At 68.6% G+C, this 57671-nt stretch carries 37 protein-coding genes and 9 pseudogenes (2 of these 46 only partly in view); 28 read left to right on the top strand and 18 right to left on the bottom strand.

The features are described from left to right. A protein-coding gene (locus tag ABZT06_RS03310) for an RICIN domain-containing protein (RefSeq protein ID WP_355734002.1) crosses the window boundary here: on the top strand, nt 1–1683 show its 3' portion. The gene continues 1008 nt to the left of window position 1, outside the view; only the last 1683 of its 2691 coding nucleotides appear in the window; its start codon lies beyond the left edge, outside the window; its stop codon occupies nt 1681–1683. Nucleotides 1684–3175: 1492 nt separating this feature from the next. On the opposite strand, the gene ABZT06_RS03305 is transcribed toward ABZT06_RS03310, so the two are convergent. Continuing rightward, a complete protein-coding gene (locus tag ABZT06_RS03305; protein WP_355733999.1) occupies nt 3176–5968 on the bottom strand; it encodes a DNRLRE domain-containing protein in 2793 nt (930 codons plus the stop codon). A gap of 447 nt (nt 5969–6415) precedes the next feature. Here ABZT06_RS03305 and ABZT06_RS03300 point away from each other — a divergent pair, with 447 nt between their 5' ends. The 6 genes from ABZT06_RS03300 (at nt 6416) to ABZT06_RS03275 (ending at nt 15368) form a co-directional block, all read left to right on the top strand. After that, a complete protein-coding gene (locus ABZT06_RS03300; protein WP_355734105.1) occupies nt 6416–7414 on the top strand; it encodes a LacI family DNA-binding transcriptional regulator in 999 nt (332 codons plus the stop codon). Nucleotides 7415–7521: 107 nt separating this feature from the next. Further along, nucleotides 7522–10488 carry a glycoside hydrolase family 2 TIM barrel-domain containing protein gene (locus ABZT06_RS03295; protein WP_355733996.1) on the top strand — a complete coding sequence of 989 codons (2967 nt, stop codon included), beginning with the start codon at nt 7522–7524 and terminating at the stop codon, nt 10486–10488. Between the two features lie 66 nt (nt 10489–10554). Beyond that, the gene (locus ABZT06_RS03290) at nt 10555–11865 is read left to right on the top strand and encodes a sugar ABC transporter substrate-binding protein (protein ID WP_355733994.1); all 1311 of its coding nucleotides are present in this window, start codon (nt 10555–10557) and stop codon (nt 11863–11865) included. Nucleotides 11866–11965: 100 nt separating this feature from the next. Further along, a complete protein-coding gene (locus ABZT06_RS03285; protein WP_355733992.1) occupies nt 11966–12946 on the top strand; it encodes a sugar ABC transporter permease in 981 nt (326 codons plus the stop codon). After that, on the top strand, nt 12943–13821 hold the full coding sequence (locus ABZT06_RS03280; protein WP_355733989.1) for a carbohydrate ABC transporter permease: 879 nt from the start codon (nt 12943–12945) through the stop codon (nt 13819–13821). The genes ABZT06_RS03285 and ABZT06_RS03280 overlap by 4 nt, the downstream gene beginning before the upstream one ends. A 47-nt stretch (nt 13822–13868) precedes the next feature. After that, the gene (locus ABZT06_RS03275; RefSeq protein WP_355733986.1) at nt 13869–15368 is read left to right on the top strand and encodes an alpha-N-arabinofuranosidase; all 1500 of its coding nucleotides are present in this window, start codon (nt 13869–13871) and stop codon (nt 15366–15368) included. 351 nt (nt 15369–15719) lie between these two features. Here the strand turns inward: ABZT06_RS03275 and ABZT06_RS03270 are convergent, their stop codons facing one another. Continuing rightward, a complete protein-coding gene (locus ABZT06_RS03270; protein WP_355733984.1) occupies nt 15720–16628 on the bottom strand; it encodes a LysR family transcriptional regulator in 909 nt (302 codons plus the stop codon). Nucleotides 16629–16760: 132 nt separating this feature from the next. Here ABZT06_RS03270 and ABZT06_RS03265 point away from each other — a divergent pair, with 132 nt between their 5' ends. From ABZT06_RS03265 to ABZT06_RS03240, 6 genes and pseudogenes are all read left to right on the top strand, one after another. Next, nucleotides 16761–17879 (top strand): PrpF domain-containing protein, encoded by a 1119-nt coding sequence (locus tag ABZT06_RS03265; RefSeq protein ID WP_355733981.1) that lies wholly within the window; start codon nt 16761–16763, stop codon nt 17877–17879. Next, nucleotides 17876–19318 (top strand): C4-dicarboxylate transporter DctA, encoded by a 1443-nt coding sequence (dctA, locus tag ABZT06_RS03260; protein WP_355733978.1) that lies wholly within the window; start codon nt 17876–17878, stop codon nt 19316–19318. Before ABZT06_RS03265 ends, dctA begins: the two co-directional genes overlap by 4 nt. 609 nt (nt 19319–19927) lie before the next feature. Then, a pseudogene (locus ABZT06_RS03255) lies at nt 19928–20070 on the top strand (ABC transporter ATP-binding protein); the annotation flags it as partial. 308 nt (nt 20071–20378) lie between these two features. Then, nucleotides 20379–21725 carry an NAD(P)-binding domain-containing protein gene (locus ABZT06_RS03250; RefSeq protein ID WP_355733976.1) on the top strand — a complete coding sequence of 449 codons (1347 nt, stop codon included), beginning with the start codon at nt 20379–20381 and terminating at the stop codon, nt 21723–21725. Continuing rightward, the gene (locus tag ABZT06_RS03245; protein ID WP_355733974.1) at nt 21722–22600 is read left to right on the top strand and encodes an SDR family oxidoreductase; all 879 of its coding nucleotides are present in this window, start codon (nt 21722–21724) and stop codon (nt 22598–22600) included. The genes ABZT06_RS03250 and ABZT06_RS03245 overlap by 4 nt, the downstream gene beginning before the upstream one ends. Then, complete coding sequence (locus ABZT06_RS03240; RefSeq protein WP_355733971.1) at nt 22597–24009, top strand: aldehyde dehydrogenase family protein; 1413 nt, start codon at nt 22597–22599, stop codon at nt 24007–24009. The genes ABZT06_RS03245 and ABZT06_RS03240 overlap by 4 nt, the downstream gene beginning before the upstream one ends. An 8-nt stretch (nt 24010–24017) precedes the next feature. On the opposite strand, the gene ABZT06_RS03235 is transcribed toward ABZT06_RS03240, so the two are convergent. Continuing rightward, the gene (locus ABZT06_RS03235) at nt 24018–25091 is read right to left on the bottom strand and encodes an AraC family transcriptional regulator ligand-binding domain-containing protein (protein ID WP_355733968.1); all 1074 of its coding nucleotides are present in this window, start codon (nt 25089–25091) and stop codon (nt 24018–24020) included. Nucleotides 25092–25298: 207 nt separating this feature from the next. Here ABZT06_RS03235 and ABZT06_RS03230 point away from each other — a divergent pair, with 207 nt between their 5' ends. Next, entirely contained in the window at nt 25299–26549 is a 1251-nt protein-coding gene (locus ABZT06_RS03230; protein WP_355733966.1) for an MFS transporter, read from the top strand. A gap of 295 nt (nt 26550–26844) precedes the next feature. Beyond that, a pseudogene (locus ABZT06_RS03225) lies at nt 26845–27052 on the top strand (IS5/IS1182 family transposase); the annotation flags it as partial. A 21-nt stretch (nt 27053–27073) separates the two neighbouring features. Here the strand turns inward: ABZT06_RS03225 and ABZT06_RS03220 are convergent. Beyond that, nucleotides 27074–27703, bottom strand: a complete 630-nt coding sequence (locus ABZT06_RS03220; protein ID WP_355733963.1) for a TetR/AcrR family transcriptional regulator — start codon at nt 27701–27703, stop codon at nt 27074–27076. 73 nt (nt 27704–27776) lie between these two features. Between ABZT06_RS03220 and ABZT06_RS03215 the strand changes: the two genes are divergently transcribed. Continuing rightward, nucleotides 27777–28757: an amidohydrolase family protein gene (locus ABZT06_RS03215; protein ID WP_355733961.1), complete on the top strand. Its 981-nt coding sequence runs from the start codon at nt 27777–27779 to the stop codon at nt 28755–28757. On the opposite strand, the pseudogene ABZT06_RS03210 reads toward ABZT06_RS03215, so the two are convergent. Then, a pseudogene (locus ABZT06_RS03210) lies at nt 28758–28958 on the bottom strand (IS5/IS1182 family transposase); the annotation flags it as partial. A 317-nt stretch (nt 28959–29275) separates the two neighbouring features. Here ABZT06_RS03210 and ABZT06_RS03205 point away from each other — a divergent pair. Beyond that, complete coding sequence (locus ABZT06_RS03205; protein ID WP_355733957.1) at nt 29276–29659, top strand: hypothetical protein; 384 nt, start codon at nt 29276–29278, stop codon at nt 29657–29659. 94 nt (nt 29660–29753) lie between these two features. Here ABZT06_RS03205 and ABZT06_RS03200 read toward each other — a convergent pair whose 3' ends face one another. The 5 genes and pseudogenes from ABZT06_RS03200 to ABZT06_RS03180 form a co-directional block, all read right to left on the bottom strand. Continuing rightward, nucleotides 29754–31706: an alpha-L-fucosidase gene (locus ABZT06_RS03200; RefSeq protein ID WP_355733954.1), complete on the bottom strand. Its 1953-nt coding sequence runs from the start codon at nt 31704–31706 to the stop codon at nt 29754–29756. 61 nt (nt 31707–31767) lie between these two features. Beyond that, nucleotides 31768–32166: pseudogene (locus tag ABZT06_RS03195) on the bottom strand (AbfB domain-containing protein); the annotation flags it as partial. After that, nucleotides 32166–32791: pseudogene (locus tag ABZT06_RS03190) on the bottom strand (beta-L-arabinofuranosidase domain-containing protein); the annotation flags it as partial. The pseudogenes ABZT06_RS03195 and ABZT06_RS03190, both read right to left, overlap by 1 nt. A 131-nt stretch (nt 32792–32922) precedes the next feature. Next, nucleotides 32923–34977, bottom strand: coding sequence for a family 43 glycosylhydrolase (locus ABZT06_RS03185; protein WP_355733952.1), 2055 nt, complete (start codon nt 34975–34977; stop codon nt 32923–32925). Nucleotides 34978–35311: 334 nt separating this feature from the next. Next, complete coding sequence (locus ABZT06_RS03180; RefSeq protein ID WP_355733950.1) at nt 35312–36109, bottom strand: FCD domain-containing protein; 798 nt, start codon at nt 36107–36109, stop codon at nt 35312–35314. A gap of 538 nt (nt 36110–36647) precedes the next feature. On the opposite strand from ABZT06_RS03180, the pseudogene ABZT06_RS03175 reads away from it, so the two are divergent. The 5 genes and pseudogenes from ABZT06_RS03175 to ABZT06_RS03155 form a co-directional block, all read left to right on the top strand. Beyond that, a pseudogene (locus ABZT06_RS03175) lies at nt 36648–37103 on the top strand (aldo/keto reductase); the annotation flags it as partial. 244 nt (nt 37104–37347) lie between these two features. Beyond that, nucleotides 37348–40458, top strand: a complete 3111-nt coding sequence (locus ABZT06_RS03170) for an RICIN domain-containing protein (protein ID WP_355733947.1) — start codon at nt 37348–37350, stop codon at nt 40456–40458. A gap of 303 nt (nt 40459–40761) precedes the next feature. Next, entirely contained in the window at nt 40762–42975 is a 2214-nt protein-coding gene (locus ABZT06_RS03165) for an autotransporter (protein ID WP_355733944.1), read from the top strand. A 79-nt stretch (nt 42976–43054) separates the two neighbouring features. Next, nucleotides 43055–43477, top strand: a complete 423-nt coding sequence (locus ABZT06_RS03160) for a hypothetical protein (protein ID WP_355734113.1) — start codon at nt 43055–43057, stop codon at nt 43475–43477. Then, a pseudogene (locus ABZT06_RS03155) lies at nt 43441–43825 on the top strand (two-component sensor histidine kinase); the annotation flags it as partial. The gene ABZT06_RS03160 and the pseudogene ABZT06_RS03155, both read left to right, overlap by 37 nt. Before the next feature lie 1011 nt (nt 43826–44836). Here the strand turns inward: ABZT06_RS03155 and ABZT06_RS03150 are convergent. The 5 genes and pseudogenes from ABZT06_RS03150 to ABZT06_RS03130 all read right to left on the bottom strand — a co-directional run. Next, nucleotides 44837–44998: pseudogene (locus ABZT06_RS03150) on the bottom strand (pirin family protein); the annotation flags it as partial. A gap of 198 nt (nt 44999–45196) precedes the next feature. After that, nucleotides 45197–45718 carry a transposase gene (locus ABZT06_RS03145; protein ID WP_355734102.1) on the bottom strand — a complete coding sequence of 174 codons (522 nt, stop codon included), beginning with the start codon at nt 45716–45718 and terminating at the stop codon, nt 45197–45199. After that, nucleotides 45715–46002, bottom strand: coding sequence for a winged helix-turn-helix domain-containing protein (locus ABZT06_RS03140; protein WP_355733943.1), 288 nt, complete (start codon nt 46000–46002; stop codon nt 45715–45717). Before ABZT06_RS03140 ends, ABZT06_RS03145 begins: the two co-directional genes overlap by 4 nt. Beyond that, nucleotides 45965–46345, bottom strand: a complete 381-nt coding sequence (locus ABZT06_RS03135) for a helix-turn-helix domain-containing protein (protein WP_355733940.1) — start codon at nt 46343–46345, stop codon at nt 45965–45967. The genes ABZT06_RS03140 and ABZT06_RS03135 overlap by 38 nt, the downstream gene beginning before the upstream one ends. A 62-nt stretch (nt 46346–46407) precedes the next feature. Next, nucleotides 46408–46689 carry a hypothetical protein gene (locus ABZT06_RS03130; RefSeq protein ID WP_355733937.1) on the bottom strand — a complete coding sequence of 94 codons (282 nt, stop codon included), beginning with the start codon at nt 46687–46689 and terminating at the stop codon, nt 46408–46410. Nucleotides 46690–48074: 1385 nt separating this feature from the next. Here ABZT06_RS03130 and aspA point away from each other — a divergent pair. From aspA to ABZT06_RS03100, 6 genes and pseudogenes are all read left to right on the top strand, one after another. Continuing rightward, a pseudogene (gene aspA, locus ABZT06_RS03125) lies at nt 48075–49486 on the top strand (aspartate ammonia-lyase). A 65-nt stretch (nt 49487–49551) separates the two neighbouring features. Then, nucleotides 49552–50985: a four-carbon acid sugar kinase family protein gene (locus tag ABZT06_RS03120; protein WP_355733934.1), complete on the top strand. Its 1434-nt coding sequence runs from the start codon at nt 49552–49554 to the stop codon at nt 50983–50985. Further along, a complete protein-coding gene (locus ABZT06_RS03115; protein ID WP_355733931.1) occupies nt 50985–51848 on the top strand; it encodes a class II fructose-bisphosphate aldolase in 864 nt (287 codons plus the stop codon). The genes ABZT06_RS03120 and ABZT06_RS03115 overlap by 1 nt, the downstream gene beginning before the upstream one ends. Before the next feature lie 59 nt (nt 51849–51907). Next, nucleotides 51908–52591 (top strand): aspartate/glutamate racemase family protein, encoded by a 684-nt coding sequence (locus ABZT06_RS03110; protein ID WP_355733928.1) that lies wholly within the window; start codon nt 51908–51910, stop codon nt 52589–52591. Nucleotides 52592–52673: 82 nt separating this feature from the next. Next, a complete protein-coding gene (otnI, locus tag ABZT06_RS03105; RefSeq protein WP_355733926.1) occupies nt 52674–53486 on the top strand; it encodes a 2-oxo-tetronate isomerase in 813 nt (270 codons plus the stop codon). 257 nt (nt 53487–53743) lie between these two features. Next, nucleotides 53744–54097 (top strand): cupin domain-containing protein, encoded by a 354-nt coding sequence (locus ABZT06_RS03100; protein ID WP_355733923.1) that lies wholly within the window; start codon nt 53744–53746, stop codon nt 54095–54097. Between the two features lie 74 nt (nt 54098–54171). Here ABZT06_RS03100 and ABZT06_RS03095 read toward each other — a convergent pair whose 3' ends face one another. The 3 genes in view from ABZT06_RS03095 to ABZT06_RS03085 are tightly spaced (at most 41 nt apart) and all read right to left on the bottom strand, a layout consistent with a single transcriptional unit that may run on beyond the window. Further along, entirely contained in the window at nt 54172–55155 is a 984-nt protein-coding gene (locus ABZT06_RS03095) for a D-2-hydroxyacid dehydrogenase (protein WP_355733920.1), read from the bottom strand. Nucleotide 55156: 1 nt separating this feature from the next. Continuing rightward, nucleotides 55157–56608, bottom strand: a complete 1452-nt coding sequence (locus ABZT06_RS03090; RefSeq protein ID WP_355733918.1) for an NAD-dependent succinate-semialdehyde dehydrogenase — start codon at nt 56606–56608, stop codon at nt 55157–55159. A 41-nt stretch (nt 56609–56649) separates the two neighbouring features. Continuing rightward, a protein-coding gene (locus ABZT06_RS03085) for an FAD-binding oxidoreductase (protein WP_355733915.1) crosses the window boundary here: on the bottom strand, nt 56650–57671 show its 3' portion. Its footprint extends 259 nt past the window's final position; 1022 of the gene's 1281 nt are visible here — the last part of the coding sequence; its start codon lies off the right edge, out of view; the stop codon is at nt 56650–56652.

Raw genomic sequence — 57671 nt, 5'->3', positions numbered from 1 at the left:
AACATCTCCGCCGACACCTCCAACCACCAGTACGTGGGCCGCCCGCCGGCCGGGGTCCAGGCAGCGGACGCCGACCGTGTCTCCTTCACCGGCAACACCTTCACGCAGATGGGGGCCACGGCCCTCGATCTGTCCCACGGCGTGCACGACAGCACCGTGACCGGCAACCTCATCTACGACATCGCCGGCAACGGGATCATGGTCGGCAAGTTCTCCGACCCGACCGTGGAGATGCACACCGTCTACAACCCGCCCACCTCACCAGCAGGTGAGGACGCCCGGGAGGTGGTCAAGAACGTCACGGTGAAGGACAACCTGATCACCCAGATCGGCGAGGACTACCCTGGAACCGCGGGCATCGACGCGGGCTTCGTCAACAGCACCACCATCGACCACAACGACATCTCCGACGCTCCATGGGCCGGGATCTCGCTGGGCTGGGGCTGGCAGTCGGCGGCCAACGCCGAAGGCAACAACAGCATCAGCTACAACCGGATCGGTAACGTGATGAACCGGCTCTGCGACTCCGCCGCCATCTACCACCTCTCCAACGACCCGGGCACCGTCATCAACGGCAACTACGTCCACGACGTGCTGAGAACGCCGACCGCCTGCGGCAATGCCGTGGCCGGCCTCTACACGGACGAGGGGTCGAACAACATGACCCTCTCGAACAACGTGCTGTCGCAGACGGACGGTCTCGTCAACCAGAACGCCAACGGCTCCAACGTCACCCTCACCAACAACACGACGTCCGGTGACTCGGTCATCAAGGCCTCCGGTCTCGAGTCCGCCTACCAGGGGCTGGCGGCGAAGCTCAACCTCGCCTACAACAAGCCGGCGTCCGCGTCGTCGGTCTTCGGTTCGAACACCCCGCCCTCCAGCGCCGTCGACAACAACGGTACGACCGGCTGGTCACCGACCGGCAGCGACACCTCGGCCTGGTGGCAGGTCGACCTGGGGCAGGCCTACCAACTCGGACAGTTCTCCCTGACCACGCGCCAGGACCTGGACCAGTCCTCGACCCGGGGCAACTTCGAGGTCCGGGTGTCCAACGACCCGTCCTTCGCCACGTACACCGTCGTGGGACGCCAGACCAGCACCCTGCCGCTCGCGGCCACCCTCTCCGGTGACATCAACGTCCGCCAGGCCTTCCGCTACGTCCGCGTCGCCAAGACCGACGGGGCCTACTTCTTCATCACGGACTTCTCTGTGCAGCGGGCGGGCGGGGCCCTGGAGGACTCGACCGGCACGCCGAACACCAACCCGTCGACCTACTACTCGATCAAGAACGTCAACAGCGGCCTGGTGATGGACGTCAACGGCGCGTCCACCGCCGACGGCGCGAGCGTCATCCAGTGGCCGAACGCTGGGTCCGCCAACCAGCAGTGGACCATCGTTCCGGTCAGCGGGCAGCTCAACAAGATCGTGAACAGGAACAGCGGCAAGGTCCTCGACTTCGGCTGGGCCAGCCACTGGAGGAGCACCGCGCTGCAGCAGAGCACCTACAACGGCAGCAACAACCAGCTGTGGTACTTCGAGCCGACCACTGGCGGATACCTGATCCGCAACTTCGAGAGCAAGCAGATCCTGGAGGTGAGCAACAGCTCGACCGCGAACGGAGCCACCATCGACCAGTTCATGCCTCTGAACCAGTCCAACCAGGCCTGGACGATCCAGTGACAGGGTGACCCGACGCAGAGCTGTGGGCGGTGGGGCAGGAAGGCCGTGGTCTTCCCGCCCCACCGCGGCGATGTGCTCGCAGGGACAGCAGCCGACACCACGGGCTTGGGATGAGAGGCCGTCCGGTCCGGCCGTGACCGACCCGCTTACTGGCCAGGTTCTCGTGCCCCTACGCATCCCGGTCACGTCGTCGGCCGGCAGGCAGTCGACCATTTTGACCGCTCGGCGTCGTCCTGGATCGACGCCAGGATCGAGTGCACCTGTGCGAGACGCCCTCACGGCGCTGGTCGGTCATTTCCGCCAACGACCGCGGCACGCCGCGGGTGCACAGCCGACTGCCCGCGCAGCGGACCATCTGGTCGTACCTGTCCTCGACCAGCTCCGCCACCACCTCGGCGTACCGTTGTCGCGGCCTGTCCCGATCAACCACGCCGCTCACGCCTCCCCGGCCTTCGCTCCTTGCGCGCCGGACGTGCGACGCCCCCTTCCCGCGAATGATCAGGGCCCTACCAGCCGCGCGGAACGCGATGCTCCTCAGTCGGCTGCAACGCCGACGCGAAGAGCGGCACCAGGAACACCATCGCGACACAGCCACCCGCCTTCACCCGGCCTCCTTCACTCTGCGACCCAGCCGTCACGATGCAGCAGGGGCGACGAGCCGCGCTGCGGCCAACTCGGACTCGGGGGAACAGCATGCGATACACCAACGGAATGCGCGGTTCGGCGATGGCGGTCGTCGCGGCCTCGGCGGCGCCGACGGCGGCAGGATGTCAGCCTGGTGAGTACGGTACGGACACCGCAGACGGCGGCGTCACCCCGTCCGGGGCCGTCAAGTCAGCGGCAGGCGGCTCGGCGGCGACCTGTTCTGCGGGGACTCTCAAGGCCACCGTCCGTCAGGCCTCGGTACGGCCGGCGGGTACCGGTACCGCGGCAGTCATCGTCAGCTGCACGTGCCGCTCGCCGTCAAGCCGACCGGAGCCGCGACGCCAGTGAGGGTGACCCCCGGCGGCAAGGCCTGGGTGAAGCTCACATTCACGCAGGTGTAGGGAGAGGGCGACGGGTACTGCGTGTCTGGTTCAACGCCGGTGATCCATCCCACGACGGTCGTCCGGCTACCGGGTTCCGGAGCCCACCAGGTCGCCCTGGACGACGCACGATTCACCGAGTGCGACGACACCGTGACCGTCACCGCCGTATCGAGGGTCCAGCCTTACTGATCTGGATCCAGGTATGCAGGACGAACAGAATGCCGCACAGGGCCTGCCTGTCCGGTACCCGCGGCCTGTCCTTCAACCTGCTTCGGCGGTGGCTCCGGCGCCAACGGCGCAATGAGCGACCACAGTTCGTCCGACACGATGCACGGCTGCGGCTGACGCTTCCCCATGCCCTCCCCCAACGGGCGATCAAGGCCACCGTCACCTGATCAATTCGCTCTCGTCAGACACAGCAGGGCCGGCCCGCCCCACGGGGGGCGGGCCGGCCTCGAAGGGGTCTACGGGGTCACGGTCACCCCCGGCGCCATTTCGGCGGTCCCGTTGGTGAGCTTCCCGGAGCCGATGGCGCCTTCGGAGCTGACGAAGCGCAGCTCGTGGTTGGTGCCACCCGCGTTGCCGACGGCGAGCAGGAGCGTGGACTGACCTGCCGTGTAGGCGTTCTGGACGAAGGAGGTGATGTCGACGGTGATGTCGCGGCCGTCGACGGGGTTGGTCTGATGGTTCCCGCCGCCCTCGGCGACGACGGTCGAACCGAGGTTGAAGGTGGCCGACTTCGCGACAGACGAGGTCGTGGCGGTGAAGCTCGGCCGGTTCTGCCAGGTCGTCGTGGAGACCGGGCAGGACGTACCGCCGCCGGTGCAGGTGGTGTCGTTGACGGGTTGCACGAGGAGTTGGTCGGTGTCAGTCGACGGGACCGTCGCATAGCGGTGGCCGACGTAGGTGAGATGGAGCGTCGCCTGGCTCGGTGCCCTGGTGAGGCTGCTGAGGGGGAACTGGATGTAGGAGAGCTTGCCGTCTCCCGAGCCCGTGGTGTACTGCTCGCCCATCAGGCCGACCCCGGTGTTGCGGGTGATGAGGGTCAGGTCCGAAGAGTTGTTCTTGGTCTGGTCACCGGTCCACGCACCCACATAGGTGTCGCCGTTGGTGAGGGCGCCGGGCTTGACGTTCTGGGTCTGGCCGTTCGCGTCCGTGTAGGTGCTGGTCAGCGTGCCGATCCCGCTCGGTGCCAGCGGGAACTGGCTGGAGTATTCGACGGGCTGGTTCGCGACGCTGAGGTTGTTCAGCGTCACGTTCGTGGTGCCGTTCAACGGGCTGCTGGTCTCCTGCTGCGAGAACCACACGTTGTCGAGTTGGAAGGTGCTGATCGGGGTCTTGGTGTACGTGTACGTGGTGCCCGAACCGTCGGGGTTGGCGGCGAACCCGTAGGTCGCCTGGTCGTCGGCGGTGATGGTCTGGGTGGATCCGTTGCCGCCGTTGAGCCTGATCGGTCCCGACTGGTACCGGGAGGTGTCGAACGAGCTGTTCTTGATCACGATGCTCGAGATGCGCGGGTACGGCTTGGGGCTGTTCTGCGTGAAGATGCCGCCGGCCCCCTGCGAGATGGAGTTGAAGTTGTCGAACGTGTAGTTGTTGAGTTTGTATCCCCACGAACTCCAGCCGATGCGGATCGAGTTGCCGGCTCCGGAGGACCAGCTCAGGGTGTCGCTGACCGAGATGTTCTTCGAGTCCGCGTTGTCCCAGTGGTAGCTGTCGAACCCGAGCTCGTCGGCGACGGCGTCGTGGGCGCCCACCGCGTTGGCATAGCCCTGGATGTCGGGGGTGGCGGTGCCGAGCGCGAAGTTGCCCCACACGCCGGTGGCCGTCGGGTTGAATCCGTCGCTGGGGTTGTAATGGCCGGAGGCGAACGCGTCGTCGTTGCCGAGGGTGAAGACGCCGTTGGCGGTGATGTCCTGGCCGCTCGCGAAGTCCGTCCCGTCGATCCACGGCTGGGGGTACGGGGTGAGGCCCTTGATGTTGTTGAACGTCACCCTCTTGGCGGTGTGGGTCTCCCAGTTCCACTGCTTCGAGTCGCGCAGGTAGGTTTCGTTGAACGTGATGTCCGACGAGTGCATGACCATGACGCCGCCCTGGTGCACGCTGCGGTAGGCGTCGTGTGAGTCCATGCGGTAGTTCGCCACGCCGTTGCCGTCGATGATGCCGCGGCCGTCGATTTCGATGTTGCTCGAGTTGATGATCCCGGCCGCCGGCTCGAACGCCTCCATGTACCCCTGGATGCGGTTCTTCAGCAGGGCCCCGTCGTCGGTGTAGATCTTCAGCTTGCCGCCCTTGAGTTTGCTGCCGTCCACACCGTTGACCAGGAGACCGGACGACAAGTACGTGCCGTTCGGGAAGTAGAGCGTGTTGAGCGCCGTGGGGTTGGCCCTGATGGTGTCGATGGCGGCCTTCAGGGCGAACGTGACGTCGTCGGCGGCCATGACCCGCACATTCGGGTACCGCACATTGGTGCTGCTCGCGCTCACCAGGGTCCCGGCCGAGCTCTTCTGACCGGCGGGTATGGCGGTGCCGTCGACGGTCTTGCCGGCCATGGAGCTCGTCGTCGCCGCGGGAGCCTGCTGCGCCGTGCTGTTCGGGTGTGCCGCGAGGTACTTCGCCGCGAACTGCTGGAAGTTGAGGACACCGGTCTGCAGGTTGACGCCGGAACCGTCCGGTGCGCTCGTGGTGTCCGGACGCTGCGCCGGGTCTTCCAGAGGGTCGTTGATGACCGCCAGGTAGGGCTGTCCCGTCACGCTGGTCGAGTCGCCGTTGACCATCACGATCGCCTGGTTCAACCCGGCATCGGCTGACATCTGGAACGTCAGGGTGTGCTTGTCCGCGCTCACCGAGATGCTGCTGGACGGGTAGTAGCGTTCCGGGTAGACGTGCACCGTGTCGATCGTGGTGCCGGGCAGCGTGACCGTGATCGTCGGTGTCCGGGAGTCCGACGCGAAGCGCGCGATGTCGAAGTTGTTGCGGTTCGCGGTGTACCGCACGGCCTGGACGGGCGTGCCGGCGACTTGCACCTGGTACTTGGTGGACGCCAGGTCCGGGGACGTCGTCGTACCGCCTCCCACACCCGTCGGCGCGTACGTGTGGACGGTGGTGGCTGCTTGTGCGGGGACGGCGCCGGCGAGCATGAGGCTCGCCACCGCGATGGTGGCGCTCGCGGCGGCCGCGATGATGCGCTTCACACGCGGTCTGCGGCGCGCCGGGGCGGGGGTCGGGGCGGCGTCGTCGCCGGCCGGTCGGATCATGCCTGTCTCTCCTCAGGACGAGACCTTTGCAGGTCGGTTCAGGCGCTCCCCGCCCGCTGGGGACGGTGTGGAGCATGCGCGAAGCCGGGGCCGGATGCGGCCGTCGGCGCTGTCGTGACCGAGAGGACCACTACGGCGCCTCAAGAGCGGTGGCGCCGAGTGACACGGGGCGCCTTGTCGCGCGCTGGATCGTGACGGTTCACCACGTTGACCGATCCAAGTGATCGGCGTGTCCGGGATGTTAATGTCGCATTTCTGGAACCGTCAACGCTTCCGTCGCACTTTCGCAGCTGAACCTGTTGCGACCTGCCCCTGCCTTCACTGGGCTCACGTAACCGCTGGATCAACAACATTTCGACGAAGCCTTGCCTTGACGCGACAGGCGACCTACGCTGACGCCACTTTCGTGGATCGATACATGTTTTGGGGGGAGCACTCGTGGTGACGATGGCGGAGGTGGCCGCTCGGGCGGGAGTCGCCAAGCAGACCGTCTCCAACGTGGTGTCCGGCAAGAAGGTACGGCCGGAGACCCTGGCGAAGGTGAACGCGGCGATAGCGGAACTCGGGTACAAACCGAACCTGGTGGCACGCTCCCTGAGAACCGGCAGCACCGCGACCGTGGGCCTGTTCGTGCCGCGAGTGGCCAACGCGTTCTATTCGGAAGTGGTCGAGGAGGTGGAGAACGTGCTGGTCGGCCACGGGTACAACCTGCTGCTCGCCACGACTCGGGACGACCCCGACTACACCCGGGCCCACCTGGAGAACCTCGCCGCGCGTTCGGTGGACGCACTGCTGGTCGCCGGGGACAACGCCGTCGAACAGCAGTTGCCGATGCTCATCGAAGCCGCCTTCCCGGTCGCGCTGTGCGCCTGGGAGGGAGACGCGCCCGCCACACTGCCCGTGGTGTCCATCGACTACGAGCACGCCGGGTTCCTGGCCGGACGCTACCTGCGGGATCTCGGCCACCGGAACGTCGCGGTGATCGCCGATCTCCCCGCGCACTCGCCGCGCGTACGCGGGTTGCGCCGAGCGTTCGCCGACGACGGTCTGACCATCGACGACCGCCAGGTGTTCGCCTGCACCAGAGACGACGCGGCCGGCGGATTCGCCGCGAGCTCCGCGGCGCTGGGGGCAGACCCGGACGTCACAGCGATCTTCGCCACGCACGACGTCCTGGCCGTCGGCGCCATCGAGGCGGTCGTCAGGTCAGGGCGGCGGGTCCCCCACGACGTCAGCGTCGTCGGCTTCGACGACATCGCCCAGGTCGGACAGATCAAGCCGGCACTGACCACGGTCACCTTCCCGAAGCGGGAGATGGCTCAACAGGCGGTCGAGCTGCTGCTGCGTGCCGTCGACTCCGGCCGGCCGCCGACCAACGTACTGACACTGCTGCGCTCGACCCTGACCGTCCGGGACAGCAGCGCCCCACCACCGGCGCGCGGATAGCAATCGCTCCGCCGGACCTGCACGCCACCCCCTGCGAGGCAACGACCGATCCAGCCTCACCCGCCGGCCGTCACCGTTACGAGTTCCGAAAGAAAGCACCTCCACTGATGACAGACCTCGACCCCGACGCTTACGTAGAAGACCGGTCGCCGGGAACCGGACGGCTTCGGCCACGCGCCGCGTTCACCACCGATCTGCCCACGATCGCTCTCGACGGCGACTGGAGATTCCGGCTGGCGTCAGGGCTGGACGACCTCACCGTGGACTTCGCCGCGCCGGACTTCGACGACGACGCCTGGGACCTGCTCGCCGTACCGTCCTGCTGGCAGATGACCGGCCTGCCCGGCGAGCCGCGCTACGGCACGCCCGCCTACACCAACATCCTCTACCCGTTCCCGGTCGACCCGCCGCGGGTCCCCCGGGAGAACCCGACCGGCGAGTACCGCCGCGCGTTCGACGTACCGGACGAATTCCCGGCATCGACTGCGGTGCTCCGGTTCGAGGGCGTCGACTCCGCGTTCGCGGTGTGGCTCAACGGGATCCGGCTCGGCGACGGCAAGGGCAGCCGGCTGACCACCGAGTTCGACGTCTCCGCCGCTCTGCGGCCCGGCCGCAACGTACTCGCGGTGCGCGTGCACCAGTGGTCGTCCGGCAGCTACCTGGAGGATCAGGACATGTGGTGGCTGTCCGGGATCTTCCGGTCGGTGTCCGTGGCCGTTCGCGGCGTCGAGGACTTCTTCGTCCACGCCGCCTACGACCACACGACGGGGCAGGGCACCCTGGCCGTCGACGTCACCGCCCCGGTCCGGGTGTCGCTTTCGGTGCCCGAGCTCGGCATATCCGCCGCCGATCCGGCCGGCCCGCACGTGATCGACGGCGTCGAGCCCTGGTCGGACGAGCAGCCGCGCCTGTACGCGGGGGAACTGGTCTCCGAAGCCGGGGAGCGGATACCGCTGCGCATCGGCTTCCGCACCGTGGCCGTCGTGGACGGCGTCCTGACCGCGAACGGCAGGCCGATCTCCCTGCGGGGCGTCAACCGCCACGAATGGCATCCGCTGACGGGGCGGACCCTGACCGAGGACACCATGCTGACCGACGTGCTGCTCATGAAGCAGCACAACATCAACGCGGTGCGCACCGCCCACTACCCGCCCGACCACCGTTTCCTGGACCTGTGCGACGAGCACGGCCTGTGGGTGTTCTGCGAGGGCGACCTGGAGACACACGGCTTCGAACCCGGCGGCTGGCGGCGCAACCCCAGCGACGACCCCGCCTGGCGCGAGGCCTACCTGGACCGGGCCGCACGGCTGGTGGAACGCGACAAGAACCACCCCTGCGTCATCGTCTGGTCGCTGGGGAACGAGTCCGGCACCGGAGCCAACCTGGCCGCCGCGGCCGCGTGGATCCGACAGCGCGACGACAGCCGCCTGATCCACTACGAGGGCGACTGGGCGAGCTGCGCGTACGTCGACCTGTACTCCCGCATGTACATCGGTGTGGACGAGCTGTCCGCCGTGGGACGCGGCCAGGAGCCACCGACGGCTGATCCGGCCGACGACGCACACCGCCGCGCCCTGCCGGCCGTGCTGTGCGAGTACGGACACGCCATGGGCACGGGCCCCGGCGGACTGTCCGAGTACCAGCAGGTCATCGAGGCGCACCCACGCTTGGCGGGTGGTTTCATCTGGGAGTGGATCGACCACGGGATCCCCCGGCTCACCGGGCAGGACGACCCCCACTCGTTCTACGCCTACGGCGGTGACTTCGGCGAAGAGGTACACGACGGCAACTTCGTCGCCGACGGACTGCTCTTCCCCGACCGCACGCCGTCCCCGGGCCTGGTCGAGTACAAGAAGGTCGTCGAACCGGTCCGGATCCGCATCCACCCGGCGACTCGGCGGATCGACGTGCACAACCTGCACCACGTCCGCGACAGCGGCTACCTGGAATTCCGGTGGACCGTCGAGGACGGCGGCGAGCCGACGGGCTCCGGCGGCCTCACCGTGCCAGCGACCGCTCCGGGTACGACGACCACCGTCTCATGGCCCGCCGACGTCACCGCCGCGCTCGACGCGGCGCGCAAGAACGACTCCGGCCACGAGGTGTGGCTGACCGTGACCGCGGTGCTCGCCGCCGACGAGACCTGGGCCGAGGCCGGCCACGAGATCGCCTGGGCCCAGGGGCTGATCGTGGCACCGGCCGCCTCGCCCGTCCCGTTCACTCCGGCGCCGGCGATCGCCCACGACGGGTACATCGCACTGGGTCCCGCGCGGTTCGACGCCCGCACCGGAACGCTGACACGGCTCGGCGACCTGGAGCTCGACGGCCCGCGACTGGACATCTGGCGGGCCCCGATCGACAACGACCTGCTCAACGCCTTCGGCGAGCCGCAGGCCGACGCCTGGTTCGCCGCCGGACTGCACCGGATGCGCCACGACGTCCTGAGTGTCGAGCCCGACGTGTCGGGACTCACGGTCATCGCCCGCCTCGCCGCCGCGGGGTCCTCGTCCGGCCTCGGCGTGGTCTACCACTGGACGGCCTCTGACACACCGCATGCGGACCAGGCCCGGCTCCGGCTGGAAGCCGTCGTCACCCCCGACGGCCCGTGGCCGATGCCGCTGCCCCGACTGGGTGTCGCGATGTCGCTGCCCGGCACCGACGCCGACGTCGAGTGGTACGGTCCCGGTCCCGGTGAGGCGTACCGCGACCTCCGCGCCGCGGCTCGCGTCGGCCGCCACCGGTCGACCGTCTCGGCGCTGCAGATCCCGCAGGTCCGCCCGCAGGAGAACGGCAACCGCCACCAAGTCCGCCACGCCAGGATCACCACCCCGGACGGCACCCTGCTCATCACCGGCGACCCGGTCATCGACCTGACCGTTCGTCCCTGGAGCACCGACGCCCTGGCCGCCGCGACCCACCAGCACGACCTGGTCCGCGACGGCAGTCTCCATCTGCACCTCGACCACCTACACCACGGTCTGGGCAGCGCTGCCTGCGGACCGGGCCCGTCGGCACCGGACGTCCTGGCCGCGGTCACCACCGCGTTCGGCGTGGAGTTCGGCACCTGCCGGTAGGCGGGCCTAGCCCGCCCACCCACCGGCCATCCAGCAAGTCCGCCTCTGTCACAGAAGGTTCCTCACATGAACAGCACCACCATACGCACCCGCAGACTCCTGACGATCACCACCGCGGCGCTCCTCGTGGCCGGCCTCGGCGCGTGCAGCAGCACCAAGAGCACCTCCGGCAACACGGAGAAGAGCCAGGCCGGGCCGGTGAAGATGGAGTTCTGGGGCTGGGCCGGCTACGAGAAGATCGTCGACCAGTGGAACGCCTCCCACCCGAACGCCAAGGTCACCTTCAAGAAGATCCCGTCGGGCGGCACGGGCGGCTACACCCAGATCAGCAACGCGATCACCGCCGGCGAGGGCCCGTGTCTGGCCCAGATCGAGTACCAGGCCATCCCGTCCATGCTCGTGAAGGACACGGTCATGGACATCACGAAGTACGCGAGCGCCGACATGGCCAAGTACGCCCCGTCGGCGGTCTCCGCCTCCAGCGTCGGCGGCAAGATCTACGGCGTCCCGGTGGACGTCGGCCCGATGGTCCTCTTCTACCGCCAGGATCTGTTCGCCAAGTACGGCATCACCAAGCCGCCGGCCACCTGGGCCGAGTACAAGGCCGACGCCGAGAAGGTCGCCGCCGCCGATCCGAGCGTGAAGTTCGGCAACGCGCCCAGCGAGGGCAACGATCTGGCGGCCTACACCCTGCAGACCGGTCAGTCCTGGTACTCGGTCAAGGGAGACAGCTGGACCGTCAGCATCGACAACCCCGGCACCCGCAAGGTCGCCGAATTCTGGCAGGACTTGAAGGACAAGGGCCTGGTGCAGAAGTCCGGCAACGCCTGGGACCCGAAGTTCGACAAGGCCGCCACCGCCGGCAAGGTGCTGACGTTCGTCAACGCGTCCTGGGCCGCCGGCGGCCTGAAGTCGGACCTGAAGGGCCTGTCCGGCAAGTGGCGGGTCGCCCCGATGCCGACCTGGGCGGCCGGCGACGGCAAGAGCTCCAGCAACGGCGGCTCGGCCACCTCGGTCATGAGCGGGTGCAAGACGCCCGGCGAAGCCGTGAAGTTCGCCGATTTCATGTCCAGTGACCCGCAGGCCGTGAAGACGGGCATCGAAAGCGGGCTGTACCCGGCGTCGAAGGCCGGTCAGGAAGACCCGTCGCTCACGGGGGGTGACCCGTACTTCGGCGGCCAGAAGGTCGGTGACGTGTTCAAGGCCTCCGCCGCACAGGTGCCCAGCACCTGGACCAACGGCCCGACCTATCAGCAGGTCCAGACGGACCTCACCGGCGCCATGGGCAAGGGCACCCTGCCGGACGCGGTCGCCGAGGTCCAGGCCTCGACGGTCGCCGCGATCAAGAAGCTCGGCCTGTCGGTGACCAACGGCTGAGGCAGCGGAACTTCAACCGCCCCGATGAGTTCCCGCGGCCGCCGGTACCCGGCGCCGCGGGGACCCGCTCCCTGACGACGAACCGCCCAGCGAGGTCTCCATGAGCAGTCCCAGCAGCACCCGGACCGCGTCACCGCCGCGGCCGGCGCCCGCGGCCACCCGCCGCACCTCCGCCACCCGTCGGCCGCGCCGCAGCAGCCGCCGCAGCGCGTTGACCGCGTCCGGTTTCCTGGCACCGTTCGCGGTGCTCTTCCTGACCATGATGGTCGCGCCGATCGGGTACGCGATCTACCAGAGCTTCTTCAGGGTCCACCGCGCCGGGCTGTTCGGCGGTAAGCAGTCCACGGAGTTCGCGGGACTGTCCAACTACGTCGACGCCTTCAGCGACCACGACTTCACCGCGTCGATCGTCCGGGTCGTGCTGCTGGGCTGCGTCCAGGTCCCGGTCATGCTCGGCCTGGCCCTCCTGCTCGCGCTTCTGCTGGACTCCCGCTCGGCCCGGCTGCGGAAGACCTACCGGCTCACGTTCTTTCTGCCCTACGCGCTGCCTGGTGCGATCGCCGCGTTGATGTGGTCCTTCCTCCTGGCGAAAGACCTCTCGCCGTTCACCGGACCGCTGGCCCACCTCGGGATCGACGTCGACTTCCTGTCGCCGTCGTGGGTCCCGTTCTCGATCGGGAACATGATCACGTGGGGCTGGACCGGCTACAACATGCTGATCATCTACTCCGCGCTGCAGACGATCCCGGCGGAGGTGATGGAGGCCGCCGCGCTCGACGGCTGCTCCGGATGGCGCCTGGCGTGGGCGGTGAAGATCCCGCTGGTGCGTCCCGCGCTGGTGTTGACCACCATCTTCTCCATCATCGGGACGGCGCAGCTGTACACGGAGCCGGCGGTGCTGGTCAGCGCGCGCATCCCGGGCGTCGACCCGAAGTTCTCCCCGATCATGAACGCGACCCTGGGCATGGACGTGGGCGGCCAGAACCTGGCCGCGGCCCAGTCCGTGGTGCTCGCGGTGATCACCCTCGTGCTCTCCTTCGGCTTTCTCAAGTACAACCAGCGCAAGGGAGCGATGGCATGAGCGTGATCTCGGCCGACCGCCCGACCCGACCGGCCCGCCGCGGCACGGACATGGCGAGCAAGGTCGTCGTCAACGGCATGCTGGGCCTGATGGCCCTGTACACGCTGATCCCGCTGTGGTGGCTGTTCGTCTCCTCGACCAAGGCCTCGGGCTACCTCTACACCGGTACGCCGCTGTGGTTCTCCCACTTCGACCTGGTCACCAACATCAGGGACGTGTTCAGCTTCGAGGGCGGCATCTACCCCACCTGGCTCGCCAACAGCGCGCTGTACAGCTTCGTCGGCGCCACCGTCGGCACCCTGCTGTCCGCGATGGGCGGCTACGCGCTGTCCAAGTTCAGCTTCCGCGGCCGGGAAAGCGTGTTCAACGTCATCCTCGCCTCGGTTCTCATCCCGGCGCCGATGTTCGCCCTGCCGTTGTTCCTGCTCATGGCCAAGCTGGACATCACCAACTCCTACTGGTCGGTGCTGCTGCCCAGCTGTGTCAGCCCGTTCGGCGTCTACCTGTGCCGGATCTTCGCCGCGGCGTCCGTCCCCGACGAACTCCTTGAGGCCGCACGGCTCGACGGAGCAGGCGAACAGCGCACCTTCTTCCGGATCGCCCTGCCGCTGATGTCCCCGGCACTGGTGACCGTCTTCCTGTTCCAGTTCGTCGGCATCTGGAACAACTACCTGCTGCCCTCGCTCATGCTCAACACCCCCTCACTGCAGCCCGTCACGGTGGGCCTGGTGCAGTGGCGCGCGGAGTTCGCCGGCGGGGTGCCGCCGTTGCTGCCGATCACCGGTGCGTTCCTGTCGCTGATCCCCCTGCTCGTCGCCTTCATCAGCCTCCAGCGGTTCTGGCGCAAGGGCCTGACCGCAGGCGCCGTCAAGTAGCACGTCCGCTGCCCACCCCCGTCCCCGCACTGCAAAGGACTACCGCATTGCCCCGCGCCCACATCGAACTCGACAGGCGGGCCGTCATCGCCCCCGTCCGGCGCCGCACCTTCGGCTCGTTCGTCGAACACCTCGGCCGCTGCGTGTACACCGGGCTCTACGAGCCGGAACACCCGAGCGCGAACGACGACGGGTTCCGTATGGACGTCGTCGCGCTCGTCAGGGAGCTCGGCAGCACGACCATCCGCTACCCGGGCGGCAACTTCGTCTCCGGGTTCCGCTGGGAGGACTCGGTCGGCCCGCGCGACAAGCGCCCGGTGCGCCGCGACCTCGCCTGGCACTCGCTGGAGTCGAACCAGGTCGGCCTGGACGAGTTCGCCCGCTGGCTCAAGCTCACCGACTCCGAACTGATGCTCGCGGTGAACCTCGGCACGCGGGGCATCCAGCCCGCCCTGGACCTGCTCGAGTACGCCAACCACCCCTCCGGTACGGCGCTGTCGGACCTGCGTGTCGCCAACGGCAGCCCGGAGCCGCACAACGTGCGCATGTGGTGCCTCGGCAACGAGATGGACGGCCCCTGGCAGACCGGCTTCCTGGCGGCCGACGACTACGGCAAGCTCGCCGCCCGTACCGCCGGCGCGATGAAGATGGCCGACAAGGAGCTCGAACTCGTGGTCTGCGGCTCCTCCAACTCCGGGATGCCGACCTTCGGCGACTGGGAGCGCACGGTGCTCGAGCACACCTACGACCAGGTCGACTACGTCTCCTGCCACGCCTACTACCAGGAGCACGACGGCGACCTCGGCTCCTTCCTCGCCTCGGCGACCGACATGGACTACTTCATCGACACCGTCGTCGCGACCGCCGACCACGTGGGCTACAAGAAGCGCTCCAGCAAGAAGATCAACATCTCGTTCGACGAATGGAACGTCTGGTACCAGAAGGAGCACGCCGAGTCCGACGAGGTCAACGACGAGTGGCGGCACGCCCCCCGGCAGTTGGAGGACGTCTATTCGGTGGCGGACGCCGTCGTCGTCGGCAACCTGCTGATGACCCTCCTCAAGCACAGCGACCGCGTCACCTCCGCATCGCTCGCGCAACTCGTCAACGTGATCGCGCCGATCATGACCGAGCCCGGCGGCCCCGCCTGGCGGCAGACCACCTTCCACCCGTTCTCGATCACGAGCCGGCTCGCCTCCGGCGAGGTGATCCGGCCCCTGATCCAGGCACCGGTGTACGACACCGCACGCCACGGTGAGACATCCGTCATCGACGCTGTCGCCACCGCCGACGAGGACCGGGCTGCGGTCTTCCTCGTCAACCGTGACCTGCACGAGCCCGCGCAGGTCACGATCGACGTCCGGAGCCTCGGCTCCACGCACCTCACGGAGGCGGTCACGCTCGCCGACGCCGACGTGTACGCCAAGAACACGCTCACGGAGCAGAACCGCGTGACCCCGGCCCCGAACACAACCGCGAAGCTCGCCGACGGTGTGCTCACCGTCGAACTGCCGCCGGTGTCGTGGACCGCCATCGCGCTCGGCTGAGTACCCCGACCACATGCTCGCCCGACCGTATCCGCCCTCGCGCCACGGAACACCGGTTCGCATCCACCGGCGGATCCCGTCGGTCAGTCTCCCCTGACCCGCGCAACGGGCAACAACGGTTCCAGCACCGCCCGTTGGTGGTCCGCGAGATCCCCACGCTCCACACCGCCATCACCACGGCATGAGACATGGCCACCGGCCCAGTTCCAGAACACTGCCTGGGTCTTCGCGTGAGATCGGTTGACGGCCTGCCAACCTGCGAAAAGCGGTGATTCCGGTCACGGCAGAGCGTTGATGATGTCCTGAACAGCTCCGGGCAAGGCCTGTGATGCCCGCACATCCATGACGAGTTCATCGCCCCCCGGCGGCCGTCGCGCTGTCGCGCAGGAAGCCCGCGAAGGCTTCGGCGGCCGGGGTCAGAGCGTGGTCGCTCATGCGTACGAGGAGAATGCGGCGCACCGGGGCGGGGGGCAGGAGGGGCAGCACACTGACGCCGCCTCGGATGCCCTCCAGGGCCAGGGTGGGGGCGAGGGCGACGCCGATGCCGGCGGCGACCATGGCCTGGGCCTCCTGGTAGTCGTGGGCCTCGTAGGCGATCTGCGGCTCGAAGCCGGCCGCGTGACAGCTGCGGGCGAGCGCCTCGGCCACCGGATGGTGGTCGGCACGGGTGATCCAGGGGTCGTCGGCGAAGTCGGCCAGGGCGGCCGAGGAGCGGCCGGCGAGAGGATGCTCCTTGCCGACGAGGAGTGCCGGAGGGTCGTCGACGAGCGAGGTGACGACGATGTCCTCGCGGTCGATGCGGTTCCAGTCGTAGTCCCACATCAAGGACATCTCGACCTCCCGGTTCTCCAACATCGCCCACAACCCCGCGATACGGGCACTGCGCACCGTCAGCCGCACGTCGGGGTGCGTCCGGCGGAAGGCGATCACGGCCCGCGGGAGGAGCGAGGCGCCGACGGTGGGAAAGGTGCCGACCCGGAGCGTGCCCGCTCGCAGTCCCGCGAAGTCGGCGAGTTCGTTCTCCGCGGCCGTCAGTTCGCGCTTGATCCGCTCTCCCCGCCCGGCCAGAGCGCGTCCCGCGTCGGTGAGCGTGACGCCCCGGGCATGACGTTCCAGCAATGGTTGCCCCGCCTCCGATTCCAGGCGGCTGACCTGCTGCGACACCGCTGACGGCGTGTAGTTGAGGGCGCGCGCGGTAGCGGTGACCGATCCTCGGCGAGCGACCTCGGTGAAGAGCAGAATGCGTCGAACGTCGAGCAACTCGCCACCTCCAGCTTTCACTCCAGCTTAATACCCATGCAGATTTCCGAGATTGTACTTCACACTGTCCGCGCCCACTCTGGATCGCACCACGCACGGAAGTGCCGTCGGGGTTTCCATGAGGAGTCTGTTGTGTTGCGTCTGCAGGGCGAGATGATCCGCGGAGGTACCAGCAAGTGCTGGATCTTCGACCACCACGACGTGGTGGCGACCGGCGTGGACGCCGACACCCTGCTGCTCGCCGCCTACAACGCCGCCGACCCCCGTCAGATCGACGGCGTCGGCGGAGCCTCCTCCACCACCTCCAAGGCGGCCATCGTCCGGACCTCCACGAGGCCGGACGTCGATGTCGAGTACGCCTTCGCCCAGGTCGGTATCGGCGACGAGCGGGTGGAGTGGACCAGCAACTGCGGAAACTGCGCCACAGCCGTCGCCCTGTACGCCATCCACAACGGTCTGGTCCCGCTCACGCCGGACTCGACCACGGTACGCATGCGCAACGTCAACACCGGAGCCCGGCTCAGCGGCACCATCCCCACCCCCGGAAGCGCCGCCCCGGACTCGGGGACGGCCCAGGTGCCGGGCACTGCCGCGCTCGGCGTGCCGGTGCTCCTCGGCTTCCAGGACCCGGCGGGTACCTCGACCGGCAAAGTCCTGCCAACCGGCAACGCCTTGGACACCCTGACCGGACCGAGCGGCACCGTCGAGGCGTCCCTGGTCGACGCCGGCGCCCCAGCGGCCCTGTTCGAGGCCAAGGCGTTCGGACTCGACGGCACCGAGTCACTCGCCGACTTCGCCACGGCGGTGCCCGCCCTCACCGTGCTGCGACGACAGGCCGCCCTGGCCATGGGACTGGTCAAGGAGACCGACCCCGTCAGCCACGCCGTCCCGAAGGTCGGGGTGGTCGCCCGTCCTGTCGCCTACCGCACCACCGATGGCACACTCGTCGGACAGGACGAGTACGACCTGGCCGTGCGCATGGTGTCCATGCACGCGCCCCACCCGGCGATCGGTCTCACCTCGGCCGTCGCCCTGGCCACCGCCGCCGCCACCCCCGGCACCCTCGCCCATCGCGTCGCCCGGCAGACCGCCGACGGGACCCTGCGCCTGGGCACCCCGGCCGGTGTCATCACCGCCCGAGCCGTCCCCGCGGCGGAGGGCTCCTCTCCCACGGTGCTGCTGCACCGTGCCGCCCGCCGCATCGCCCGAGCCGAACTCCTCGTTCCCGTCCTGGAAGGACGCCCCGCATGAGCCGCAAAGACGCCGCCCCGGGTTGTGTCGACGCCCCACCCAGCCGCCTGCGCCGACTGCTGTCCCTGCTCTACGTCCAGTGCCTCGTCGGCGTCCTGGCCGGAGCCGTGGTCGGCTGGCTGTGGCCTTCTCTCGGAGCCGATCTCAAACCCCTGGGCGACGGGTTCATCGCGCTGGTCCGCATGATGATCGCGCCCGTCATCTTCTGCACCGTCGTCCACGGCATCGCCTCCATGGGCAACGCGCGCGCCGTCGGCCGGGTCAGTCTCAAGGCGCTGATCTACTTCGAGGTCCTCACGACCGTCGCCATGGTGATCGGCCTGGTCGTGGTGAACGTCATCCAGCCCGGCAGCGGACTGCACGTCGACCCCTCGACGCTGTCGACCAAGGGACTGCCGCCGGAGGCGACCGCGGGGCATGAGAGCATCGCCGATTTCGTCCTCTCGATGATTCCGGACACCATGCTCAGCGCGCTGACCGGCCACGAGATCCTGCCGGTCCTGCTGGTCTCAGTGCTGTTCGGCTTCGGCCTGAACGCCGCCGGCGAAGCGGGTGCGGGAATCACCCAGGGCATCGAGAAGCTGTCCAAGGTCCTGTTCACACTCATCCGCTGGATCATGCGGCTGGCACCGATCGGCGCCTTCGGCTCCATGGCCTTCACCATCGGCAACTATGGTCTCGACACCCTGCGTCACCTCTTCCTGCTGGTCGGCTCCTTCTGGCTCACCGCCCTGTTCTTCGTCCTGGTGGTCCTCGGCGCCGTCATGCGCTTGAACGGACTGCGCCTGCTGCCTTTCCTGCGCTACATCAAAGAGGAGCTGCTGATCGTCCTGGGCACCTCGTCCTCCGAGCCGGTGCTGCCACGCATGATGGCGAAGCTGGAGCACGCGGGCGCCTCAAAGCCGGTCGTCGGGATCACGCTGCCCGCCGGATACTCCTTCAACCTCGACGGCACCGCCATCTACCTGACCATGGGCTCGGTCTTCCTCGCCCAGGCCCTCGGCATCGACCTCACCCTCACCCAGCAGCTCTCCATGCTCGCCGTCATGCTGCTCACCTCCAAGGGCGCCGCCGGCGTCACCGGCTCCGGCTTCATCGCCCTGGCCGCCACCCTCAGCGCCGTACCGCACGTCCCCGTCGCCGCGCTGGCCCTCATCTTCGGAATCGACCGCTTCATGTCCGAGGCCCGTGCCCTGACCAGCGTGGTCGGCAACGGCGTCGCCACTCTCGCCGTGGCCAAGTGGGAGGGACAGCTCGACGAGGAACGCGCCAAGGCCGTCCTCCGCGGCGACCTCCCGTTCACCACTGTGCTCGAGGGTGACCACACCCCCGAGCCGCAGGTGGAGACGACGTCCGGTGCCAAGCCGGTGGAGGGCGAGGAGGCCGCCCCGAGCGCGGCGATCGGGAGCGACCGTGAGCCGGTGCCCGCCGCCGGCTGACCCACGCCCCACGGCCGGTCCGGAGCACGCGCTCCGGACCGGCCCCTTCCCGTGTCCAGGCACTGAACCGTTCCGGGTTTGATCCAACGCACGTGCTTCGCAGCAACACTCCACGGTTCCCGTGGACGGCCCTCAGCACCACGCTGACCTGCGAGCTCACCGGCATCACAGAGGCATCGGTTTCGGCCGGACCGAACCCCACCAGTATCCCGGACCGGCATCAGGCCCCGTCAGAGAGGACAGAAGCACCCCCGGCGCGCCACGGGATTTGCCACGCCCCTGACGCGCACCGAAGGTGCGCTGAATCGCTGACCTGCGGAAACGTCCCTTCTGAGGTGCCGGAACCTCAACTCGGGCTCAACGGATTGAATCCGCAGCTCATGAGTTCAGGGCCCCTGCGTCGGCGATGGTTCGACACTGCGCTGACCTGCGTGAATGCGGCAGACCGTGGTGTGGTCGAGTCGCACCAACGGCCTCCGTGAGGGAGCCGGACGCGAATTGAGGACGCTGTGAGCACGCAGGTATTGCGAAAGGTGGCCGCGCGGCCCTCTCCACCAGGCTGCGGCCGGTCGGAGTGAGGAGTCCCCCGGTGGACCCTGGGCATGCCCGCTGGAGAGCGTCACTCTTCCTATGTCCATGGCCGGACGAAAGCCCGACCTGGCGTGGCTGGACCGGGTGGTGGCGACCGTCCGTCTGGCCGACCGCCTCGGCCACCGACCCTCCCAGTCTCGGGCGGCCGGCAGCAGCGGGTGGTCTGCGCCCTGAGCGCGGCTCGGTGTCCAGTTCGCCGGCCCGCTCTGCAGCGAGGCACTGCTGCCGTCACCGGCCGCACCACTCGAAGACGCCCGCCCTGGGCGCATCGGGAACTGCCGCTCGACGAGGACCAGTAGCCCGCGGCCACCAGGACGTCCGCGACGGCCGGCAACGTCAGCAGCAGCCTGGCCGGCCTGTGCGGCCGCTATGGTCCGGTCCGTGGCCGCCGGGGTCAGTTTCTGCGGAACGGCGGGTGCATACGTTTTCTCCAACACCCGTGAAGCGGGATGAACGAGGAGGCGGGCCCGTGAAGGAAAACCAGTTCGACACGTGCGTGATCGGGGCGGGGCCTGCTGGGCTGGCGGTCGCCAGGGCCCTGGCGGAGCGGAATCTGCCGTACACCCACCTTGAGCGGCACACCGGGACCGGCGGCATCTGGGACATCGACAATCCCGGCAGCCCGATGTACGAGTCGGCCCACTTCATTTCCAGCAGGACACTCTCGGGCTTCGGCGGCTTTCCGATGCCCGACCACTTCGCGGACTACCCGCCCCACCGGCAGATCCTGTCGTACCTGCGATCCTTCGCCGACGCCTACGGGCTGAGCGAGCGCATCGAGTTCGGCGTCGAGGTCGAGAACGTCGAGAAGAACGCGGACGGAACGTGGACGGTCACCCGGGCCGACGGGCAGAAAAGCGTGCACGGCCAGGTCGTCGTGTGCACGGGCTCGCAGTGGCACCCCAACATCCCCGAACTGCCGGGTGAGTTCAGCGGGGAGGTCCGGCACACCGCCGGCTATCGCAGCTCCGAGGAACTGCGCGGCAAGCGGGTCCTGGTCGTGGGTGCGGGGAACTCCGGCTGCGACATCGCATGCGACGCGGCCCGAAGCGCGGACCACGCGGTGATCAGCATGCGGCGCGGATACTGGTTCATCCCCAAGCACCTGTTCGGCCGGCCGGTGGACACCCTCGCCAGCAGTGGGCCGCACCTGCCGATGTGGCTGGCGCAGCGCGTCTTCGGCGCCCTCCTGCGCATCCTCAACGGCGACCCGACGAGGCTGGGACTGCCGAAGCCGGACCACAAGCTGTTCGAGACCCACCCGGCTATCAACTCGATGCTGATCCACCACCTCCAGCACGGTGACATCTCCGCCAAGCCCGGGATCGCCCGCGCCGAGGGCCGGACCGTGCACTTCACCGACGGCACGAGCGACGACTTCGATCTCGTCCTTCTGGCCACGGGCTATGTCCACAAAGTGCCGGTCGCGCAGCGGTACTTCGGTGACGAGCAGCACCCGGACCTGTACCTGTCGTCGTTCTCGCGCGAGCACGAGGGCTTGTTCGGCATCGGCTTCGTCGAGACCAACTCCGGTGCGTACCAGCTCTTCGACTCCCAGGCGCAACTGATCGCCGGGTACGTCCATGACGCGCGGCACCGGTTGCCGAACGCGGAGCGTTTCGCCCACATGATCCGCTCAGACCGCCCGGATCTGTCCGGTGGGCTGCGGTTCGTCGACTCGCCCCGCCACACCGGCTACGTCGACAGCGGGGCCTTCGTGAAGTACCTGGGCAAGGTCGCGGGAGACATGGGCTGGCGTACCGAGGGCCAGCCGCCCCCGGCACGGTCCCTGCGACGCGCGGAGGCTGCGGCATGAGCGGGTTCGACTTCACCGACAAGGTCATGCTGGTGACCGGCGGCGCGGGCGGCATCGGGAGTGCTCTGTGCCGTCGCTTCGCCTCCGGCGGCGCCCGCTGCGTCGTCGTCGACATCGACGAGGCCCGGGCCGAGAAGGTCGCCGCCGGACTTCCAGGCGCCGGGCACACCGGAATCGGATGCGACCTCATGGACCGCGCCCAGGTGGAGCACCTCTTCGAACGGGTCTCCGATGCCCACGGTCGCCTCGACGTTCTCGTCAACAACGTCGGTATGACCAGCGCGGAACGCTTCGACGTCCGCAGCGTCGAGAGCATCGAGCGGGAGATCACCCTCAACCTGACCTCACCCTTGGTGGCGACCCGGGTCGCCATTCCTCTCCTGATGGCTTCACGGGACGCCCGGGTGGTCACCACGGTCTCCCTCGGCGGGATCTTCCCGCTGGGCGAGACTCCGATCTACACGGCCTCCAAGTTCGGGCTCCGTGGCGCGATGCTCGCCATCGGGCTCGACCTCAGGAGCAAGGGCATTCTGGCCGGGTCGGTGCTCCCGTCGGCGACCGACACCCGGATGCTGCGCCAGGAGGCCGTGGACGGCGGGAACTCCATGCAGTTCCAGGACCGGCCCCAGCAGCCCGCCGACGTCGTCGCGGCCGTGGTGAGCCTGCTGGACAAGCCCCGACTGGAGGCCTACCCCCGGCCCGGCGAGTCCCGTCTGGTGCGGTTCGCGATGCTCATGCCGAACCTGCTGCCCCGGGTCTTCCCGCTGTTCCGCAAGCGCGGTGACCGCGGCATGGCCCGCTATCTGGAGGATCTCCGCCGACGCGGGCTGGCCCGCCAGACCGACGGACGCTGGGAGCTGGTGGAGGAAGCATGACCACGAACGAGATGCTGCGGCTCGTCAACCCCGCCACCGGTGAGCCGATCACCTCCCTGCCCGCCGCGAGCGCCGACGACGTCGCCAAGGCCGCCGAGCAGGCCCGGCAGGTCCACGACGCCGGGGTGTGGTCGCGGCGGCCGGTCCGGGAGCGCGCCGCGGTGCTGCTGCGACTGGCCGACCTGATGGCACGCGACGCCGAGATCCTCGCCCGGCTGGACAGCGAGGACGCGGGCAAGCCGATCACGGAGTGCCGTACGGGCGACGTACCGGGCGCGATCGAGTCGATCCGCTGGTTCGCCGAGGCGGCCGACAAGGTTTTCGGCCGCATCACGCCGAGCGGGCCCGACGGTCTCGGTCTCATGAGCCGCGAGCCGGTCGGGGTCGGCGCAGCGATCCTGCCGTGGAACTACCCGCTGGCCATGACCGCCTGGAAGGTCGGGCCGGCCCTGGCCGCAGGCAACTGTCTGCTGGTCAAGCCCGCCGAGGCGACCCCGCGCTCCGCCCTGCACCTGACCGCGCTCGCAGCCGAGGCAGGCCTGCCCGACGGGGTGCTCACGGTGTTGCCCGGGTACGGTTCCGAAGCCGGGGCGGCCCTCGCCCGTGATTCCCTCGTGGGGGCGCTGTCGTTCACCGGCTCCGCCGCGACCGGCCGCCGTATTCTCAAGGACGCGGCCGACAGCAACTTCAAGCGCGTCTCACTGGAGATGGGCGGCAAGAGTCCCCAGGTACTGATGCCCGATGCGCTCGCCTTCGGGGACGAGCTGATCGACAACATGATCGAGGCCGCGTTCCTGACCATGGGGCAGAACTGCACGGCCGGCTCCCGGGTTCTGGTTCACCGCAGTATCGCCGAGGAGGTCCTGGAGCGGTTCACGGCCGCGGCGAGAGAGCTCGTCATCGGCGATCCGGCCGACCCGCGCACGCAGATCGGGCCGCTCATCGACCACGCCGCCTTCGACCGGGTCGCGGGAGCCGTGGAGGCCGCCCGGGAGGGGGGAGCTCAGATCCACACCGGGGGGCTGCCCCATGGACTGCCCCCGCGCGGCGCCTACTACCCGCCCACCGTGATCACCCGGGCCCCCGCCGGCAGTGACGTCCTCACCAGGGAACTGTTCGGTCCCGTCGTCACCGTCCAGACCTTCACCACGGAGGACGAGGCGGTCCGTATGGCCAATGCCACCGAGTACGGGCTCGCCGCGTCCGTATGGACCCGCGACCTCGACAGCGCGTTCCGGCTGGCACGTGGCATCGAGGCCGGTGTGATCTCCGTGAACGCCTACAGCGAGGGCGACATCACCACCCCCTTCGGCGGTTGGAAGCAGTCCGGATTCGGGGGCGTGGAGAAGTCCACCAACGCCTTCGAGCAGTGGACCCGGGAGAAGACGGTCTGGATCCGCACCCGCTGACCCCGGTCTCAGAGGCGAGCCGTACGCATCCGCTCCCGCAGCTGGACCGGGGAAGCGCCGTGCCAGCGGCGTACCGCGCGGCGCAGCGCCCGTTCGTCGGAGAACCCCGCCCGGCGGGAGATGTCGCGCAGTGTCAGTTCCGGGCGGAGCAACAGCTGCTCGACGCGTTCCCGGCGCACCCCCTCGACGAGTGCCTCGTACGTCGTGCCGCACTCGGCCAGCCGACGGCGCAGCGTTCGCTCACTGATCGCATGCAGCCGCGCCTGCTCACTGAACGAAGGCACCACCGGCAGGCCCTGCGCGACGGAGATCTCCAGCACCTCCAGCAGATCCTGCTGGTCACGGCGGGAAGCCAGCTGCGCGTCGAGCATCTCCAGCGTCGACGCGTAGCTCACGGGATCCCGGCCGGGCATCCGGGCACGCGCCCACGCGGAGTCGATGACCATGCGGTTGGCGGCGGCCCCGAAGCGGACCGGACAGCCGAACAAGGCGTCGTACAGGTCCCGTTGGCGCGGGGGCGGAAACGAGAACTCCACCGCCCTCGGCGCGAAGAGCGGACCGACGGACAGCCGGGACAGCGTGACCACGGAGGCGAACGCCTCCTCGGTCAGGAAGCAGGCCACGGCCGGGTCCATGGCGGGATCGGGAAGGTCGGCGCGCAGCACGAAGGCGTCGTCCTCCTCACTCACAGCAGCCGACCACACCACCATCGCCCCGGACAGGTTCTGGTACTTCACTCCGGTCTCGATGGCGTGGTGGAGCGTGTCGTCGGCCATCAGGGCGAAACCGAGCAGGCCCCACGCGGTCAGGTGCTGCGCCGCGCCGACCTTCAACCCGAGGTGCTCGTCCCCTGTCAGGTCCAGCGCACGACGGATCACCGCGCTGCCCTGCCGGTACGACACCCGCAGCGCGGCGGAGCGCATGACCGTCTCGTCCAGTCCCATCCGCTTCAGCAGGGGTCGCAGATCGACGCCGCGCTCGTCGGCGACCACGACCAGGTAGCGCAGGATGTTCGGCTGGATCGTCGCCGATGTGCTGCGGCTGGTCCCGGGCAGATCTGCCGGGCCGGGGGCAGGAGCCATCGCACTCACCTTCTCCTCGGCGACCACCGTAGGCAGCCGACGTCACCGGTCGCGCGTTGTGGCCCCCGAAGTCCCCTGTACGGCCTCTCGTGTCCTGAGGCTGCCCCCGGCGCCTGGCTACGGTTTCCGCAACCCGCACGGCATTCGCCCCGCTGGTCCTCGACTTGCTCAGTCCGGCCCACACAGGAACGAAGGCGAGACCACATCATGTCCTGCACTGCTCCGATCCGGGTGAGGGCCGGGCACCCGGTCTCCAAGACCGGCGCCCGAAGGGGCGCGATCCTCGCGTTCGCCGCGCAAGGTGTGTCCGTCGCCGCCGTCTACACGACCGTCCCTGCCGTCACCGAACACCTGAAACTGGCTCCGCTCGTGACGACCACCCTGATGGTCGCGGTGGCGCTGACGGCTGGGGGCGGCAGCTTCCTGGGGCTGGCCGCGATCCGCCACGCCGGTCCCGTCGCCACGATGCGCGGGGCCCTGCTGACGGCCGCCGCCGCGCTGGTTCTGATCGGGTGGGCCCCCGGCGAGGCGACCGCCATCTGCGCGTACATCGTCTTCGGGCTTGCAGTCGGCGCCCTGGACGTCGGCGTCAACACCCGGGCAGCGGCGATCGAGCGCGCCTACGGCCGCAGCGTCTTCGGCTCCTTCTACACGGCATGGAGCGTGGGCGGCGTGGTCGCGGCCCTGCTCACGGCCGGGGCCGCCCGGCTGGAGTGGCCCGTGGCCGCTGGCCTGAGCGTGCAGGCCGGCATCGTGCTGCTCCTCGCCGTCTGCGTGCGCACGCATGCCCTGCCCTCTTCCTCCGCGGGGCCGTCGGACAGCCCCGCGCAGCCGCCGCTGGGGCGCAGTCTGTGGATCCGGCTCATCCCGTTCGGCCTGGTCCTCCTGGTCGTCTACGTCGTAGACTCCACCGTCTCGGCCTGGTCGGCGGTCTACCTGCGCCGGACCCTCGCCGCATCCCTCACAGTCGCCCCGCTGGCGTATGCGGCCTACCAGGCCGGCACAGTCCTCGGTCGTCTCGCCACGGACAAACTCGTGCAACGGTTCGGAGGGGCCGCCGTTGTACGCACCGCTGCCCTGCTCGTCGCGGGTGCCCTGGCGGGCATGGCCACGGCGCCGAGCTGGCCGTTCGCCGTTCTCGCGGCCGGGGTGGTGGGCCTGGGGGCGTCCGTGCTGGCTCCGCTGTGCCTGGCCTCCGCCGCGTGGCTGCGTCCTGCGGCCTCGGAGGCGGTCCTGGCACGCCTGAACCTCTTCAACTACGCCGGTGTCCTCACCGGTGGCGCGGTGAGTGGGCTCCTCGGCTCCACCGGCCGGTTCCGTCTCGCCTACGCGGCACCGGCCGCCCTGGCGGTTCTTGTCCTGGCCGCAGGCCGCCACTTCACCCAGCAGCCTCCACGCCCGGCCAGAGCGGAGCATTCCCCTCCCTTCGACCGGGCGGACCCTCAGCCACTGGGCTGAGCGGCCCCACACCGGGTGCCCGACGAGAAGCTCGGCCGCCGTCTGTCCGGACACGCCGGCGCGCGGATGCTTCCCTCGGGCAGCTCGATCTCGGCACCTCGAAGGACAGGCCTCCCAGGCTCACTTGGACCACGGCGTGGACCTGCGCACCGGGACCGGGGCGAGGTCGTCCCCGGCGGGGTGCGCCTCGACGACGGCAGCATGGTGCAGGCCGAAACGGTGCTGGTGGCCCGTCGACTCCCGGCCCGGCACCGAGTGGCTGATCTGCAGCGGGGTGCGCCTGGACGGTGGGACAGCACCGGTCCAGGCAAGTCGGAGGTGGCACGTCGAACGCACCCACGCCGGGCAGAACGCCTTCCACCGCCTCGCTCGGTGTTACGAGCGCCGTGCTACGGCAGTCGATGCCTTCATCGATCTCGCCGACACCGTCATCACCGTCCGTGGCATTCCGTCAGGCATGGACGACTTACCGCTGGGACGAACGCCCGAACCGCCGTCCATGAGCACACACCTGCCTGCGTTCTCTACGGGTGTCCGGCATCACTCGCGAATCCGGCCAGCACGAGCGCGATTGCGGCGTCCACCTCGGCCGTGAACGCCCCGTGCGGCGCAGCCTCTTGGGAGAGCCGTCGCATGACTGCGCCCTGGAAGACGTCGTAGAGCACGTCCACGGTCAGGGCGGGATCGGCAGAGGGCGTCGGTCCGTTGTCCGGCCGTTCCCGTAGGCAGTCACGCAGCCAGTCGCGCAGTTCCGTGGAAAGCTGCGAGCGGTGGGGCGGTACGCCCTGTCCGCGCAGCAGTCCGGTTGTCATCTGCCGGGTCTCGTCCCAGTCCCGCTCCGCCCTCAGGGCCAGCTCGTGGAAATATGCGCGCACCCGGTCTGCGGCAGAGGTGATGCGGTCGGCGTCCCGGATCAGGGCGAAGACCGACTCCCCGACTCGTACGGCCCACTCGGTGGCGATGTCCGACTTCGCGGGGAAGTGATTGAACGCGGTCCGCCGGGCCACGCCGGCCTCTGCCGCGATCTCGTCCATCGTGGCGGCGTCGTAGCCGCGCGAAGCGAACACCTTGATCGCTGCCGCATAGACGCGCTCCCGGTTGGCCTGGGCGTTGCGCGTCCTCCCGTCCTGCTTCTCATCCTGCGTCTGCCTCATGTGGGCATTGTTGCACTCTGGTGCAATCATCAAGCTTGTTGCACCCAAGTGCAATTTGATGCGAGGAGAAATCATGAACAAGATCAACGACTGGGTGGACATGCATGCACATTTCACCCCGCCGACCACGACAGAGGCCCGTGAGGCCCAGTGGCGTCAGCTGAGGGACACACACCTCCTGGCGCCCGAGCCCCACCACTGGCAACCCGAGACGACGCTCGCCACGATGGATCGCCTCGGTATCGCCACGCAGATGCTCAGCCCGGCACTGCCGGTCGATGCCCCACTGCCGCAACTGCGCGCCTGGAACGACTACGGCGCCCAGCTCGTCGCCGACCACCCCGGCCGCTTCGGCCTGCTCGCCGTCCTGCCCACCGACGACCCGGACGCGGCTCTGGCCGAGATCGCGCGTGGCGACACGGAGACACACCCCGACGGCTACATGCTGTTCACCCGCCGGGCAGGTGTCCCACTCGGGGACCCACGTCTGGCGCCGATGTGGGAGGAGCTCGACCGACGCTCGGCCGTGCTGTTCGTCCATCCGAGCCCCGTACCGCCCGCGTTCCGGCAGACCGCCGTCCTGGTCGAATTTCCCTTCGAGACCACCCGGACCGTCGTGGACCTGCTCTACACAGGATTCTTCCGCCGGTACCCCCGCCTCACGGTCGTCCTCGCCCACTGCGGCGGCGCCCTGCCCGCACTCTCCGGCCGCCTCGGGCTGCTCGGGGCGGAGGAGTATGTGTTCAACCCACTGGGCCTGACCGCCGATGACATCCGCACCGACCTGGCGAAGCTCTACCTCGACACCGCCGCGGCCGGCACAGACGCCAACCTCGCCGCAGCAGTCACGATGGTGCCCCGCGACCACATCGTTTACGGCGCCGACGCCGGAGTCCCCTGCTCGAACGAGAACAACATGAAACGCAACATCGACGCGCTCCGGAACTCCCACGTCCTCACACCGCAAGAAGTCGACGCACTCGGCCACCGAGCTTTCGACCTCTTCCCCGCAGCCGCACAACGCCACCGCGACGCCGTCGCAGCAGCAGACTGAGAGGCCGACGATGCGGTCGTAGGACTCCAGCGCGATCTGCTGGAACTCGGCGAAGCCGCCGAGTCGGATCCACTCGTCGCGACAGTTGCGGATCGTGGTGGCCGAGCAGGTCGCGTCGGCGACCGCCTGGTAGGAGCAGCCGAATCGCAGGAGTTGCAGCATCTTGTCGAAGACGACCCGGTCGCTGATACGTGGGCGATGGCCGGTCACGGATCGGGCCAGAATCGACTCTGGGGAGTCCCTGGGGAGAAGAGATGCGGGTGATCTCGTCTACCTGCCTCTATTACGCCTCTGACCAGGGCTTCCACCCTCCTGAAGCCGCTGGGGAGCATCCGGGGAGATTCGGCTGACGGCACAGGCCCTGTACCAGCAACTGCGGCGCCATCCCGATCCCCGCCAAGCATCTCGCCGGTGTCCGTTACCGCATCCGCGATGGACAACGGACAGTGACATTGGCTCCACGATTGGAGCCGCAAGCCCCCACCCCTCTGCGGCCGCCATAATGGATGCATGGCCGCATGGCCTCCCACCCGCAGCACACCGGACCCGGTACGAGGAAGCTTCCGAGTGCAGACGCCGAGGATCCTGCGCTGTACCGGGAAGAGTTCCGGCGCCGCCTGCCGGAATCACTGGACAATCTGCGCGGGCCGAACCATGGTGTCGTGGAGCTGCCGCTGCACCTGGCCTGGTCCGGGATGACCTCGTACGACCTCTCCAATCCTCGCCGGCGCATGGGCCTGTACCGCACCATCCTGCACGAGGGCCTGCACGACGATCTGCCCCGCTGCCTCAACCAAGACCTGCTCCTCCAACTGGGGCCGGTGCTGCGCACCCTCGTCGGTCGCACCGTGCGCCCTGTGTGGGAGGACGCCTTCCCCGAGCTCGCCTCCCGCACCCGGTGAGCGGGAGCGGGTCAAGATGTAGACGAGGAGATCGGAGCGCCGGGCCCCGATGGTGGACGGCACTCAAGGCGCGCCCACCATCGGGATGGGAAGGTCACAGGGCGATGATCCGCCACTGCTGGCTCGCCAGTGACGCGTACGGCTGTTGCTCGATGACGGCTCCGTCGACAGTGCTGCCTTCGTCGACGGCCAGGCAGAGCCCGCTGTAGCGGTTGATGAGGAAGTAGTAACCGTCCTCGGTGGGCGTGACCGCCCAGTGCTGCTGGGGGGCGTCGCCGTCGGACCAGATGCCGACGCCGCCACCGTCGGCGCGGGAGAGACCCGAGATCTCCATCAGCTTGCCGCTGCCCACACCCTTGAGCTCGTAGTAGCCGTCGCCGGTACCGGCGAAGGTCCACTTCTGGTTGGTCTTGTCGTGCCATGGCCACTGAAGGACGGGAGTGTTGTTCGCGGTGGCCGCGCCCTTCACGTCGGCGACCTTGCCGCTGTGCCGGGCGACGAGCCGGTAGACGGTGCCGTCGCCGGGCAAGGTGCCGGACACCCGTGCAGGCTTGGCCGTCCGGCCGCCGATCCGCACGCCGCCCACGTTGACGTAGCCACCGGTGGCCGCGTTGACCTTGATCCGCACGAAGCCGGTGTTCCGGGCGGGCCATTCGGCCACCTTGGTGGCGCGGTCGCCGGCCCAGTTTCCGGTGGCGACCTGGGTGAACTCCTTGCCGTCGGTGCTGGTGGAGATGGTGTACGAGGTGATGTCGCCGTCGGTGGTGTTCGAGCGGGCCCACTGCTTGGGCAGGTACTCCAGGGTGGAGACGTTGCTCCACACCCCGCCGAGGTCGATCGTGATCGCGTGCGGCAGGGCCGGTGAAAGTCCCCAAGTCGACCAGCAGGTCTCGTAGTTCCTGTCGCTCAGCCCGTCGATGGCGTGGAGCGGCCCCTCGCCGTCCCGGAACCCCGTCGCGTAGGCACTGACCGGCGTCACCGGGTGCTCTGCACGCGGCATCTGCCTCGGCAGCGGGGGCCTGGAGGTGTCGGGGCTCCAGGCGGCCCCGACCTCGGCGAGCCGGTTGACGATGTTGGTGTCCAGCTTGCCTTCCCGGTTGGGCGGGCAGTTGAGGATGAATGAGGTGTACTTCGGTTCCAGGTCCGCCAGGTGGGACAGGATCGCGGCCTTGCTCATCGGGTCGTCGGTCGCCGTCGACGGATGCCAGAACCAGCCTCTGCTGATCGTCTGGCCCTGGGTGGCGGCGTAGGTGTTTCCGGCCGGTGAGGTGAGGCCGCCCGGCTCCTCGAAGTAGATCGCGTCGCCGATGAAGGGTTCCACGATACCGCCGTGGTCAATCATGACGATGTCCGGCTGAAGGGACTTCACGTGCTCGCGGATCCGCTGGTAGGAGACGGCCTGCTGGCCCATCTGCCAGGCGTAGCCGTCGGTGACGAACAGGTCGATGGTGCCGTAGTTGGTGAGCAGTTCGGTGATCTGACCGAGGATGAAGTCCATGTCGCTGGGCTGGATGGCGTCGGTGATCTCAAGACCGGACACCTTGTGCCGGCTCTCCCACGCCTCGACGCCGTAGGTGCGGTCCCATATCGAGTAGTAGAACCCGACCCTCAGCCCCTTCGCGCGGAAAGCGTCGGAGTACGCCTTCACCACGTCGTGCTTGTAGCCGCTGTTCGCGACGTTCTGGGTGCCGTGGGCGCTCGGCCACAGGGCGAAGCCGTCATGGTGCTTGGTGGTCAGAAGGCCGTAGCTCATCTTCGCCGCCGCGGCTGCGGCAGCCCACTGGGCGCAGTCCACGGTAGGGGGAGCGAACTTGGCGGGGCTCTGGTTCGGCGCCGCCCACTCCTCGTCGGTGAAGGTGCCGAGGCTGAAGTGATTGAACATGCCGAAGCGCATGTTCGCCAGCTTCTCCAGGTTGGTCTGCGGGTCTGCGGCGGCGGCCTGCGCCACAAGGGGCGCGAACGCGGGCATCATCGGCAGCGCGGTCGCCGCGGCGGCGGCACCCGCGGCACCCAGCAGGGTGCGGCGGGACAGTCTTCCTGATGACATGTGTGTACTCCAATGTTCGAGTAGTTGATGTTCGGTGCGGCGCGGCTGAGCGGCGGTCGTCTCAGTACCCGAGGGCGAAGGTGGCGTCAGCCCGGCCGACGGCGGTGGAGATCGGGTCGATGCGCAGTGCGTAGTCGTAGTGCCGGATGTAGCGGTCCGGGTGGCTGTGGGAGCGGAACGACGACCAGGCCGAGTCGGCGAGCCCGGCGGTCTTGTGGAAGGTGGCGTCCTGGGCGAAGCGCGGGGTGCCGTCGTTGACGCCGAGGCGGAGCCGGTAGTCGACGTGCCGCAGGTAGCGGGTGTGGTGGTTGACGGACTGGAAGGAGACGCCGGAGGCGTCTGCCAGGCCCGGCACCAGCTTCCACTGCGAGTCGGTGTAGGGGTCGAAGGGGTACTGGTCGATGCGGCCGAGGTAGTCGGCGTGCCGCCAGAACCGGTCCGGGTAGTTGTAGGACTTCAGTGGCACTCGCGGGCCGCCCCGATCCACTTGGGTACCTGGGTGTTGGCGTGCAGTCCGCTGAGTGTGTCCTGGTTGATGCGAGGGGGTCGAACACCGCGGCGTGTTCCAACCGTTGGGCGACGGTGAGCCAGCGCGCGTCACCGGTCCGCAGGTGCAGATCGGTCAGTACGGCGTTCATGCCGCCGAACTCGGTCGCCAGCATGGTCTGCATTTGAGCACCGCTCAGCCTGCTCGTGCGCCGGTCGACCAGTCCCGCCAGGGCGAGCAGCACGTCCCTCGCTTCCGTACTGCCGATGTGGCGCCACACGTCGAGGAGGCCGGCGAGGGTCTTGTGGACGGTGTAGTACGGCACGTTGCCGTTGGTCAGGGTCCGTTGCTCGAGTGCGGTGAAGTCGGACTCGGGACAGCCGGAGAGATACCCGGCGCCGAAACCCGCTGCCCTGTTGTTGGCCTGGCATTTCGCCAACTCCCCAACCATGTGCGTCGCCTTGTCCCGGCAGACCGTGTCCCCGGTCACGGCGTACAACTGGGCACACGCGGTGAGGAAGTGGCCTTGGACGTGGGTGCGGAACGGGAACGTCGGTGCGTCCCAACCGGCGTTGGCGGCAGCGCCGTTGGTGGACAGCGCCGTCTGCTGACTGAGTAAGACATCTTGCACCTTTCGGTGACGAGAGACTGCTTCACTGGTCATTGCTGTGCCGACTCGCGAAGGCCGCGGAGGCGGGCGGGCTCCCCCGGCCTCGCCTCACAGGGCTCCTAGCCGGTGACGCGCCGGAAGGTCCATCGCTGGTTGGAGCTGCCGACGTCGCGGTACTGGATCAGTACGGTGCCGTCGGCCGTACTGCCTGCCTTGACGTCGAGCACCTTGCCGCTGTTGCGGTTGGCCAGGACGAATGCGCCACCGGTCTGCGGGTTCAACTGCCACTGCTGGCTCGTGCGGCCGTCGGCCGTCGCCTGCACGACCGGCGCACCGTCGGCCAGGGACGACCCCGCCACGTCGAGCACCTTGCCGCTGCGGACGCAGGTGATGGTGTGGTAGCCGTCTGCCGTGGACTGGAAGGTCCAGTGCTGGTTCGATCCGCCGGTGGCGGGCCACTGGATCACGGCGGCGCCGTCGGCGTTCGTGGCGCCGGATACGTCGACGACCTTGCCGCTGCGTACGCTGACGCACGTATAGGGCCTGGTGGGGGCGATGGCGTACTGCACCGAGTCGATGTCTACGTAGCCGGTGCCGTTCGGGTTGTAGGTGTAGAGGCCGACCCTGTCACCGCGGTAACCGCCCCAGCTGAGTTGGTAGGTGCCACCGAACGTCGTGAACGCGTATCCGTCGAGGCTGTAGGAGAAGCTGCTGACTCCGTTCACATCCCAAGTGGTGCGCAGCCACACGGAGTTCTGCGCGATCACTGGGCCATCGGTCAGGCTGCCGCCGACGTTGTGCGTGAGCGTGGTGGTGGCCCCGGAGCGCCGGACACCCAACCCGGCGTAGGTGGCCGCGTAGTGGCACAGTCCGGCGTGCTGGCCCTCGGCGAGGCCGGCCAGTTCGAGGCGGACGGTGACCGTCGCCCCGCCCGTCGTGCGCAGCACCCGTTGAGTGAGGGTGTTTCCCACCTTGGTCAGGTTGTCGCCCACCAGCGGCGCGAACGCTTTCAACCGCAGACAGCCGGGGCGTTCGGTCAACGACCAGTGGTCCGCGCGCGGTTGGTAGTACCACTCCCACTGCGGCTTGAGGCGGGTGTCGGTGAACAGATCGCTGGTCACGACGGAGGGTAGCGCGTCCACCGGCAGACCAGAGGTGCCGCCTGCGGGTACATGGCCCGTCCACACCATGGTGCCGATGCCGTCCGCGCCCACCGTGCCGAGGATCGGCCAACCGTCCACCCAGGTCACCGGCAGCAGGGACAGTGGACGCCCCTCCCAGTCACCGTGGCCGTGATGCGTCACGAAGTACCAGGAGCCGTCCGGGGCTTGTACCAGGCCGCCCTGGTTGGGCTCGCGGTCCACCGAGGCGTCGACATGCTCCAACTGACGGGTCTCGAACGGGCCGTAGAGGCTGGAGCGACGGTTCATCATGAGCACCCGGCCCTCCGGCTTCACCTCGCTGTAGAGGTGGTAGTAGAGACCGTTGATCTTGTACAGCTTGTTGGCCTCGCTGCCCGGAGACTGGTGGATGACGGTGGACGGGCCGGCCAGAGACTTCCCGTCCGCGGACAGCTTGAACAGGTGGATCTTGTAGCTGTCCGAGTAGTGCGTGGTGACCAGGTAGCCCTGGCCGTCGTCGTCCCAGAAGGGGCACGGGTCGTCCCAGCCGGACGTCCGCCACACTGCCGTCAACGGCTCCCAGGGGCCGGTCGGGGACGGGGCCGACGTCATGAAGAAGCCTTCATCGGGGGTGTTGAAGTACACCCAGTAGCGCCCCGCGTGGTGACGGATGGCCCCGGCCCATACCCCGCGCCCGTAGCGGTTCATGCGGTCCCATTTCAACTCCGGCCCGATGGTCGTGAGTTCATCGACTGCGCCACCGAGCGTCCGCCAGTTGACCAGGTCCTTCGAGTGCAGGACGGCCACCCCGGGCGAATACCCGAACGTGCTGGTGATGCCGTAGTAGTCGGCGCCGACGCGGATGCAGTCCCAGTCGCTGAAGTCGCCGGGGAGGATGGGGTTGGCGTAGGTTCCGTCGCCCTGGTCGCCCCACGTCCCGAGGGGAGGTGTGGGTGTCGCCGCCGCCCTGCTGGGCGGCATCAGGCCCGGCAGGAGGAGGGATCCGGTGCCGACCGTGGCGAGTCGGCCCAGCTGTCGTCTGGTGATGTCCACGACCTGTCCTTCGTCGGAAGTCATCGTGTGGGGGCGGTTCTTCGACGCGGAACGCGTGCCGTGCGCAGATGCGGGGAGCGGCGGCTCCGGCACTGCCAATGACCGATATCTCGAACATCGATCGGTTTGTCGGACGCGGTCGGCGCCGAACGTAAGCGCGGTCACGTCCGGAAGTCAACGGCCGTGACAGAACGGCGCTTTCGTCTGCATGCCGACGGGAAACGCGCCAGGAGGGAATCCCGTCGGAAACATTGACGGAACCACGGCTCACACCTATCTTCTGCGCGCGGCACCTGGCGCCGCCCCGCACGCCACGTCGCAGCCCTGAGCGGCGCTACCCGAACAGCCGTCGCTGGATCTCGCGGCGGTAGACCTCCAGGGTTCTGTCGAGGTGTGCCGCGGTGGCCTGCGCCGCCTCCTCTGGGCGGCCGTCACGGATGGCCCGGTAGATCGCCTCGTGTTCCTCGACTGCCAACTCGGTGTTCTCTCCGAGGGTGTTATGGATTCCGATGGCACTGGACTGGCGCTGCAGACGGCGCGCGTCGCGCACGGCGCTGACGAGGAAGGTGTTGTGCGAGGCGACGGACACGGCCGTGTGGAAGTCGTCGTCCGCCTGGTTGAACACGTCGACCTGGTGGTGGACGAACCCGTGGCGGCACTGCTCCACGGCCACCTCGATGGTGCGCAGTTCCGAAGGGGTGGCGCGGGTGGCCGCCAGACTGCTGGCGGACATCTCCTGAACCCTGCGGAACTCGAACAGCATCAGCACGTGGTCGATGTCGACGGGGCGGAAGAAGCCACCCCAGCGGCTGGTGATGAGCATGCCTTCGTCCTCCGCGGCGAACAGGCCCCGCCCCTTGTGGGCCCGCACACGGCCCAGCGCCGAAAGGATCTTCACGGCCTCCCGCACCACAGCCCTGCTGGTCCCCAGCATCTGGGCCAGGTCGATCTCCGTGGGAAGCCGGGCCCCTACCTCAAGCCCCTCCTCGGCGATGTACTCGAGGATCCGTTCCGCCGCGATCTCATACCCGGGACGGTAGCCCCGCCGCTCGCCCGAGCCGTTCTCCACCGCGGGTGCAGCGGGAAGGGCCGGAGTCGGCACTGCCGTCTCGATCGCTGGCATGTCGTTCATCTGCACTCCCTCTCGGACGGCTGCGGCGAACGCGACTCGCTGCTGTAAGGCGACAGCATTGTAATTTGAGTCCCCGATGAGTCGTACTTATCAATTCCCGCGCATGGGACGCAGAGTCCGAAACGCAGAGAGATGGGCACCCTTTCCCGGTCATAAGCCTGCATAACTCTCACGACACCACCTCAGATTCATGAAGGATCGCCGCACACACCTTGACGAGACCCCAGATAAGGCGGCTAATTTCTTCCCAACTGGCAGCGGGCAGCCGCCCGCCGTGTCGTCGGCCCGTCCGGGCGCCGCCCCCGATCTGCTCGGGACACCCCGCAATCCCAGTGGAGTCACTCATGGCCGTCGTCAAGCCCGTGTCCCGCCCGAAGAGAGCCCTCAGCAAAGAACGTACGGCGTTGCTGACCGGCTGCGCCGCCACGTGGTGTTGACCCTGGCAGCCTGCGGCGGAGGCAGTGCGGGAACGAGCACCAAGGACGGCTTCGCCCAAGTGCCGCAAAAGGACGGCACGTTGACGGTCTGGGTGGACACGAACCAGTCGGCCATGCTCGCCCGCTTCCTGCGCGAGACCCCGGCCGACGTGGTGATGCCGGCCGGGCGCTACACCCTCCTCGACCAGTCGGCGCTGGACGACGTCCTGCCCGCCGCACACGATCTCGGCAAGAGCGTGGTAGCCGTCGGCGTCTTCACCTCCGGCTTGCTCTCACGGGAGTGGCCCACCGAAGGCATGAAGTACGACTACCAGGCGGCCCCAGCGGTGCTGGTCGCCTGTGCCCGGGCGATCGCCGAGGTCTGCAAGCAGTACGGCACCAGCCTTCCCGCCGCCGCTCTCGCCTTCCCGGCCACTCACCGCAGCATCGTCAACGTCACCGTGGGCATGCGCGACCGCGCACAAGTGACTCGGGACACGGAACTTCGGCCAAGCACTGTACCCCAGGCGCTCTGGGACGACCTCCGATGCCAGGGGCTGATCAGACCTGACACCCCCGTCACCAGCTGGATCCACGGCGCCGCCGTCAGCCCGGCGTCCGATGGAGACTCCGCGGCGCCTGTCGACGGCATGCGAAGGGGAAGCGCCCGTCGTCGGTGACCGACGCTTCTCGGCCCTCGGGACGCTCACGGGCCGACGGCGATGAAGAGCCGCTTCCCCTCACACCGACCACATCTTGGAGCCGCCATATGAAGACTTTCCGAACCGTCCGAACTGTCCCAACTGGCAGGAGGGGCAGACGATGAAGCCCCTCAGGTCCACCTTCCGCACCTCGTCAGCACTCCTTGCGGCTGCTCTCTCCGCGGCGCTGCTGACATCCCTCACGACGTCGCCCCCGGCCTCGGCCGCGCCCCAGGCCACCTACTACGTCGCCCCTGGCGGCAACGACACCAACGCCGGGACCATCACCGCACCGTTCAAGACGCTCCAGCACGCACGCGACGTCGTTCGCACGGTCAACAAGAACATGACCGGAGACATCAACGTGTATCTGCGCGGCGGCAGTTACCCGGTGAGCAGCACGATCGATTTCACGTCGGCGGACTCCGGAACGAACGGTCACCATGTCACGTACGCCGCCTACCCGGGCGAGAAGCCGGTACTGGACGGCGGCGTCAAGGTCACCGGCTGGACACGACACAGCGGCAACATCTGGAAGGCCCCGCTGGACCGCGACGACAAGCTCCGCGCGCTCTACGTGAACGGCAAACGCGCCCAGATGGCATCGAAGACGATCAACTCGGCTGGGTGTTACGGGAGTTACTCGATCACGGCCGGCCAGGCACCCTGGGCCTGGGAGTCGGGGTCGCAGTGCGACGGAGCCAAGTACGGCCTCTCGGATCTGCCCGCCGTCGCCTCCAACCAGGACGACGTCGAGATCAAGTCGGCGACGACCTGGACCACGGCCATCGTGGGCGTCCGCCAGATCACCACGAGTACGGACGGTACCCAGCGCGTGGCCCTGTTCCAGCAGCCGGGCGCGGCCATCGCCCAGGGCCCGCCCAACGGCAACTTCAACCCCGGCGGCAGCCACACCTTCATGAACGCGTACGAATTCCTGGACCAGCCGGGGGAGTTCTACTTCGACAAGGCGAAGCACACGCTGTATTACGACAAGCCCGACTCGGAAGACATGTCGTCGGCGCAGGTCTTCGCGCCGACCGGAGTGTCCACTCTCATCAAGATCGCCGGCACGTCCACGACCGACCACGCGCGGAACATCACCTTCTCCGGGCTCACGGTCGAACACTCCGACTGGAACCTGGTCAAGGTCGCGGGCTCCGTCTTCCGGCAGGGCCAGCAGGGCAACGCCGGCTCGACCGTGTACGCCAAGAAGAACTTCCACGCCTACACCTACCGCAACGTCGACCTGCCACCCGGGGCCGTCGAGATCGAGAACGCCGACGGGATCGTCCTTGTGCGCAACACCGTGCAGCACGCCGGCGCTGACGGCATCCACCTGGTCAACGACGTGAAGGACTCGCAGTTGACCGGCAACATCACGAACGACATCGCCGGCTCCGCCATCACCGTGGGACATCCCCAGCACGTGTACATCGGGGACCACACCTCGACCAACAACGAGAAGTACCCGGTGAACGTCGAGGGCGTCTGCAAGAACATCTCCGTCGCGAACAACTACCTCTACGACAGCGCGGTGTTGTTCCAGGGGTCCAGCCCCGTCTCGGCGTACTTCGCCGATTCCCTGTCCGTGCAGCACAACCGGATCGAGAAATCCCCGTGGGCGGGCATCACGCTCGGCTGGGGATGGTGGAACTTCGACGGTTCGGAGAACTCGATCCGCCCCGGTGTCCCAACCACCACGGCGAAGAACAACACCATCAGCCACAACCAGATCGTCGACACGATGCAGGTGCTCGGCGACTCCGCTCCCATCTACACCCTGGGCAGCCAGCCGGGCACCGAGATCAGCGACAACTACATCCAGGGCGTTCCAGCGGGCCACAAGTACGGACTCCACCCCGACGAAGGCTCCGCGTACATCAACGAGCACGACAACGTGCTCGACGTCGACCCGGGCCTGGCGTACACCATCAACTCCGGCACCTGGGGCCGACAGCACGACCTGAACATCACCAACACCTACGGCACCGTCAACAAGATGGCCAACAAGAACGTCCCGAACAGTACGATCGAGGACGTCCACGCGTACGCGGACAACGTCTGGCCTTCGCAGGCGTACGCCATCACTGTGAACTCCGGTCCGCAGGACGCCTACAAGGACATCGTCCCCTCAAACAGGGTGGCTCTGCAGGACTACGCCCTGCCCGCGAGCACCTTCACCGGCAAGGGCGTGTCATCCATCCCCGTCCGCACCGTCGGTGACGCGACGAGGACGCTCTGGCTGGCTCCCTCCGGGACGACGAAGTTCGCCGTCGGCCCCACGATGACGAAGGCGACCGGAACCGCCACGACCATCGGGGTCCCGCCGACAGCCGGCGACTACCGGCTCTACGTCGTGGACGCCCAGGGGAATGCGTCACCCACGTCAAAGTCGCTCGTACGGCAGCGCTGGACCTACGCCGACGACAAGGACTCCAGCCTCACCTACTCCCCGGGCTGGTCGAACTGGAACGACACGCAGGACTTCAACGGGTCCGAGCGCTACACGAACAAGGCGGGCGACTACGTCCAGTACGCCTTCACGGGTACGGGCATTCGGTATCTCGGTATGAAGCAGCCGAACATGGGGAAGGTCGACGTCTACGTCGACGGCACTCTGGCGCAGTCGGGCATCGACGCCTATGCCCCGACGGTGACCAAGCAAGTGCCGCTGTTCGAGAAGGCAGATCTCGCCGCGGGCCCCCACACGATCAAGGTCGTCTGCACCGGCACCAAGAACGCGTCCTCTTCCAACACCGTCTGTGCTCTGGACGCGTTCGCCTCTCTCTCCTTCCCCGCCGCGAACACGTTCTACAAGATCCTCAACAAGAACAGCGGCAAGGCGATCGACGTCTCCGGCGGATCGACCTCCGCGGGGGCGAACATCATCCAGTGGAACGACACCGGGGCGCCGAACCAGCGGTGGCGGTGGGTCGCGGTGGGTGATGGCACGTATGAGATCGTCAACCTGAACAGCGGTCAGCTGCTGGACGTCACCGGCGGGTCCGCCGCGGACGGTGCGACCGTCATCCAGCAGCCCGACCACAACAGTGCGAGCCAGCACTGGAGGCCGGTCGCCAACGAAAACGGCTCCTACGAGATGAAAAACGCGAACAGCGGCAAGCTCCTCGCGGTGTCCGGCTCGTCGACGGCCGCAGGCGCGCAGCTCGTGCAGACGACGGACACGAACGCCGGCAGTCAGCTGTGGCAGGTCATGGACGTGGACTGACGCGGGACGGGCCCCGCATGGGCGTGGCCCGTCACTGAGACCAGCATCAACTGCGCCAAAAAAGGCAAGAAGTTCACGAACGCCACACGCATTGACCCCCACCTCCCCCAGTGCCACAATCGGGGGCTTCGACCAGCCAGCCGTACACCGTCCGGTATTTCGAACCTATTGGTGCCGTGTCCGTGCACGCGAACAACCGAGGCGAGGAGCCTGGCCGCGCCAGGCTCCTCGCCGGTGCGGCCCGGATCACCGGAACCAGCTGGTCCCCCGGTCGCCCCCACCCCGCTCACCGGAGTCACGTCCATGCGCAATCCCCCGATTCACCTGCCCACCGCCGAGGGACCCGCCCACCGCCGCTGCTCCCGACGCGCCGCGCTGCCCGCCGCGCTGGGGCTCCTGGCCTCGCTGACGCCGTGGCACAGCGCGTACGCGGCAGGCGGCAGCGGTGACATCACCGCCGAGATCCTGGCGGGCCGCGATGTGACGCTGACCGGCGACGCCCTGGTGCGTGTCCCGTCGGGGACCACGACATACCCGGGCGTCATCAGCGGCGAGGGCACACTGCGCATCGGCGGCACCGGCACCCTGATCCTCACCAGGGACAGCGACTTCACCCTGCCCAAGGCGCGGCAGCGGCAGTCGGCGAAGGTTCAGGGCGGCAACCATCCGTACGTCACCGTCGACCAGCCCGACCCGCCCGCCGTCACCGTCGAACGAGGTGCCACGCTGCAGTACGGGACGGGCGGCGGAACCGGGCTGATCGGCCGCTTCCCGTACAACACCCCCGGTTTCGCGCTCAACCAGGACAACATCCGCGTCGACGGCACCCTGCGCCTTTCGCTGACACGGACCTTCAACCTGGGCACCCTCAGCGGCGCGGGCCTGATCACCCAGCCCCGCGGCATGTGGGGCAAGCTCCAGCTGGCCGGGACCCATCCGTTCTCGGGCGTGATCGACAACGGCACGCAGATGGACGCCGGGGCACCCGAGTTCCCGGTCTCGCTACCGAACGCCCACGCCATCCTCAACCAGGGCACCTGGACCGTCGACACCCCGTTGAACCACACGATCACGCTGCGGCAGAACTTCTACCAGCGCGAGTACGGCAGCGACATCAACGTCCAGTCCCGGCCCGGCAGCAAGGTGATCCTGACCGGTCAGTACAGCCACAGCGACCAGGGCGGCGACACCGACCCCACCCTCAGCGACCCGGACATCAACTGGCGTCCGGTACCGAAGAACATCAACAAGCGCGGCACCAACATCAAGGGCGCGAACGTCCAGTGGGGCGACGGCACCACCGACAAGATCTTCATGCCCGGCACCGCGCAGACCGTCTACATCAATCTGCTGGCGGCCAGGTCCCGCTCCACGCTCGCCTTCGTCTACAACGGCCCGGTGACACTCGGCGCCCCGATCGGCGGCGGCAGGTTCCACGACACCCTCTCCGCCCCGGGCCAGGGCGACATCGTCATCAAGGGCGTACACGGCAACGACGTCACCTTCGCGGCCGTCCAGCACTACAACGGCTCCACGACGATCGAGAAGGGCGCCACCCTCCGACTCGGCAGCGGAAAGGCCGGCGGAGACGGAGGGCTGCTGACGGACGCGCCCCTGTACCGGGTCGTCAACAACGGCTCCCTGATAACCCAGAACGCCACCACGCCCCTCACCCTGTCGAAGATCAGCGGCAGCGGCTCCTTCACCCAGGTAGGCGCGGCCACCACCAGCCTGACCGGAGCACTCTCCTACACCGGGCCGACGAAGGTCACCAAGGGCACCCTCGCCCTCACCGGCGCCGACAGCAGCCTGAAATCGAGCAGCGCGGTGCTGCTCGCCGCGGCGGGCACGAAGCTGGACCTGACCAAGGCCGGTGACCAGACACTGCGGAACGTAGCTCTGGCGAAGGGCGCCACGGTCCGCTACGGCAAAGAGGCGAAGCTGACCGTCGCCGACACGGCCGCGTCCGGCGACCTCTCCGGTTCCTTCCAGGGCGGCGAGCTGCGGGCCACCGGAAGCATGACCGGGGCCTTCACCGTCAAGGGCGACTACACCCAGGCCCGCCAGGCGCGACTCACCGTCCGGGCCGACGGCAAGCCGCTCCACGTCACCGGCAAGGTGACACTCGCCGGACACCTGCACGTCGACCCGAAGGCGAAGGCGCCCACGAGCGGCACCGAGACGGTACTCGTCTCCAACTCCGGCTCCGACAAGATCTCCGGCACCTTCACCGGGCTCGCAGAAGGCGCGAAGGTCACCGTGCTCGGCACCGAGTACGCCCTCACGTACAAGGGCGGCGACGGCAACGACGTGGCACTGGCCCGCACCAAGTCCTCCGGAACACCTGCTGGCGCCGTCGAGGGAGCACCGCGGAACACCCCCAACTCCTCCGCCGGCACCTCCTTCCCCTGGCGCACCACCACCCTGGCCGCCACCCTCCCCCTCGCGGCACTCGCCCTGCTCTTCGCCGCCCGACGCCGCCGAGGCAGCCGTCGCGGCAGTCACCGGGCCCCCTGACAGCCGGGCCGCGGGTCCGCCTCACCACTCCCGCCCATGAGCCCGGACGAAACTCCTCTCCCCCCACAAGGAGGCGTACATGGCTCACCACAACAAACACCGCATAAGCCGCCGCAGGATCCTGCAACTGACCGCAGGGCCGGCAGCGTCCGGGGCCGTGGGCGGCGAGGTCAGCGCCCACGGCGCGCCGGACACCTTCACGCATCCCGGGATGCTGCACAACGAGGGTGATCTGAACCGTGCCCGCGCCCGGGTGGCCGCGGGCAACGACCCGTGGCTGGCCGGCTGGAGCCGGCTGACCGCCAACGCGCACTCCGCGTCGACCCGGGTGCCCAACCCGCAGGTGTTCGTCTCTGGCAGTGTCTCCGTCCGCAGGCTGCCGGAGACGTCACCGCGTCCCACCGACGCCAGCAGGCCCTCGCCCAGGCGAAACTGCCTTGCCGCCACGGGCGTACCGGACAGAACACTCCCCAGCCCACCCTCGCCGACCTCAAGCAGCTGATCGCCAACAGCGGCATCGAGACCACCTTGACGGGCGAACTCCCGCCCCACATCAGCACCACGGCCCAGCGCACCATCTACCGCACGGTCCAAGAGGCTCTCACCAACGTGCGCGCACACGCCCCCGGCGCCCGTGCCGAGGTCCGCCTGTGGCACGACGCGCAGCACTTCGGCGTCACCGTCACCAACACCGCCCTCACCCGCCCGTCCGTCCCGCTGCCCCAGCGCCCACCACGGCCTGATCGGTCTCAAAGAACGCGCCGAACTCCTCGACGGCAGCCTCACCGCTGAGCCCACCCCGCAAGGCGGATTCAAAGTCGATCTACGGGCCCCCGCCCGGCCCGCCTGAGCACGCACCAGCGTCACAGACCCCCAAGGCCCAGCCCTGCTCGCGTACCTGGCGGAACATCTGACCACCGCTCCAGAACGCCTGACGCCCCATCAGGACGAGCGTCAAATGAGCGTCACGAGCGTCATTTTCCAAGCCCAACACCCGCGGCCCACCTGGCACATAGAGTGACAACGCGGGGCAGCCCTGAGCCGCGCCCCAATGCCCGCAGCACAGTGCCAGCTGGGTAGAATCTGGGGAGAATCCAGCCCGCTGGGGAGCGCCTGGGGAGAATCGGGCGCACAAAGCTGCGCGACCGTGAAAGATCCAGAAGGGTACACCAGCGCAGGTCAGGGTGCATTCGGAACACGAACCACCAGGTCAGCCGGAAGAGGAAGAGGACTTCACGAAGATCTCTTCGCCTCTGCGTGCGCGAATCTCATCGGTCTGCCACAGCCACTGTCCGCCCGATCGGACCCGCCTGACGATCAAGATCCGGACCAGGCGCGGGCCAAAGTTCAGTACTTACCCTTTACGCCAGGCATTCGCGCTGGTCAGGGCACTGCCTATGGTGTACCACAGCAGACGAAGAACCTGCCGGTGCCTATCCAGCCCAGCGCACGTCGCATCGGACGAAAAGTGAGTGCGAGGTGAGCAGTCACGACATCTGGCCTTGTCGACTCTCCACAAAGCGACAGCGCAAGGCCCGTAGATCCGCACCAGCGCCAGCCTCAATCACGCGTCAGGTCAGCATTCACCTGGCCCGCACCGAACCGCAAAGCCCTGCCCAAGCGGCTGGGCTTCGAATGGAACCTCTTCAACATCGCCTGACGGAGCATCAGAAAAGTCAGCAAAAGTCAGCAAGAGGTCTGCCACAACCGCTCACAGACGGCCACACCGTGGACTCGCCGCCCGCACCGGCCCAGACGGCAGCGCGGTCGACCACCCTCCAGCAAGCGGTCGACCGGCTAAGGGATTGCCCGGCCGCGCCCCACTCGACAGCGCCGCCAACACACCAGACATCCCCGCAGGTCAACGCACTCTTCCCCGTGGTTTCAACGGCACGGGCGGCAGTTCCGGAGCGGGTAGCGGGTCGCCGTCATACCCCTTCACCTCACCGAACCGTGTACCTTCCATCCAGTCCTGACGGGCCTGTACGATCTCTTCTTGGGACCGTCCGATCCAGTTCCAGAACCATTGCATCACTCGACGTTTCCGCAGGTCAGAAGCGTGCGAGTTCCTCAAAGTCAGCAAGAGTCAGCATCCGGGCGTTCAAATACGGTCACATGAACCTAGCTTTGCTCGTTCCAGAGAACCGGGATTTGGATTTGCCCGGTGGCAGACTGCGGACGATGCCGACGACTGCGGCTTCGTCCCGTAGACGCTCGATCTCTAGAGGTCGAGCCCGGTCTTGACGATGAGGCCTTCGATGAGGTGGGGCCGGTACTGCATCCGTTTCAGCCGGGTCTTCAGCAGTGCGGTGAGGTGGTCGAGGCTGTGTTTGGTGAGGTTGGCCAGGGATCTCTTCAGGTGCGACCACACGCCCTCGACCGGGTTGAACTCCGGTGCGTACGGCGGCAGCTGGTAGACGGTCAGCCATAATCGCGCCGCGATCAGCCGTCGCATTGTGCGGCTGCTGTGGGTGTTCAAATTGTCCCAGACCAAGACGATGGGGCCGCCGAGCTGCTGGTGTGCGGCATCGAGCAGGCGGGCGTAGTCGGTCTCGGTGAAGCTCTTGCGCCGGCCTTTGGCGGGGCCGCGGTCCAGGTGGACTCGGTAGATCAGCCGTGGGCTGTGGCCGGCTTTCGTGCAGATCAGCGCCGCCATCGAGACCCGCTTGGTGCCCGCGGAAGTGGCCTTCACGACCGGAGTGCGGCCCCTGCGCCCCCAGGTGCGGCCCTTGAGCGGCCTCAGGCCCTGACCTGCCTCGTCCTCGAAGCAGAGCCAGGCGCCCAGGTCCGCCGCCCTCTTTTTATGACGGGCCACTGCTCGTCCTTCCACGCGGCGATCCTCGCCTCGTCCCGCTTGGTGGCCTTGCGGGCCGGGACCTGCACGCTCCAGCCGATGCGATGCAGCAGCAGATCCAGCCCAGCCAGGGTGTACTCGACACCGAAACGGCGGCGCACGATCTCGCCGATGCGGGCCAGCGTCCAGCACTGGTCACTCCAGCCCCACACGGCCGGACCCGCCTCCAGCACTGCCTCCAGAGCACGCAGCTGAACCGGCGCTGAGCTTGCAGCGGGCGCCACCGGGGCCTCTGGAGACCAGCGCCTGACGGCCGCCCGAGGCCAGGGCCCGACGCCAGCGGTTCGCCGACATCCGGATCACCCGGAACCGCCGTGCCACCTCCCGGTCACTGGCCCCCGCCTCGATCAAGTCAGCTGCCGCGAGCCGGACTTGCTCACGCCGATCGCGCTCCTCGGCCGTCAGCCCACCGCCATCGGGATACCTCACCCCTCCGGCATAGCGCGAACCACGACAACCGTCACGACCCCACGTAACCCGCACACTTAAAGATCTCAAGCAGGTCCTGGTACTCATGTCCGCGATGCGCGGTGAACTTGTTGACGTAGTGCACGGGGTTGAGGTCGACCACGTCCGGCTCAGCCCTTCTTGGCGCGGGCCTTGGCCGCCAGCAGGAGGTCGAGCAGGTCGAAGGCGTCGGATATCTCGCCGATCAGCTTCGCCTCCGCTTTCCACTCGTCGTCCAGTTGCTTGGTGAGCTTGCCGAGGGTGGTCATGCCCTCCTCGATCTCACTCTTCGCACCGAGGAGGGAGCCGAGGGCACCGAGCGCATCCAGGTCGTGCGAAGCCGATTTGAACTCCTGCAACGGCTTGGTCGTGTGATGTCCCACCGCCCGCAGCCCCGTCGCCGCCTTGTGCATGGACGCCGCTACCTTACCCAGGTCGACCACGCCACCCCGCCCCGTACTTCACTCTGTGCACATGCCAACGCCGCGACTGTAGCCAGCGCGCTTCATGAACAGATCGGGCGCGCGCCAAGGGGCGGCAAAGTGCCGCATTTCAGGGACCGCCCACCGATGCCTCAACAAGGACTAGGCTCCGCCGACCTTGGAGTAGGTCATGGTAGTGAGCAGTGAATGCGGAGTTGGCGGCAGCTGATCATCGACACGTGGGGTGCGCTGGCGTACAAGCCAGCGTTCCAGCAGGCGACCGAGGGACGCCCGACGCGGCTGCCCGGTCCCGCGGGTGCCTGCCCCATGGGTGCCGGAGCGTGCGTCACCGCCACGACGATGCGCCAGACGGGCGCGGCTCCCGACCGGTGCCCTGCCCGCAGGCTACGTGGCGGAAGGCCGTGCTGCTGGGCCTGTGCGAATTTGCGGCTTTTTCTCCAACGTCCGCGGAAGCGACGGGCCAGTTCGAGGCCGGTGGCCCGGCTCGCGGAGCGGGCTCACGAGCACGGCTCCACGTCTTGTGCTCCTGTTGGCCCATCGGCGACTTCCCTGGTGAGCCTCCGACGATTAAGCGGCGCGGAGACGTAGGCATCCCTGCCCGCTGTGGCCCGAGGGTGGATGGCAGCCGTCTCAAGACGCCGTGCAGGTGAAGCACTACATGGCCGTCACCGACCAGGCAGTCGGTGAACGGAAGGGTGTGGGACAGCAGGCGGGCAAAAACGTCGCAGGCCGCCCAGGCGTCCACCTTGTCGAGGCCGAGTCAGACGTGCAGCGTGCCGTCCTGAACCGTGCCCGCTGCTCAGCGCCCGCCTTACGGCGTCCGTCGCGTTTCGCCGGACTACGCTCGCGGCGTCGGGTGCGGGGTCTGCCCCTCCGGGCAGGACGGTGGCTCGCGAAGGGCTGGCCGGGCGCCGGCAGATCAGCCACCGCGGCCCAATGTCCTCGGCGGCGATGTAGTTCCTGGACGGAGCTGACGGAACCGCAGTAAAGCCGCCTTATAGGGCGACCTTATAAGGCACATCGGCATTGCGTCTTGGACGCGCTGCCCGGCCCGCTGCTGCAATCGGCCCTATGCCGAACCCAGAACCACCGCACCACCCTCATCCCCGGTGACGGCATCGGGACCGGGGGCCGAGGTCCTGCCGCGCGCCCGCTCCCAGCCGTTCGGCAGCGCCTACTGCAAGGCGAAGGAGAAGTCGTTCTGAGCCGATACCCACGGCGGTGACACTGCGCAGTATTCCGCCGCGTGATCGTGGGGTGTCCCCACTGCCCGGGCGTGTCGGCTCGCGCGCCCCCTTGCCACACCCCACGAACACGCCCGCCTGAACATGCTCCGAGAGAAGGCCCGGCCTGCCATGACCGCCGTAGCTCACCGCAGCGAGCACGACCTGCTCGGCCACCGCGACGTACCCGCCGAGGCGTACTGGGGCGTCCACACCCTGCGCGCCAGGGAGAACTTCGCCATCACGGGGACGCCGATCGCCGCCTACACGCATCTGATCGACGCTCTGGCCGCCGTGAAGGAGGCCGCCGCCCGGGCGAACGAGGAACTCGGCCTGCTGGAGCCGAGGAAGGCCGCTGCCATCGCGGAGGCGTGCCGGGAGATCCGGGACGGCAAGCTGCACGACCAGTTCGTCGTCGACGTCATCCAGGGCGGAGCCGGCACCTCGACCAACATGAATGCCAACGAGGTGATCGCCAACCGGGCGCTGGAGCTGCTGGGCCACGCCAGGGGGGAGTACGGATTCCTGCACCCGAATGAGGACGTCAACGTCGGCCAGTCCACCAACGACGTCTATCCGACCGCCGTCAAGATCGCGACGGTGTATGCGGTACGCGGGCTGCTGAAGGCGATGGCGGTGCTTCAGGACGCGTTCGCGGCCAAGGCGGTGGAGTTCCGTGACGTGCTGAAGATGGGTCGCACCCAGTTGCAGGACGCGGTGCCGATGACGCTGGGGCAGGAGTTCTCGGCGTACGCGGTCTTGCTGGAGGAGGACCGCAGCCGGCTGGCGGAGGCGGTGGAGCTGATCCACGAGATCAACCTGGGCGCCACGGCGATCGGCACCGGCCTCAACTCTCCTGCCGGGTACGCCGAGTCGGTGCGGCGCCACTTGTCGCAGATCACCGGGCTTTCACTGGTGACCGCGGTCAACCTGGTGGAGGCGACCCAGCACTGCGGAGCGTTCGTGCAGGTGTCCGGTGTGCTCAAGCGGATCGCGGTCAAGCTCTCCAAGAGCTGCAACGACCTGCGTCTTTTGTCGTCCGGGCCGCGCGCGGGTCTGAACGAGATCAACCTGCCGCCGGTTCAGGCCGGCTCCAGCATCATGCCCGGCAAGGTGAACCCGGTGATCCCCGAAGTCGTCAACCAGGTCGCCTTCGAGGTGATCGGCAACGACGTCACGATCACCATGGCCGCCGAGGCCGGGCAGCTCCAGCTGAACGCCTTCGAGCCGGTCATCCTGCACTCCCTCTCAAAGAGCATCACGCACCTTCAGCGCGCGTGCCTGGCCCTGACCGAGCGGTGCGTCGCAGGGATCACAGCCAACACCGAGGTGCTACGGGCGGCGGTGGAGAACTTTATCGGCCTGGTCACCGCCCTCAACCCGTACATCGGCTACGAGGCGGCCACCGGCATCGCCAAGGAGGCCCTCGCCACTGGATGCGGCGTCGCCGAACTCGTACTCGACAAGGGCTTGCTCCCGCCGACACCCTCGCCCAGCTGCTCTGTCCCGAGACCATCGCGGGGCCCGGTCAAGCCCTGACGTGACGTGATCAGGCGCGACCTCGACTGACGTTCCCCCTCAACCACTCGTAACAGACCAGGAATTCGCCATGTCTCTACCCCTTCATGCCCAGACCGGGCCCGTCCCCGAGGCAGCGGTGCTGGAAGGGCTGCCTCCAGTCCACGAGGTGAGCGCCGCGGAAGTGGCCGCCCGCATATCCGGCGGCCCCCGTCTCGTCGTCCTCGACGACGATCCGACCGGCACTCAGACGGTCGCCGACGTGCCCGTCCTGACGTCCTGGACGGTGGACGATCTGCGCTGGGCGTTGCGCCAGGACAGCACCGTCTTCTTCGTCCTTACCAACACCCGCAGCCTGTCCCCCGAGGACGCGGCCGCCCGCAACCGCGAGGTGGTGCGCGCCCTGCGCACGGCGTCGGCGGCCGAGGGCACCGGCTACGTCCTGGCCAGCCGCGGGGACTCCACGCTTCGCGGCCACTTCCCGCTGGAGACCGACGTCCTGGCCGAGGAACTCGGCACGGTCGACGGGGTCGTGCTGGTCCCCGCCTACATCGAGGCGGGCCGGCTGACCGTCGGCTCACACCACTGGATGCAGACCTCCGACGGACTGCTCCCGGTCGGCGAGAGCGAGTTCGCCCGCGACGCCACCTTCGGCTACCGCAGCTCCTCGCTGCCCAAGTGGGTCGAGGAGAAGACGGGCGGACGCGTCCCCGCCGACGAGGTTCTGCGCGTCACCCTCGACGACCTGCGCGGCGGCGGCCCGGCGCACACGTCGCGGCTGCTGTCCTCGCTGCGCGGCGGACGCACTGCTGTGGTCGACGCGGTGTGCGACGACGATCTGCGGGTGCTGGCCCTGGCCCTCGCACAGGCGGAGGAGAACGGCACGCGGCTGCTGTACCGGGTCGGGCCGTCCTTCGTCAGGGCCCGCGCCGGACAGGCTGCGCGGGCACCGCTCACCCCGGCCGAACTGCGCCCGCTGCGCGGGGACGCAGCGCACGGTCTCATCGTCGTGGGGTCTCATGTCGCGCTGACGACACGGCAGTTGGACCGGCTGCGGGAGCGAGGTGGGATCGCCGAGCACGAGCTGGACGTGGCCCTGCTGCTCGACGAGGGGCGGCGTGACGCCCACATCGCCGAGGTCGCGGCCGCGGCCGCCGGCGCGCTGGACTCGGCGGACGCCGTGATCCGTACCTCTCGCGTGCTGGTGACGGGTGCCGACGCGGACGACAGTCTGGCGATCTCCCGCCGGGTCTCCGCCGCGCTCGTCGAGGCCGTACGCCAGGTCAGCGCCACCCGGCGGCCCGCCTTCGTCGTCGCCAAGGGCGGGATCACCTCCAGTGACACCGCCACCCACGGCCTTGAGATCCGCCGTGCCTGGGCCCGGGGCACCCTGCTGCCGGGCATCGTCTCGCTCTGGGAGCCCGCGGACGGCCCCGCCGCCGGCATCCCTTACATCGTCTTCGCCGGGAACGTCGGGGGCGCCGACGCCCTCGCCGACGCCCTCGACCTGCTCAGGAGTGCCTGATGCTGCTGCACGGAACCGATGCCCTGAAGGAGGCAGCGGCCGCCGGTCACGCTCTGCCCGGGTTCGTCGCCTACAACCTGGAGACGGTCCAGGGCATCACGGCCGCCGCCGAGGCCGCCGGACGGCCGGTCATCATCCAGGCGGGCTCCAGTCCCTTCAAGCACGCCGGCCGCGAGGCCCTGATACGGCTGGCGCTGGACGCCGCCGCACGCTCCACGGCCCCTCTCGGTGTGCACCTCGACCACAGCCGGGACCTTGGCGAGATCACCGCCTGTCTGGAGGCGGGTTACACCTCCGTCATGGTCGACGGCTCCCACCTGCCGTTCGCCGAGAACATCGCCTTGACGAAGGAGGCGGTCCGCCGGGCCCGCAGCCACGGTGCCTGGGTGGAGGCCGAGCTCGGTGCCCTGCCGGGCGACGAGGACGTCTCCACCGACGCCGTCGCGCAGGCCGCGGCGATGACCGATCCCCAGCAGGCGGCCGCATTCGTGTCCGCGACGGGCGTGGACGCACTCGCCGTCGCCGTCGGCAACGTCCACGGCTTCACCAAGCACCCGGTCTGCCTGAACCTGGAGCGGCTGACCGCGATCCACGAGGCCGTACCGGTCCCGCTCGTCCTGCACGGCGCCAGCGGTCTGCCCGTCGAGGAGCTGCACGGCGCCCTCGCCCGAGGCGTCGCCAAGGTCAACGTCAACGCCGAACTGCGCCGCGCCTACCTGGAGGCCACTCGCGTGACCCTCCCGTCCGCGTTGCCCGGCTCCGACGTCGTCTCCCTGTGGGCGGCCGGCCGCGACGCGGTCCGGGACGCAGCCCTGGATGTCATCAGCCGCCTGAGCCCCCAAGCCGAAGGGGGAAACGCCTGACCTGAACTCAGCCCGCCGACCTGGACCGCGGCCCGCCACCTCACCCTGTAGGAGACACCATGTCCACCACTGCCTCGATAGCCGTGCTGCACACCAGCCTGCTGTTCATCAACCCCGATTCGGTCATCAACGAACACCTCGCGGAACTCGCGCCGGACGCCAAGGTCCTGCACTTCGTCGACAGCGACGTGCTCGCTGCCGTGGTGCGCGACGGTGGGATCTCACCTGCCAGCACGCTGCGGATGGTGCACCTGGCCCAGGCTGCGGAGGCCGCGGGAGCCGATGTCGTCTTCTCCGCGTGCTCCTCGGTCGGTCCGGCCATCGACGTGGCCCGACGCCTGGTCTCCGTCCCGATCGTCAAGATCGACGACGCGATGACGGCGTCAGCGGTCGAGACCGCTGACGCCATCGGCGTCCTGGCCACGGTCCCCACGACGCTGCCGCCGACCCGTGCCCTCGTCGAGGAGAAGGCCCGGGCGGCCGGTCGCGACATCACCGTCCAGGAACGGCTCTGCGAGGGCGCCTTCTCGGTGCTGACGTCCGGTGACCGCGAGCACCACGACGCGATGGTGCTGCACGGGGCACGGGCGCTGGCCACCGAGGTCGACGTGATCGTGCTGGCCCAGGCGTCCATGGCACGGCTGGCTCCCGCGATCGCCGAAGCCGTCGGCAAGCCCGTGCTCTCCAGCCCCCGCAGCGGAGCGGAGGACGCGGTGCGTGTGCTGAACGAGCAGGCGGGCTGAACCTGTCCGTGCCACAGCTGGAGCCTTCAAGACCACCAGACCACTGCTCTGGGCCGTCCCCGGCCGGAACACAGGAGCCAGCATGCCGCAGTTCGCAGCGAACCTGTCCATGATGTACACCGAGCACGATTTCCTCGACCGCTTCGCCGCGGCCTCGGCCGACGGCTTCCAGGCCGTCGAGTACCTCTTCCCATATGCGTACGACGCCGCCGAGCTGCGCCGCCGGCTTGATGACCACGGGCTGGAGCAAGTGCTCTTCAACGCCCCTCCCGGAGCGTGGGAGTCCGGAGAGCGCGGGATGGCGGCACTGCCCAGACGCGAGGCGGAGGTGCGTTCCGGGGTCGACCGGGCGCTGGAGTACGCGGCGGCGCTGGGCTGTCCGCGGGTGCACCTGATGGCCGGGCTGGTCCGGCCGGACGCGCCACCCGTCGAGCGGGCCGAGCACCGTGACACCTACCTGGCCAACCTGGCCTGGGCCGCGGAGCGGGCCGCCGCGGCCGGTGTCGACATCCTGATCGAGCCGATCAACGGCCGTGACATGCCCGGGTACTTCCTGAGCACCCAGGCCGAGGCGCACGCCGTGGTGCGGGAGGTGGGAGCCTCGCATCTCAAGGTGCAGCTCGACCTCTACCACTGCCAGATCGTCGAGGGCGACCTCACCGCGACCCTGCGCCGCGACCTCCCGACCGGCCGGGTCGGTCATCTGCAGATCGCGGGCGTGCCCGACCGCGGTGAGCCCGACCGGGGTGAGCTCAACGTCCGCCATCTGTTCGACGTGGTCGACGAGCTGGGCTTCGACGGGTGGATCGGCTGCGAGTACCGCCCCCGCGCCGGCACGAGCGAAGGTCTCCGCTGGCTCCACGACCACCGGAGCCGGCGAGGGGAGAACGCCTGAGCACCTCATCACTCCGGCCTCCCGCCTGACACAACGTCCAACCACCGTGCCCACGACGGACAGATCACGCGTGGGCTCCGTGCGGGGCGTCAGAAATACTCGATGGGCCGGGGCAGTCGCACGCTGCGCACCGCCGGCGCAGGCCGCCGCCCATCAGGTCGCCTTCGATGCCGATCGTCCGGCACTGACTCGGCCCGGTGACGCCCCGTATCTCCGCTCCCGATTTCCGTAGTTGTCACATCCAGTAGAGGAAAAGCATGTCGCTCCTGAAGACCATCGATCCCGACCCCTCCTTCGCGCCCCAGGAGTCCGGCCCGCTGCCGGAACGCCTGATTGCCGGCAACCCGACTTACAGGACCTGGGCCCAGGACGCCGCCCGCGGCGAAACGATCAAGACGGGCGTCTGGGAAGCCACACCCGGCGAGACGCACTCGATCAAGGGCGAGCTCTTCGAGTTCTGCCACATCCTTTCCGGCGTCGTCGAACTCACGCCGGAAGGCGGCGAGCCGGTGATCTACAAGGCAGGCGACAGCTTTGTCATGAAGCCGGGTTACGTCGGTGTCTGGAAGACCATCGAAACCGTGCGCAAGATCTACCTGACCGTTTCGTAAGCCCAGCTCAGCGAAGCAGAACGGGGCGATGGGACCGGGCGGCTGCCGCCCGGTCCCCTCCATACTGCTCGCCTTCAGGCCGAGCGCGTGTCGTCGACCACGTATCCGCGCCGCTTGTCCACCACGTTGCGCAGCGGCCGGCCCTCGCGGTGGCGCGCGAAGTTGTCGAGGAACACCTCGATGAGCGCCTCCCGCTCGCTCGTGGTCTCGCCCGCCGTGTGCGGGGAGACGATCACGCCGGGCAGGTTCCACAGGGGAGACTCGGCAGGCAGCGGCTCCCGGGCGAACACGTCCAGGGCCGCGCCGGCGAGACGTCCGGCGGCGAGGTGGTCGACCAGCGCCTCCTCGTCAACGAGTCCCCCCCGGCCCACGTTGATCAGCCGCGCCCCCCGCTTCATGGCCGCCAGCACGGAGGCGTCGACCATTCCCCGGGTGCCCTGGGTGAGGGGCGCGGCCAGGACGACGTAGTCCGCTTCCGTCAGCGCAGGGCGCAGGGTCCTCGCACCGTGGACCGTGCCGAAGTCGGGGTCATCCGTGCGGGGCTTGCGGCCCGCACCGCTCACCCGCATCCCGACGGCGCGCAACAGACGGGCGATGGCCCGACCGATCGGCCCCGTCCCCCAGACCAGCACGGTGCGTCCGGTGATGTCGTCACTGGGGCGCGGGCGCCACTCGCGTCGCCGCTGGTGCTCCCATGTGCCGGGGAAGTCCTTGGCGAGGGCGAGGATCAGGCCCAGGACGTACTCGGCGGTGGGCTGCTCGTAGACCCCGCGTGCGTTGGTCAGCACGACGTGCGGATCGTCCACCAGGGCGGGGAACAGGAAGGAGTCCACGCCCGCGGAGGACGCGTGAACCCAGCGGGGCGCCTTCTGCGGATCATCGGGCCAGGCCTCCCGGATGGCCGGGGTGATGGTCACCCAGGCCATGAGGACGTCGGCGCCGGGGAGGAGGTAGGGCAGTTCCTCCTCCGTGGCGTAGACGGTGTCCGCGAGGCTTTCGAGGTGCGCGGCGGCGGGGGGCCGGTTGCCGCGGTAGAGGACGACGAGTCGCTCGCGCATGTCAGGCTCCGACGGGGACGGCCATGTACTTGTACTCCAGGAACTCGTCGATGCCGACGAGTCCGCCCTCGCGGCCCAGGCCGGACTGCTTGACGCCGCCGAAGGGCGCGGCGGGGTTGGAGACCAGTCCGGTGTTGATGCCGATCATGCCGCTTTCGAGGCGTTCGGCGACCCGCAGGGCGCGGTCGAGGTTCTGGGTGAACAGGTAGGCCGCGAGGCCGAATTCGGTGTCGTTGGCGGCGGCGACGGCCTCGTCCTCGGTCTCGAAGGTGCGGATCGCGGCGACGGGGCCGAAGATCTCGTTGTCGATGATGGCGGCGTCGGGGGCGATGCCGGTGAGGACGGTGGGCGGGTAGAAGCAGCCCGGTCCCTCGGGGAGTTCGCCGCCGGTCAGGGCGGTGGCACCGCGCTTGACGGCGTCCCGCACCAGGTCGTGCGCCTTGCTGCGGCCGGCGAGGTCGATGAGAGGGCCGACGTCGGTGCCGGGGTCGGTGCCGGGCCCGACGGTGAGGGCGGCCATGCGGGCGGTGAGGCGCTGGGCGAACTCGTCGGCGACGGACGTGTGGACGAGGATGCGGTTGGCCGCGCAGCAGGACTCGCCCATGTTGCGCATCTTGGCGACCATGGTGCCCTCGACGGCGGTGTCGAGGTCGGCGTCGTCGAAGACGATGAGGGGGGCGTTGCCGCCCAGTTCCATGGAGGTGCGGATGACGGTGTCGGCGCACTGGGCCAGCAGGATCCGCCCGACCTGGGTGGAGCCGGTGAAGGAGAGCTTGCGGATCTTCCCACCGCGCAGGAGGGGTTCGACGACGCCGGCGGCGTCGGTGGTGGTGACGATGTTCAGCACGCCGGCCGGAAGGCCCGCTTCGGTGAGGATCTCCGCCAGGGCGAGGCTGGTCAGGGGGGTCTGGGGGGCGGGTTTGACGACGATGGTGCAGCCGGCGGCGATGGCGGGGCCGATCTTGCGGGTGCCCATCGCCAGGGGGAAGTTCCAGGGAGTGATGAGGAGGCAGGGGCCGACGGGCTGACGGGTGACCAGCAGTCGGTTCCTGCCGTCGGGGGCGGTCATCATGCCGCCGTCGATACGCACGGCCTCCTCGGAGAACCAGCGGAAGAACTCCGCGCCGTAGGCCACTTCGGCACGCGCCTCGGCCAGGGGCTTGCCCATCTCCAGGGTCATCAGCAGCGCGAGGTCCTCGGTGCGCGCGATGATGATGTCGTAGGCGCGGCGCAGGATCTCACTGCGCACGCGCGGCGGGGTGGCGGCCCAGGCGGCCTGCGCGGCGACCGCCGCCTCGACCGCACGACGGCCGTCGGCGGGTGAGGCGTCGGCGATCTGGCACAGTTCCTCGCCGGTGGCCGGGTTGTCGACGGACAGGGTCCGGCCGGACTCCGCGTCCTGCCAATCGCCGCCGATGAACAGCTGCTTGGGAACATCACGGACGACAGTCATGGTGGGTGTCTCCTTGTAGATGTAGAGAGGCTGCCGACCGGTCAGCGGATGCGGTCGAGCGTCTTGTAGTAGGCGCCCGCGAAGGGCAGGAACCAGGCGGTGCCGTTGTAGAGGGGGATGCGGGGCGGTGCGATGTCGCGGACGGGGTTGACCTCGGGGTGGCCGTCCATCACCTCGGCCATGACGTGCCCCATGTGGGTGGCCATCTGCACGCCGTGGCCGGCGTATCCCATGGAGTAGTGGACGCCGTCCTCGGTCTGCCCGGCGTGCACGATGCGGTCCATGGCGAAGCCGACGGAGCCGCCCCACACGTACTCGATCTTGGTACGGGAGAGCTGAGGGAAGATCTCGCACATCTCACGGAAGAGGACGGCCCCGCTCTTCTTGTCCGAGGTGGGGTCGGACGGCGCGAAGCGGGCGCGGCCGCCGAACAGCAGCCGGTTGTCCGGGGTGAGCCGGAAGTAGTGGCAGACCTTGTTGGAGTCGACGATGAGGCGGGCCTTGGGGATGATGTCCCGGGCGAGCTCCTCACCGAGCGGCTCGGTGACGATGATGAAGCTGCCCACGCAGACCTGCTGGCGGCGCAGCAAGGGGAAGTTCTTGTCGGTGTAGGCGTCGGTGGCCATCATGACCTGCCCGGTACGGATGACACCGCGCTCGGTGCTGACCTCGAACCGGCCGGCGGCGGTACGCCGTATGCCGATGGCCGCGTTGCGCTCGTGGATCTCGACACCGGCGCGCTCGCACGCCTCGGCCATACCGCGCACGAAGCGGCCGACGTGCAGGGCCGCGCTGAACGGGTCGAGCAGGCCTCCGTGGTAGGCGTCGGATCCGATCTCGGAACGCAGCTCGGCCTTGCCGATCAGAGTGGTCTCGTGTCCGAAGTACTTGGCCAGGTCGCGTTGTTGGGCCTTCTTGTTCTCGAAGTGGGCGGGGCGGGACGCGACACCCAGGCGTCCGACGCGGCGGAACTGGCAGTCGATGGACTCCTCGTTCACGAGCCGCTCGACGGTGTCCACGGCCTCGCCGTAGGAGTTGTAGATCTCGCGGGCCCGCTCCAGTC

Origin of the sequence: Streptomyces sp. NPDC005483, assembly GCF_040606035.1 — a bacterium.
GTDB lineage: Bacteria > Actinomycetota > Actinomycetes > Streptomycetales > Streptomycetaceae > Streptomyces.
Note: the sequence above shows the minus strand (reverse complement) of the source record. Positions and strands in the feature narration are given on the sequence as shown.

Bases quoted from the DNA above. Each gene is read 5' to 3' on its own strand.
- ABZT06_RS03280 (WP_355733989.1), top strand. From the start codon at position 12,943: ATGAGCGTGATCTCGGCCGACCGCCCGACCCGACCGGCCCGCCGCGGC.
- ABZT06_RS03115 (WP_355733931.1), top strand. From the start codon at position 50,985: ATGCTGCTGCACGGAACCGATGCCCTGAAGGAGGCAGCGGCCGCCGGT.
- ABZT06_RS03300 (WP_355734105.1), top strand. From the start codon at position 6,416: ATGGCGGAGGTGGCCGCTCGGGCGGGAGTCGCCAAGCAGACCGTCTCC.
- ABZT06_RS03120 (WP_355733934.1), top strand. From the start codon at position 49,552: ATGTCTCTACCCCTTCATGCCCAGACCGGGCCCGTCCCCGAGGCAGCG.
- ABZT06_RS03215 (WP_355733961.1), top strand. From the start codon at position 27,777: ATGAACAAGATCAACGACTGGGTGGACATGCATGCACATTTCACCCCG.
- ABZT06_RS03130 (WP_355733937.1), bottom strand. From the start codon at position 46,689: ATGCACAAGGCGGCGACGGGGCTGCGGGCGGTGGGACATCACACGACC.
- ABZT06_RS03220 (WP_355733963.1), bottom strand. From the start codon at position 27,703: ATGAGGCAGACGCAGGATGAGAAGCAGGACGGGAGGACGCGCAACGCC.
- ABZT06_RS03205 (WP_355733957.1), top strand. From the start codon at position 29,276: ATGGCCTCCCACCCGCAGCACACCGGACCCGGTACGAGGAAGCTTCCG.
- ABZT06_RS03165 (WP_355733944.1), top strand. From the start codon at position 40,762: ATGCGCAATCCCCCGATTCACCTGCCCACCGCCGAGGGACCCGCCCAC.
- ABZT06_RS03230 (WP_355733966.1), top strand. From the start codon at position 25,299: ATGTCCTGCACTGCTCCGATCCGGGTGAGGGCCGGGCACCCGGTCTCC.
- ABZT06_RS03245 (WP_355733974.1), top strand. From the start codon at position 21,722: ATGAGCGGGTTCGACTTCACCGACAAGGTCATGCTGGTGACCGGCGGC.
- ABZT06_RS03100 (WP_355733923.1), top strand. From the start codon at position 53,744: ATGTCGCTCCTGAAGACCATCGATCCCGACCCCTCCTTCGCGCCCCAG.
- ABZT06_RS03200 (WP_355733954.1), bottom strand. From the start codon at position 31,706: ATGTCATCAGGAAGACTGTCCCGCCGCACCCTGCTGGGTGCCGCGGGT.
- ABZT06_RS03290 (WP_355733994.1), top strand. From the start codon at position 10,555: ATGAACAGCACCACCATACGCACCCGCAGACTCCTGACGATCACCACC.
- ABZT06_RS03235 (WP_355733968.1), bottom strand. From the start codon at position 25,091: ATGGCTCCTGCCCCCGGCCCGGCAGATCTGCCCGGGACCAGCCGCAGC.
- ABZT06_RS03170 (WP_355733947.1), top strand. From the start codon at position 37,348: ATGAAGCCCCTCAGGTCCACCTTCCGCACCTCGTCAGCACTCCTTGCG.
- ABZT06_RS03110 (WP_355733928.1), top strand. From the start codon at position 51,908: ATGTCCACCACTGCCTCGATAGCCGTGCTGCACACCAGCCTGCTGTTC.
- ABZT06_RS03305 (WP_355733999.1), bottom strand. From the start codon at position 5,968: ATGATCCGACCGGCCGGCGACGACGCCGCCCCGACCCCCGCCCCGGCG.
- dctA (WP_355733978.1), top strand. From the start codon at position 17,876: ATGAGCCGCAAAGACGCCGCCCCGGGTTGTGTCGACGCCCCACCCAGC.
- ABZT06_RS03240 (WP_355733971.1), top strand. From the start codon at position 22,597: ATGACCACGAACGAGATGCTGCGGCTCGTCAACCCCGCCACCGGTGAG.
- ABZT06_RS03090 (WP_355733918.1), bottom strand. From the start codon at position 56,608: ATGACTGTCGTCCGTGATGTTCCCAAGCAGCTGTTCATCGGCGGCGAT.
- ABZT06_RS03295 (WP_355733996.1), top strand. From the start codon at position 7,522: ATGACAGACCTCGACCCCGACGCTTACGTAGAAGACCGGTCGCCGGGA.
- otnI (WP_355733926.1), top strand. From the start codon at position 52,674: ATGCCGCAGTTCGCAGCGAACCTGTCCATGATGTACACCGAGCACGAT.
- ABZT06_RS03285 (WP_355733992.1), top strand. From the start codon at position 11,966: ATGAGCAGTCCCAGCAGCACCCGGACCGCGTCACCGCCGCGGCCGGCG.
- ABZT06_RS03135 (WP_355733940.1), bottom strand. From the start codon at position 46,345: ATGAGTACCAGGACCTGCTTGAGATCTTTAAGTGTGCGGGTTACGTGG.
- ABZT06_RS03180 (WP_355733950.1), bottom strand. From the start codon at position 36,109: ATGAACGACATGCCAGCGATCGAGACGGCAGTGCCGACTCCGGCCCTT.
- ABZT06_RS03160 (WP_355734113.1), top strand. From the start codon at position 43,055: ATGGCTCACCACAACAAACACCGCATAAGCCGCCGCAGGATCCTGCAA.
- ABZT06_RS03095 (WP_355733920.1), bottom strand. From the start codon at position 55,155: ATGCGCGAGCGACTCGTCGTCCTCTACCGCGGCAACCGGCCCCCCGCC.